Source organism: Methylophilus sp. Leaf416 (assembly GCF_001424665.1).
Lineage (GTDB): Bacteria > Pseudomonadota > Gammaproteobacteria > Burkholderiales > Methylophilaceae > Methylophilus.
Map to the genome: position 1 here is coordinate 115343 of NZ_LMQS01000001.1, position 57671 is coordinate 173013.

Consider the following 57671-nt stretch of genomic DNA (forward strand, 5'->3'; position numbering starts at 1 on the left):
CTGGTCACTGGCCTGCAGGATCACGGCGCCAGCGCCATCACCCCATAAAATACAGTTACTACGATCTGTGTAATCGCAAATACGGGTAAAGGTATCAGCCCCAATCACCAATACATTTTTATGCTGGCCTGAGCGCATAAAATGCGTGGCGGTGGCCAAAGCATAGATAAAACCGCTGCATACTGCCTGCACATCAAAGGCCGGACAGCCAGCAATTCCCAGCTTGCGCTGCACCATAGTGGCTACACTGGGGAAAATTTTATCTGGAGTAGTCGTCGCAACGATAATCAGGTCGATGTCCTGTGCCTGAATGCCTGCAGCCTCAATCGCGTTCTGCGCAGCTTTGGTTGCCAGGTCACTGGTGAGCTCATCTGTGACACGGTGACGCTGTTTAATACCTGTCCGGGAAAATATCCACTCATCGGTGGTATCGACCAATTTTTCCAAATCCACATTGGTCAATATATTGGGTGGCAGATAGCTGCCGGTCCCTGCAATTCGTGCGTAAATCATGGGTGCGATTATGCCTTAAATGGGTAAAAACGCCTAACAGAACAAAGGCATGAGCGCGCTACGGCTCTTCCGCCGTCGCCAGATGTTCGATTTCAAGCTGGGATTGAATGCGCTTCAAAACACCACTTTGCGCTTCTTCCATTGCCACGTGAATAGCATGGTAAAAACCAACCTTGTCTGCGCCGCCATGGCTCTTCACCACAATGCCACGCAAACCCAGAAAGCTGGCGCCATTGTAAAGGCGAGGGTCTACACGTTTTTTAAATGCCTTTAATACCGGAAAAGCACCAAGTGCCATTAACTTAGTCAGCCAGTTGCGTTTGAATTCCTGGGTAAGGAATTTACCCATCATATGTGCCAAGCCTTCAGTGGTTTTGAGGGAGACGTTGCCGACAAAACCATCACAGACCACCACATCAGTAGTGCCCTTGAAAATATCGTCACCTTCAACGTTGCCATAGAAATTCAGATGGCTACCACGCAATAACTCTGCCGCCTGCTTGGCCACTTCATTACCTTTAATATCTTCCGAACCAATATTGAGCAAGCCGATGGTCGGGTTAGGTTTATTGTTCACACAACTGACCACCATGGCACCCATAATTGCAAACTGGTATAAATGCTCAGGCGTACAATCCGCATTTGCACCCAAATCCAGCATAAAGGTGCTGCCTTTTTCAGAAGGCAAAGTAGAAGCAATCGCCGGACGGTCAATCCCGGGCAGGGTTTTGAGGACAAAACGTGCCGTCGCCATCAAGGCACCGGTATTGCCTGCACTGACACAAGCCTGGGCCTCACCGGTTTTCACCATGTTAATAGCCACCCGCATTGAAGAATCTTTTTTATTCTTCATAGCGCTTTGTGGTGACTCATTCATCAATACCACTTCAGACGCATGATGCACGCGCAGGCGCGGGCCAGCGGAAAGATGCAGGACTTTCAGTTCTGCCTCGATGGCATCCTGCAGGCCGACCAGAATAATATTGAGATTAGGATTTTCGTTCAGGATACGAACTGCCGCAGGCACAGTCACATGTGGACCGTAATCTCCTCCCATGGCATCAATTGCAATCACAACTTCCTGAGATTGCCCGTGTTGACTTGTACTCATGTTATTTCCCAAGTTTACTAACACACGATTTAGTTTATGCGCTGTATTACTGACACAATCATTATCTGTACACTAGTTCATTCATTCGCCAGTATCTGAGCACTCTTAAATCTACGCATGCCTTGCAGGGCATAGGAAAAGTAGTCGCTTGCGCCAGATACACAAACGCCGCGCATTTTGTGCGCGGCGCAGTTTAATACCTTAATGCTTTAGCAGCGATTTACTCGCCTTTTGCAGGCATCACTTTACGGCCACGGTAAAAACCGTTAGGGCTTACGTGATGACGCAAATGTACTTCACCAGTCGTTGGCTCGATTGCCAAAGGTGGGTTTGTCAAAAAGTCGTGTGAACGGTGCATACCACGCTTGGACGGTGTCTTTTTGTTTTGCTGAACTGCCATTTTAAATTACTCCAAAATTAACCGCCGCAATTTGCAAATGGGCAGTTTAAAAACCAGAATTGCTACCTAATCCAGCATTATAAAATATTCCAGAGACAACTGCAAACAAATAGTGCAAACGTCGCTTTTCATTGGATATTTTATCGTCAAGTTTAAATTTTTACTTATTCAACTTCAGATTTTTAAGCGCTGCGAAAGGATTAGGTTTTTCACCAGCGGTCTTTTGCAAAGGCGCGCACTCTTCTTCGTGCATCACTGCAATAGGCAAAGCCATTAGCAACTCATCTTCCACCAGAGATTCAAAAGTGGATTCAGCGTTCGATTCCAACCAGTCAACATCTTCATCTTCAAGCAGCGCTTCAGGCGGCTCGTCACAAACCGCAAATTCAAATTGCACATCTAAGGCTTGGGGCATTGGCGCAAAACACCGTTGGCAAATAAGGGGCAGATTTGTTTGCAACATGAGAGACAGCATGGGTAATTGCGTATCACCAAAATAGCGCGGTGGCAGGCCTTGTAGCTGATAGGCCACCGAAACTGCTGACAACGCTTTCGTATCATCCACACCGAGCTCCCGCAAGGCCTGCTCCAAACGGTTAAGCGATGCCATCTCCAGCACACCTTCGGTATGTTTTTGCTGCCTGGCTAATTCCAGATAACGCGCATTCGACAAAGAAAACTCCTTTTATTTACAGGCTATTTAATATAGCAAACTATACAGTGATTGACGAATTCTTCCATACAGACACTCGCGCCCTGTTTACTTCATACTATTTAAGGCGCAGGTTTTTTGTTATAATGGCGTCGCTTCACGCAGTGCTCTTTATCAAGAGCGCAACTATGGTGCGGTATGTATTATCAACCCAATTTTTTGTGGTCAAGATAGTACAAAGCTACAGCCTAACTAGCCCAAACAGTCTTGATACAAGGTTTTAAACCGCGTAAAAGCTGGTGCTACTAAAACTCTGTCCTTTTTTCTTGCTTTAAGGGTAATGTGTGTTTAAGAAAATTTTAGTCGCGAATCGCGGTGAAATTGCGGTGCGCATTGTGCGCGCGTGTTCGGAAATGGGCATTAAATCCGTGGCCATTTATTCCGACGCCGATCGCCATGCATTGCATGTCAAAAAAGCTGACGAGGCCTACAACATCGGCTCTGACCCGGTTGCGGGTTACCTGAATGCACATAATATAGTGAATATCGCCGTGGCTGCGGGCTGTGATGCCTTGCATCCAGGCTATGGTTTTCTTTCCGAAAATCCTGAACTGGCTGAAGTCTGTGACCGCCGCGGCATCAAGTTTATTGGCCCGGAAGCACATGTGATTCGCCAGATGGGCGATAAGATTCAAGCGCGTAATGCCATGATCGATGCAGGCATTCCATGTGTACCAGGTAGTGATGGCAACCTGGAATCGCTGGATGCAGCCGTCGCATTAGCGAAAAAAATTGGTTACCCGATCATGTTAAAAGCCACTAACGGTGGTGGTGGTCGCGGTATTCGCCGTTGCGACAGTGAAAAAGACTTACTAAGTAACTATGACCGCGTGATTTCCGAGGCCAGCAAGGCGTTTGGCAAGCCAGAAGTGTTCCTGGAAAAATGTGTCGTACATCCGCGTCATATTGAAGTACAGATTTTGGCTGACTCGCATGGCAATGTTATTCATTTGTTTGAGCGCGATTGCTCTATCCAGCGCCGCAACCAGAAGCTGATTGAAATTGCACCATCCCCTCAGCTTTCCCAAGCGCAGCGTGACTACATCGGTGGTTTAGGCGTAAAAGCAGCCAAAGCGGTTGGTTACGAAAATGCCGGTACCGTCGAATTCCTGCTGGATTCCGATAACAATTTCTACTTCATGGAAATGAACACCCGTTTGCAGGTGGAGCATACCGTGACTGAAACCATTACCGGTGTGGATATCGTTCAGCAACAGATTCGCGTTGCTGCCGGTTTGCCATTGCAATACAAGCAAAGCGAGATTGCTTTCCGTGGTTTTGCCATGGAATATCGTGTCAATGCAGAAGATCCGCAAAAAGACTTCCTGCCCAGCTTTGGTAAAATCACCCGTTACTATGCACCTGGTGGTCCGGGCGTGCGTATGGATGCCGCGATTTATAGTGGCTATGTGATTCCGCCCTACTATGACTCCATGTGCGCCAAACTGACTGTTTGGGCTTTGGACTGGGAAGGCGTGATTGAGCGCGGTCGCCGGGCATTGAATGACATGGTGGTGTACGGCGTGAAAACCACGATTCCTTACTACCAGCAAATTATGTTGCACCCGGATTTCCGTGCCGCCAATTTCAATACCAGCTTTGTAGAGCAACACCCCGAGCTGACTGAATATGACGTCGGGTTACCGAAAGAATTGATGGCCGCAGCGATCGCTGCCGCGATTGCCGCCCACGAAGGCATTTAATTAACGTATCGCAGATTATTAGATCGACAAGATTATGAGCAAAATACATATCACCGAACTCGTTTTAAGAGATGGTCACCAATCCCTGATTGCGACGCGCATGCGTACCGAAGACATGCTGCCTATCGCCAGCAAACTGGATGATATTGGTTTCTGGTCTCTTGAAGCCTGGGGCGGGGCAACTTTTGACGCCTGCGTGCGCTTTCTGAAAGAAGATCCGTGGGAGCGCCTGAGCAAGCTGCGTAAAGCTTTGCCTAACACGCCTATCAATATGTTGCTACGTGGCCAGAACCTGCTTGGCTACCGCCATTATTCAGATGATGTGGTACATGCCTTTGTAAAACAGGCGGCTGACACCGGCGTCGATGTGTTCCGTATCTTTGATGCAATGAACGATATCCGCAACCTGAAAACTGCGATTGAAGCAGTCAAAAACATTAAAAAACATGCGATTGGTACCTTGTCGTTCACAACCAGTCCGGTGCATGACGTCGCCTACTTCGTCAATATGGCCAGAGAGTTGGAAGCCTTAGGTTGCGACAGTATTGGCGTTAAAGATATGGCCGGTTTACTCACACCAACATTGGCCGGCGAACTGGTAAGGGAATTGAAAGCCGCAGTCAGCGTGCCAGTGCATATGCACAGCCACGCCACCTCTGGTTTAGCCAGCATGGTCATGCTAAAAAGTGTAGAAAACGGCGTAGATATTATCGACACCTGCAACTCTTCTTTCTCCGAAGGTGCCAGCCATCCGACGACCGAGAGCCTGGTCGCTGCTTTGCGCGGGACTGAATACGATACCGGCCTGGATCTGGGCAAATTACAGGAAATCACTGCCTACTTCAAAGACGTACGCAAAAAATACTGGCAGTTTGAAAGCGAATTCACTGGCGTAGATACCCGTGTACTGGTTAACCAGGTGCCGGGTGGCATGATCTCCAACCTGTCCAACCAGTTGAAAGAACAAGGCGCGCTCAACCGCATGGATGAAGTACTGGCTGAAATCCCGCGTGTACGTGAAGACTTGGGTTTTCCTCCATTAGTGACGCCTACTTCACAAATCGTAGGCACACAGGCAGTGTTGAACGTATTGACCGGTGGCCGTTACAAATCCATCACTAACGAAGTAAAGAACTACCTGCTAGGTCAATACGGTAAAGCGCCAGCGCCTGTGAATGCAGAAGTTCGTCAGAAAGCAGTTGGCGATGCAGAACTGATTACCTGCCGCCCTGCTGACCTGTTGCAACCAGAAATGACCAAGTTGCAAGGTGAAGCCGAACGCTTTGCTAACAATGAAAAAGATGTGCTGACGTATGCCATGTTCCCTGATATCGGCCAGACTTTCTTGCAAGAGCGTAATGCCGGTTCACTGCAACCTGAGCAATTACTGAGCAAAGAAGCAGTGACGCAGCAAACCGCTGCTGCACGCTACGCACCGAATGAATTCAATATCACATTGCACGGTGAAACCTACCATATCAAACTGACTGGTAGCGGCCATGCTGGTGAAGAGCGCCGTCCTTACTACGTAAAAGTAGATGGTATCTCTGAAGAAGTCTTCGTTGAAACCCTGGACGAAATGGAAATCAGTGATGGTGGCAATTCCAACGGTGGCAAGAAAAAAGCGGCTGCCGTGACTTCCAGCGGTCGCCCTCGCCCTACCCATCCAGGCTGCGTGACTACTGCCATGCCCGGCACTATTGTGACCGTTAAAGTCAACGTTGGTGACAAAGTGAATGCCGGTGATGGCGTACTGGTGATCGAAGCCATGAAGATGGAAAACGAAATCCAGTCCAGTAAAGCAGGTACAGTGGTCGCAATACACGTAGCCAAAGGCGATAGCGTAACGCCAGACGAAACATTGATTGAAATTCAACCTGATTAATAACCAGAGTAATCTACCGGTTTCATCACAATGCTAAAATCCCCGAATATCCTTCGGGGATTTTTTTATCCTAATGACTAAGCCAACCCTAATTCTTGCTTCTTCCTCCCGCTACCGTCGCGAAGTCCTGGAAAAACTGCACCTGCCATTTGAATGCGTGTCGCCTGGTATCGACGAAACGCCACTAGCGAGCGAAAGTCCGGAACACACTTCTTTAAGACTAGCTGAAAGCAAGGCGCTAAAAGTGGCAGAGAGTTACGCAAATGCCCTGATCATCGGCTGCGACCAGGTAGCCACGGTGGATGGTTTGCAAATAGGCAAACCAGGAAATCATGAAAATGCAGTCAAACAACTCACCATGCTCAGTGGCAGAGAAGTGGTTTTTCATAGTGCTTTATCTTTGTATGACAGCGCCAGCCAGCAGATGCAATCGACTATCGTGCCCTATTACGTTAAATTCAAGACACTGACGCCGCTGCAAATCGAAACCTATTTACGCCTGGAACAGCCTTACGATTGCGCGGGCAGCGCCAAGTCGGAAGGCATGGGCATAGCGTTATTAGACTATATGCGTGGCGATGACCCCAACGCTTTGATCGGCCTGCCTGTGATTGCACTGGTCGATATGTTGCAGCAAGTCGGCATTGATGTCTTATCGCTCACGCGAAAATAGTTCACGAACATAGCCTATGATTAGTTCTAAATTGCTTCTTTTAACTTTTGAACGGCTACTGCGTTAACACAGTCTCAAGCATACAAATACACAACAACGAGAGGATATTCATGCGACTTAGCTCCCTGCTATTGCTATCACTTGGCACTTTTTCAATCGCACATGCAGAAACCGCCATCATCAGCCCGCAATCAGACCAAACCGGCGTCGCTGTGACTATTTATAACGAAGATCTCGCCCTGGTCAAAGATAGTCGCAAACTCAAACTGAATAATGGCTTATCCGCTTTGTCATTCCGTGATGTCAGCGCTCAGATCAAGCCGGAAACAGCCCTGCTACGCAGCCTGTTGCCGAATACCAGCCTGCAAGTGCTGGAACAAAACTTTGATTTTGACCTGCTTAGCCCGCAAACCTTGTTAGAGAAATTTGTTGGCCAGCAAGTCAGTGTCATTAAAACCAATCCAACCACCGGTGCCGAGACTGAAGAAACAGCGACCGTCCTCTCAGCACAAAACGGCATCGTGCTTAAAATCGGCAATCGTATCGAAACCGGCTTTCCAGGCCGCATCGCCTATCCGAATGTGCCTGGTCAGCTGAGAGATCGCCCAACCTTGACCACGCAGGTGCAATATAAGGGTGCTGAACAAGCCAGTGTGGAATTAAGCTACCTCACCGGCGGCCTGAACTGGAAAGCCGATTACGTCGCTGAACTCAGCAGTAAGGAAGACACTATAGACCTGTCAGGCTGGGTCACACTAAACAACACCAGCGGTACTTCCTACCCGAATGCCAAAGTGCAATTAGTGGCCGGCGATGTCAATCGCGTGCGCGAAGCCATCCGCCCGAAAACCATGATGATGCGCTCGGAAGCCATGGCGGCAGATGCGCCAATGCCAACTGAGCAAGGCTTGCTGGAATACCATCTCTATACGTTGCCACGCACAACCAGTATTGCCGAAAATCAGACCAAGCAGGTGGCACTGCTCACCGCCCAGCAGATTCCTGCGCGTAAAGAGCTGGTGTTAACCGGCGCTGATTACTACTATCAAGGCCAATACCGTGACGTAGAGAAAAAGCAGAAGGTGCAGGTCTATGTCGAGTTTGAAAACAAGGAAAGCAGCAAACTGGGCATTCCATTACCCAAAGGCACCATGCGCGTTTACAAAAAGGATAGCGATGGCACTGCACAGTTTGTCGGTGAAGACCAGATTGATCACACCGCTAAAAACGATAACGTGCGCCTCAAATTGGGCAATGCGTTTGATGTCACCGCAGAACGCGTGCAAACCGATTTTAAAAACCTGAGCAAAAGCAATAACCAGGTGCCGCTGTATGAAAGCGCCTATGCCATCACCCTGCACAATGCCAAAAAAGAAGCGGTCACGGTCAACGTGCAAGAGCCGATCAATGGCGACTGGAAGATCCTGAATGAATCGCAGCCGCACAAAAAAACCAGTGCGCATCAGGCCACCTGGAAAATCAACGTTCCCGCTGAAAGCGATGTGACGCTTAAATATCGCGTACAAGTGAAGTATTAAATGATTTGCCGTTTCCATCTAATGGAAAACGGTGATCTATCAAGCTAAAAAAGCATCCTTTCACAAGGATGCTTTTTTTATGTCCGTCGTGGGATAATTCAGCTTAATCAATCAAACACCATACCTATGACAACCGGCACGCTTTATTTCATTCCCGTTCCCCTGGCAGAAGATACTTCGCCGCAACAAGTCGTGCCGCCAGAAGTGATCAGCCGCATGCATAGCTTGCAGCACTTTATTGTCGAGAACGAAAAAACCGCCCGCCAGTTTCTGGCCGCCAGCGGCCATCCGACGCCGATTCGAGAGTTGACGTTTAGTCTGCTGAATAAAGATACTCAGCCAAAAGAATTACCCGCCCTATTACAGCCCCTGCAACAAGGGACTGATGTCGGCCTGATGAGTGAAGCAGGCTGTCCCGGTATCGCAGACCCCGGCGCTGCCCTGGCAGCCGTGGCGCATCAAAAAGGCATACGCGTAACGCCGTTAATTGGCCCCAGCAGTTTGTTATTAGGCTTAATGGCAAGTGGGTTAAATGGCCAACGGTTTACGTTTCTGGGCTATTTGCCAAGTGACAAAGCTGAACGCATTAAAGCGATCAAAGGGATTGAGTTTGATTCCAAGAAACAGCAGGCAACGCAATTGTTTATAGAAACGCCCTACCGCAATCAGCATATGCTGGAAGACTTGATTGCAAACTTGCAGCCACAAACAAGATTTTGTGTAGCCTGCAATATCACGGCAGAAAATGAATTGATTGTGACTAAGACTACTGCAGAGTGGAAGAAAACACCATTACCGGATGTGCATAAAAAACCGACGGTATTTTTGTTACTGGCATAAAGCATCTAAAAGCGGACTGTTCTCACGCCTGGTGCTTCCGAGTTAAGGGTTTCCTGAGCAGCCTTGTCATAATCGCTTTGCGCTTTCAGCACTTCCTCAATATGCGTTTCTGACCATACGCGTACCGCAGCCAGCAAACCCACCAGTGTTTTACCCAATGGCGTAATGGTGTACTCCACTTTAGGCGGCACGGTGGGGAAAATGGTCCGCGCTATCAACCCATCCCGCTCTAAACCACGCAATGTTTGCGTTAGCATCTTTTGTGAGATCCCACCAATCTCGCGCTGCAAAATACTAAAACGTTTGGTTTCTGTCTCCAGCAAACCAAGCACCAACACTGCCCATTTATCCGCAATTCTATTTAATACCAGCCGCGTCGGACATTCAGTGTGATACGCATCCCAGCTACTCGATATCTGCAAAACCCGGTCACTGTTTTCAATCATCATCGTCTACTTTCAGTTAATTTTAGGTGCCTAAGTCACTTTTAAGTTCCTACTTACTAATAGTGACTATTGGCATTATGATGCGCAACTCCATCACACACAAGTGTTATGCAACCGTAGCAAGGAGATTTGATGAAACTTATCAAACGCATATTGAATGCATTGATTTTGACAACACTGTTAACGAAAGGAACCACCCTCATGGCGCAAGATATCACTCAACAAAACAAGCAACTATTGGCAGATTTCTCCGATGTCGTTTTTGTGAAAAAAGACTTCACTCAACTGCCGAAGTTTATGCAGCAAAACTATATTCAACATAACCCACTGGTGCCACAAGGATTAAGCGGATTTCAAGCTTTTTTTGCGGATTGGTTTAAAGCAGCCCCGGACTGGCACTATCAGCTGGAAAAACTGGTCGCAGAAGGTGATATGGTATGGGCGTATGGTACATATTCAGGAACGCAGCAAGGTGACTGGTTAGGCATCCCAGCTACCGGTAAGCATTACAGCATCCACGCAGTGGATATTTTCAGAATCGAGAATGGCAAACTGGCAGAACATTGGGATGTGCTGGATACCTATGGGCTATTTAAACAACTAGGGGTTATTCAATAGTCACTATTTGACGCTAGATAGATGAAGCCTGTTAATGACAGGCTTCATCATTTTAGATCAGCGATTAAACATTATTACCTTTACTAATCTTCCGGCAAACAAGCATAACCTCATCCACTCCTTTGGTGTCTATCATGCCAGTAACAAGGTCGAGCTTCTTCTGGAAACGTACACCAATCGGCATGAATACATTGTTATACCACCACAGTGCGCGTTCACGTCTATGGGTGAGAAACCACATGCCGAGATCAAGCAGGCGTGACGATTTCGGCTGCATACCGTAAATAGCACTTTGCTCGATTTCAAAATCATATTTGGCAAGCTTGGCGACGAGAGATTCTGGTTCGTAACGGCGACAGTGCCCGACAAAGTCGTCAAAAGCTGTCCACTGCGATGGATGCAGCGGCACCGAGAGCAGCAATGTCGCACCGGTGGCAGCCACACGCGAAAGCTCGGACAAAGCGCCATCGTCGTCATCAACATGCTCGACAATATCGAAAGCGCATACCAGGCCGAATATGCCATCCTCAAACGGCAGTGCCGAGACCAGGCCCTGCATCGCATTTGCTCCATGCGCCTGCAGTTTGGCAACTGCGGGTGCGCTGATATCCACGAAATGTGTGCCCTCAATAGGTAATCGCGGTCTTAAACCCGGAGCGATTTCAAGACGAGTTTGAGATTGGTAGATTAAGGATGAGACTAGCGGCCAGGTATTGAAGCGCTCAGGGCTGACTAGCCGCGCATCCGTCCATAGCGGGTCGTAGAATTGCCGGTTTGCTTCAATGAGTTCGAGGTCTTTACTGACAGTGGATGTCGCTGGATTTTTCATGCAGGCATACTAACAGCAGATTTGAAATAGCAGGAAAAAACATGCATCACCAATCGCTGCCATCCCACCAAGCATCTACTTAGCTTTTTTATTAGCCACTCCAAACGGAATATGCACCATCGGAATATCGCCAGCAGAGGACTTCAAATGACTCCTCTGGTCATCAAAGAACATATGCGGCTTTAAGACGGAGAGAATTCTGGCTTTTTCCATCCCGCCCAGGAAAAACGACTCATCCGCAGAAACGCCCCATTCTTTTAATGTTGTCACCACACGTTCGTGAGCAGGTGCACTCCTGGCTGTAATAATGGCGATTTTCAAAATCTTTTTGTACTCGGGATTCTCGCTCAGCAGTTTGTCTTCCAGCTTTTGCATTAAAGATAGTTTTTTAAATAAATCAGCCAAAGGCCCTGCCTGGTGAGGGATAGATTGCTTGGCAACCTCATGCGCTTCAAATTCGGTTAGATCATTATTCGTTTTAAAAACAGCTTCAGCTTCGTCATCCGCAATCACGCCATCAAAGTCAAAGGCGATCCTCAACTCCGTATCAGTCTCATCATCATAGACTTTTGAGGGTAAAACTACGCCTGCGGGATAATCTAAATCTATCGCACTTTGCACATCCGCTTCGTTGGCACTCAGGAATAGTGAGGTGTTGAATGCGGGAATATATTCATGCGGAGACCTGCCTGTCATAAAACTGGCGCGTGAGATGTCCAGGCCGTAATGTTGTATTGATCTGAACACTCTCAGCCCTGTTTCTGGTGAGTTTCTTGATAACAGCACGACTTCTACCGGTAACTCTTTGGGGAAGGCCTTGTTAATTGCCAGGAACCTGCGAATAAAGGGGAACGCAACGCCTTTTGCAAACGGAACATCAATATTCTTTTCTTGATGCTGGCGATACTCCTCTACGCCGTGGGTTTTATAAACCTTATGAGATTCAGTTAGATCAAACAAAGCGCTTGAAGCAACACTGATGACTAACTTTTGTTCAATTGGATAAGCCATAACCTATTATTTTCATTGAGTTTTATACAGGCTAAATTTATTGCCCGCGCATAAACATCTTATCCAAATCATTCAAGCTGACCTGGAACCAGGTCGGTCGGCCGTGATTACACTGCCCGCTTCTTTCAGTGGCTTCCATATCCCTTAGCAAAGCGTTCATTTCAGTGAGTGTGAGTTGCCTGTTGGCTCTGACAGCGGCATGGCAAGCCATCGTACCTAGCACTTCATTTTGACGTTCCTGCAATACCCGGCTGGCACCGTACTCATGTAGATCACGCAGCACTGCGCGGGCCAATGACACCACATCAGCATCTTGCAACATAGTCGGGACGGCACGGATGGCTATGGTGGTCGGCGACAAGGTTGCTAAATCAAATCCTAGCTGTTGCAAGGTATCGCTGCCTTGCAGAGATTGCAATGTCGCAACTTCTACTTTTTCTGCATAAAAGCTCATGGGGATCAGCAATGGCTGTGTGGCGATGGCTTGCTCGCTTAAAGCACTTTTCAGGCGCTCGTACATAATGCGTTCGTGTGCCGCGTGCATATCGACGACGACCATACCTTGCGTATTTTGGGCCAGGATATAAATGCCGTGCAATTGGCCTAGCGCGAAACCGAGTGGATATTGTTGCGCTTGTGGTGCTGATTCTTGAGTGAGAACGGCTTCAGACAGTGATATCGGGTTTAAGTAATCTTCTGAAAGAGCGTTTTCTTGGATACTTCCCAATACACTCACGTTAGTAGGTTTCAGGTCACCATACATTTGCCCGTAAAATTGTTGGGCAATAGCTGCGCCATTACTGATGGTCGGCTGGTAATTGCCATCGAAAACCGAGCGGTTTTGCAGCGGCATTTCCACTTGCTGGCGCGGCATGGATAGCCCGGGCGTAAACGGGTTAAATGGCGCTTGCACCGGCTGGCTGGCTTGAATCTCGGCTGAAGTCTTGCCTAATGCTTTGTGCAGGCTATGAAAAATAAACCGGTGCACGGCTTGCGATTCGCGAAAGCGGACTTCGGTTTTGGCCGGGTGGACGTTGACGTCGACTAGCGATGGATCGAGCTCCAGAAATAACACAAAAGCCGGATGTTTATCGCCGTGCAATACATCCTGGTAGGCTTGCTTGATGGCATGCGCAATCAGCTTATCGCGCACAAAACGGCCATTCACAAACACATATTGCGTATTGCGGCTATGGCGTTGATAGGTAGGCGATGCGGTCATGCCCCACAGGCGCAAACCACCATTGCCTTCATCCAGCCATACGCTTTGTGAGGCAAACTCGTTACCTAAGACATCGGTAATACGTTGCTGTGGCGTATTTACGGCCAGCCGCATAATGGCTTTGCCGTTATGTTGCAGTAAAAAACCAATTTGCGAGCGGGATAAGGCGATGCGGGTAAACGCATCTTCGCAATGGCCGAACTCGGTATTCTCGGTTTTAAGAAATTTTCGCCGTGCCGGGGTATTGAAGTACAAGTCATGTACCTCAACGATAGTACCCTCATCAAGCGCTGCCGGGCTGATTGGCTGACCTTGCGTGCCTTCAGCACTGATCTGCCAGGCGTGGCTGGAAGTCTGCTGGCGGCTGGTAAGCACCGTGCGTGAAATTGAAGCGATACTCGCCAGCGCTTCACCACGGAACCCAAGGCTGCCAACCTGCTCCAGGTCTTCCAGGCTCTGAATTTTACTGGTGGCATGCCGCGTTAAGGCGAGTTCGAGCTCATCTTTGGCAATGCCGTGGCCATTATCAGTGACTTTGAGTAGTTTGGTGCCACCTTGAATTAATGACACTTGAATCTGGGTGCTACCGGCATCAACACTGTTTTCAAGGAGTTCTTTGAGTGCCGAGGCCGGGCGTTCCACCACCTCACCTGCAGCAATTTGACTGATGAGTTGATCGGGAAGTAGTTTAATTTGCATCTGCTTATTCTACCTGTTTTGCTAGAATGGAGGCCATGTCGCTTTCCGATTTCCAGGCCTACCTCAACCGTTTTGCCCTCGCTCGCCAGCTTAAACGCCAGCATCACTTTTATGTCGGCCCGACCAATTCAGGCAAGACCTACCAGGCCCTGGAAACCTTGCGTAAAGCGGAGTCTGGCGTTTACCTGGCGCCCCTACGTTTACTGGCGATGGAAGTGCGGGACCGGCTGATGCAGGCAGGCGTGGCGTGCAACCTGGTCACGGGTGAAGAACGAGTTATGGTTCCTGGCGCGAGACATACCGCTTCCACGATTGAAATGCTGCGGCCAGATATGGCGTTTGATGTCGCCGTGATTGATGAAATCCAGATGCTGATGGACCCGGATCGAGGCAGTGCATGGACTGCTGCTTTAGTTGGCGTGCCCGCCAGACAGGTGTTTATCTGTGGCGCCAATAGCGTAACTGAAAGCTGCACCCATGTGCTGGATGCCCTGAATGAGCCTTATACCCTCACCCACTTGCAGCGCATGACGCCTTTGGTGATTGAAGATGCCAGTATTTGTGGCGAGCGTTATCATGCTGCCAAATTACGCAAAGTCTTGCAGGCAGGCGATGCGATTATCGCTTTCAGCCGCAAAGATGTGCTGACGCTAGCAGCCAGGATTCGCCAGTGGGGGTTTCAAGTTGCCACTATTTACGGTGCGCTATCTCCTGAAGTACGCCGCGGCGAATCAGCCCGCTTTGCCAGTGGCGAAGCGCAAATACTAGTCGCCACCGATGCGATTGGCATGGGACTGAATCTGCCTATCCGCAGGGTGATTTTTGCCAATATCCATAAATTCGATGGTGTGGCACCACGTATGCTGAACGCTACCGAAATGCGGCAAATCGCCGGGCGTGCCGGACGGCATGGTTTGTATGACACCGGCTATGTCACTGTGCTGGAAGATGATGAGCAATGGCATTTGAATGAAATGCTGGGCTGTGATGACACCGTGGCACCCTTTGCCCTGCCCATCGCAATCAGCGGCGGCGATATTGAAGATTTAAGTCAGCGGATTCCCACCTGGCGGCTGGCGGAATGTGTGGAATATTTACATACGCGATATCAACGACAATCTGGTACGCAAACCATGAAATGGCAGATCACATCGATGCAGCACCAGCAGGCGCTGTTGATTGATGAAACTGCTCCGCAACTGTCCATGCGTGATAAATATCGCCTGATGTGCGCCCCTCTTGCGATACAGGTACCGATTGCACGTGATTACTTTGTGCAGTGCATACAGGCTATTTATCACGAACAACCGCGCGCATTGCCTACGCTGCCAGAGTGGTTGAAAGGCAAACAAGCGCAACATCTGGAACAGGCAGAACTGATTTGCCAGCATTTAAGTTTGTATAGTTGGCTGGGGTATCAGTATCCTAAAATTTTCACGGATAGAGAGTTGGTGGATGAGGCGAGGAAGACTTTGAATGGGTTTATCAGCCGTGCGTTGAAGGTGCAGGCGGGATATGGAAAGACGCAGAGAGAGACGGAATTGGCGCAACAGCGCTAGTGCCTGAGAAGCGAAAAGGAATCGTGCATATCCAAAGAAATAACCAAATACTTAAGCAGTACAACGTACTTTTTCTTATTTACTGGCCAAAATTGACCCGGCCTGGATTCTGGCCTACGCCAGAATGACGTACAGAAGTGAGAGATCTGACTTTTATTTTTTTGAAAATGAAGGATTCGTTGCTACATACGACTTCACCCCCGACAGAATCGCATTGACCAACTTATCCTGGTACCCATCATCATTCAACCTGGCTTCTTCTTCAGGATTACTGATAAACGCCGTTTCTACCAGAATCGAAGGAATGTCCGGTGATTTTAATACCGCAAACGCCGCCTGTTCCACATACTTGGAATGCAAGGTATTAATTTTGGCAATACGCCCCAATACCGCTTTACCCATCCGAATACTGTCATGAATGGTAGCCGTTTGTGATAAATCCAATAAGGTACGTGCGAGGTCCATATCGCGAGTATCAATGGCCACGCCCCCAATCAAGTCCACCGCGTTTTCTTTCTTCGCCAGATAACGTGCGCCGGCACTGGTGGCGCCACGTTCGGATAATGCAAACACCGAAGAACCACGCGCGGTGCTGTTGATAAACGAATCTGCATGGATAGAGATAAATAAGTCAGCCTTTGCTGCACGCGCTTTTTTAACGCGGTCACCCAATGGTACAAAATAATCACCATCTCGAATCAGGATGGCTTGCATATTATCTTCGGCATCAATCTGCTGTTTCAGTTTGCGTGCAATCGCCAGCGTAATATTCTTTTCGTGGCTGCCCTTGGCACCTCTGGCGCCGGGATCCTCGCCACCGTGGCCCGCATCAATCGCGATAGTGATAATTTTCTGGCCTGGTTTTACTTGTTTAGGTTTTTCAACCGGCTTTTCAGCTGGCTTATCTGAAACTGGCTTCTCCACGGACTTTTCTGCTGATGTACCAGAAGTTACTGGCTCAGCGACTGGCTCGGTGGCATTACCAGGTTTTTCTTCATTGCCAACAGCTTCAGATTCTTGCAGTTTTTTTGTATGTGCCAAGACCGGTGAACCTAGCGGTGGTTCAGTTGTGGCTGTAGCCGGGGCAATGCTGATAGCCAGGCGTTGCTGCGAGTTACCCGCATTCATATCAGTCACCAAAGGTTTGATATCAGATTTGATATCAAACACCAGCCTGGTGGTGTTTTCGGTAAATGGCGCAATACGGATTTTAGAGAGATAAGGATGCTGCGGATCAAGCTGCGATGGCAGCGCTTTTAAGGTGGGGCTGATAGCGACTGTATCCATATCAATCACTACCCGAAACGGGTTATCGAGTGTGAATACCCTGTATTTCACCTGCTGGTCCAGCAACAACTCCAGATGCACCTGGCTACCCTGCTGCTGCAAATTGGCTAGAATCACTTCAGCGGCCTGTGACGCGATGCTGAACGCAAATAACAAAGCTGTCAGCAGCCAGACTTTAAAGCAGTTAAAACGACTTACTGGCATAAACCTTCCAATGATAGCGGTTGCTGGCTAGTGATATGCAGCACGCGCCCATGTGGCAAAATATCAAACTGAATCTCAATATCGGCAATTGGTAACAAAGTACCTGCATTCTCAGGCCATTCGACCATGCAAATACTCGTGGCATTGAAATAATCCCTGAATCCTGCGGCTTCCCACTCCTCAGGGTCTTGAAAGCGGTACAAGTCAAAATGGTAACATGAACCGATAGACAGGTTATAAGGTTCTACGATGGTATAAGTTGGGCTTTTGACTTTTCCGCTATGCCCCAGTGCATGCAGGATACCGCGCACCAGCGTGGTCTTCCCGGCACCGAGGTCACCATGCAGGTAAATCACCTGCCCTGGCTGTAACTGCTTTGCCAGCAAACCTGCCGCATGCGTAGTCGCTGCTTCGTCTTTTAAAATCTGTGTAGAATACGTTTCTGTCATGTCAGACCATTTACATCCCGCTCCCATTCACTTACCTGATCATCATGCTGCCGAGAAAATGGCGGCCACGATCAAGGGCTGGGCGCGCGAATTGGGCTTTGGCAGTATCGGCATTACCGATACTGACCTGTCCGCCGCTGAGCCAGGATTTATGCGCTGGCTGGAAAAAAAATACCATGGCGACATGGATTATATGGCAAAACACGGCTCCAAGCGCAGCCGACCGGCAGAATTGGTGCCCGGTACTTTGCGCGTGATCTCTGTGAGCCTGGATTACATACCGGACGATGCACAGGATGGCTGGAAAATTCTTGAAGATACGAACAAAGCTTATGTCGCGCGTTATGCGATGGGGCGGGATTACCATAAAGTCATGCGGCAAAAGCTCCAGCAGTTATGCACACGTATCACCGACACCTTTGGTAGTTTTGAATACCGGGTGTTCGCCGACAGCGCACCCGTGCTGGAGGTCGCACTGGCAACCAAAGCTGGTGTAGGCTGGCGCGGAAAACATACCTTGCTGCTTAATCGACAACAAGGTTCGTGGTTTTTCCTGGGTGAAATCTATACCAACCTGGCTTTGCCGATTGATCAACCAACGACTTCACATTGCGGCAGCTGCAGCGCGTGTATCGATATCTGCCCAACCCAGGCCATCGTCGCACCCTATGAACTGGATGCGCGACGTTGCATCTCTTATTTAACTATCGAGCACAAAGGCAGCATTCCATTAGAGTTGCGGCCATTGATCGGTAATCGCGTGTATGGCTGTGATGATTGCCAGCTTATTTGTCCGTGGAACAAGTTTGCTGTTGCCACTGAAGAAAGCGATTTCGCCGTGCGCAATGGCCTGGATAGCACAGATCTTGTTACCTGTTTTGGCTGGACTGAGGGTGAATTTCAGCAACGGATGGCTGGAAGTGCGATTTATCGCATAGGTTATATTCAGTGGTTGCGCAATGTAGCGGTAGGATTAGGCAATGCACCGACTTCTCCTGAAGTAATAGCTGCATTGAGAGCAAGACTGCAGGAAGAAAACGAGATGCTACGGGAGCATGTAATATGGGCTTTAGACCAACATAAACAATAAAAATAATCAATAAATAACAAATACTTAAGTATTAATATTAAAGCTATTTATTAAAATTTAGTGAATACTTGCCGGAAATGTAGCAAACAGACTACATTCATCAGGCAGGTATATCTGCAAGCAAGGCTGCCCCTAGCATTCCCGCATTATCTCCCGAAGTAGACATACCCACTTTGACTTTATCGCGTAGCACACGAATCAAATCAGTCTGCAACCGATCTGTAAATGACTTTTGCATCAAAACCCAGGAAGACACCACTCCACCTCCAATCACCACATTTTCTACATCGACAATGTTTAGCGTTAGCGCAACCGCCTGTGCTAGCTTTTCACCTGCAACTGCAAACACTGATTGCGCTTGTTTGTCACCTTGTGTAGCTAGTGTTGAAACTTCATGTGCTGACAATTGCTTGCCGGTTTGCCTGGCATAGTTTTTACCAATCGCTGTGGCTGATGCATACTGTTCTACACATCCACGATTGCCACAACCACATTCCGGGCCATCATGCTCAACAATCAAATGGCCTAACTCTAATGCGTAACCATGTACCCCTGCCCATACTTTGCCATTGGCAACCAATCCACCACCAATCCCGGTACCAAGACCTGCATATAGTAAACCACCAGCAGGTTGTTCGAGCGAGCAGTACTCACCATAGGCCGCTGCATTGCCATCGTTAACTACGAGTACTTTCCGTCCGAGCAGCTGTGATAAATCCCTGCCCAAATTGACATTAAGTAGCCCGGGGAGATTTGGTGATTGAGCAAGTACACCAGTTTCCGGATTGATAAACCCCGGGAAGCCTATCCCTATGCTCTGTATCTCAGGATGCTTATCCAGCATGGTTTGGATTGCCGTGGCAGTCACTTGCAATATATTTTGCCACGCTTGCTCGGGTGAGTTTTGTTTGCAAATAGCGGAATAGTTGGCTTGAAAACGGGTTTCTTCTAACAATATGAGATTAGAGAACACACCTAGTCTTAAGTTAGTGCCACCGACATCCAGTCCCAGGCGCATGGCTGTGCTGGATTCAGGCATAGGCGCGGCCACTTTCTTTTACCAGTTGTTTGAATACGGACACCTTTTCATCGGTGAGTTGTTCCCAATGCATACGCCAGGCCCAGTTATTAATGCTGGTGCCGGGTGTGTTCATACGCGCGCTGCCATCCAGCCCTAAAATATCCTGCATAGGCACTACAGCGAGGAACGCGATGCTGTTTAAGGCCAACCGCATTAAGGCTAAAGGCATTTCTGGCGATTCCTGGCGCACATAGTCCTGCAAATGCAACCGTGCACTTTCGTCCGCCTCCTGATACCAGCCCAGCGTGGTGTCGTTGTCGTGTGTGCCGGTATAGATCACACTGTTTTCATCAATATTCTCCGGCAGATAGGGATTATCGTAACCACTGCCAAACGCGAACTGCAGAATTTTCATGCCTGGCAGGTGGAAAGCATGCCTTAGGGCATCGACATCCTCAGTAATAATGCCGAGATCTTCGGCCACCAAGCTGAGTTGCGGGAAAGTTTGTATGATGGTTTGTAATAGCGCATGGCCTGGAGCGGATTGCCAGTAACCATTGATGGCAGTCGGTTCACTGGCTGGGATCTCCCATGCGGCCTGTAACCCGCGGAAGTGATCTATGCGCACAATATCGAATAGCTTGGACTGGGTTTCAATACGCCCCAGCCACCAGGAGAAGCCATTAGATTGCATGGCATCCCAATTGTAATGCGGATTCCCCCAGCGCTGGCCCGTGACTGAAAAGTAATCTGGTGGCACGCCGGCCACCACAGTCATGTTTGACTGTGCATCCAGTTTAAACAACTCTGGATGCGCCCATACATCAGAACTGTCATAGGCAACAAATATCGGAAGATCACCGAACAGCTTGATGCCGCGTTGGTTGGCATATATTTTTAGCTGGGCCCATTGCTGGAAAAATATATATTGTGTGAATTTGATCAGCGTCAGCCTTTCCTGATGCGTTTCCGCAAATGCCTGCAACGCCAATATATCGTGCACACGGTAAGCTTCGGGCCATTCATTCCAGCTTTTGTAGCCATGATGCTCCCGCAGGCTCATGAACAGGGCAAAATCTTCAAGCCAGTATTGTTGCGCCTGGCAAAAACGTGCGAAACCTGACCAGCTCAAACCATGGCCATCCACTTTGGAAATAGCACCATTCGACTGCACGCGCAGCATGACCTTGGAAAATAACTCAGGTTGAGACAGATTTACTTCATCCGGCAGGCACCAGCCCTCGTTCAAAAGCTGTTTTACACTGATCATCCCGGTATGCCCGGCATGCGCCGAAACGCTTTGGTAGGGAGACTGATCTTCATGCGGCAGGCTGACTGGCAAGGTTTGCCAGATAGATACTTCCATATCCACCAGATGATTTACAAAACGATACGCATCCGGACCAACATTACCTTCGGGTAATGAGGTGATATGCATTAATACACCAACTTGTCTGGCTTGCGTCATATTGTTTTTATTGAATTGAGGTCTTGTAAGGGTTAAGTGAAAGTAAAGGCGACTGGCTGATCAAGTTAATTGACACCCATTCAAGAAGTCCCTCGACGCATAGTGCCTGCATTTTCGGAATTGCCACCGCCCTGGCTGATAGATTGGGACAGGTTGTCAGGCGGGACTAATCCCAGCAAATGATAAAGATTGCTGAGGTTACGGCGGTAAAGCTTGTCAAAACTGGTGACGCTTTGCGCATTGTTATAATCGCCAAACCACCAGAACCAGTCTGAGCTTTCGCAGACAGACAGTTGCTGCTGGCATTTCTCCTTGGCAGAGACTGAAAGCTTGTGCACGTGCTGGTCATAGTCACGCTTAGCCTCACACAACAGGTCCCATGCGCGGTTTTTGGCTGGTTCACCGATCCAGGTACTGAAAGTGCCATGCACCCAGCTACCGGCGCTAATATCTTTCAGGAGTTTGGGCTGTGGTAAAACTTGTGATTGCTGCAAAGCAAGAATATCGCTAAAGGTCGTCATCTGGATCAGCGGGTGATTCGCCAGAGTCTGGTATAGCTCCTGCAAAAAGTAATAGCCGTTGTAAGGGTAATATTCCCAGGCATTCTCACCATCGAGAATCACGCTTACAACGGGCGTCGTATCTATATCGCTATTGGCGTGAATCGCTTCAAGTGACTGGATAAAATCTTTGACAGCCTCACTTGCATATTGCTTGGAATATTCAAAGCCAATTTTATCGGATAATTGGTCATCGCGAAAAAAACAGACGATATCCTGTTGGCCATTAGTGACACGATATGGCTGGTATAAATAGTCTTTCGCATGTTCGTGTTCCAGTCCCAGTTTTTTCAGGCTATTGGCAAGTACACCCTGCCCGGTCGCTGCCCAGGCAACGTCCTGCTCTGCCAATAGTGACAAGGCAGCATGAGAGACTGCTCCCTCTGCTGGCCACATGCCAATTGATTTCTGCCCAAAGACTTTCTCATGAAAAACCTTGGCGGCTTCAACATGGGTAATGGCGCGCGCATAACCATCCGGGTAATTCGGCGATTTAGGTAAAGGTGCAACTGGCATTGCGTCTTGCGTGCTTTTGAGGTCAATCAGCAATGGCAGGATAGGATGATAGTAAGGCGTGGTAGTGAGCTCAATCTGCCCTTTGGCAGCCAGTGCTTTGTAGCGCGGTAAAATGCCTTGCATGGTTTCGCTAAGCACCTCCAGCAAAGCTACGCGGTCCTCCAGGGTAAACAGCAACCCTTTTGTCATCAGGCGCTGAATGACCTTACTCTTGCGGCGTAAACCTTCGCCAGTCCACGCCAGGTGATACCAAACGAGAAGGTCAGACTTGTACTGGGCAGAGAGGTAATGAAATTGTCCTGTTTTCATCACTGGCTCGACCAACTCATAAAGGTGCAACAATCGCTGGTAATGCGGGAACGGACTAAGCATTTTCTCGTGGTGCGCTTTAAAGCAGCTATCCACAATCAACTGGCAATCCGCATCGCTAATATGATCTAGGTCAGGACTGGCCAATAAGCGTAACAACGGGTCACGCCATTGGCCGATACGGGATTGTTCGGCGTAATCCTGTAATTGCTCTACCAGAATAGGGACAAAATTGAAGGTAACTCTGGCCTTTGGATTCTGTTCAAGATGATAGGCCATGTCACTGTAATCTTTAAGCGCATGCAAATAGGTCCACGGCAGAACATACTCACCACTGACCTGATCCCGGTAATCGGGTTGATGCATGTGCCAATACAGATTCAATAACAATTTTTTATCGGACATACATCTCTCTTTCGTCTTCGACTTACATAGTTCTATAAATTACTTTACACGATACAAATCCTGACCCAGCATGTCTGGCGTGACAAGCACAATGCCTTTTTCGGACACGTAAAAGCGTTTGCTGTCTCGAACTAAATCCACGCCAATCTGCATGCCTGCCGGTATGTCACAACCGCGGTCAATCACAACATTTTTAAGGATGACACCCTGGTTGATCTTCACTTTAGGCAATATGACTGCGCCATCAAGATCGCAGTAATCAGCCACATGCACACCGGAGAATAATACCGAGTTGGAGACGCTTGAACCGCTAATCAGGCAGCCTCCGGATACCAGTGAATCTGTTGCCTTACCCGTTCGACCTTCGTCCTTGAAGACGAATTTTGCAGGCGGCAATTGTTCCTGGTAAGTCCATATAGGCCACTCACTGTCATACAAGTTCAATTCAGGAATGACTTTTGTGAGTTCCATATTCGCTTCCCAATAGGCATCTATGGTTCCGACATCACGCCAGTAAAAGCTGTTTCCCAGTGCGCCCACACAGCTATCGGTAAAACGATGCGCCTGCACCCGGTATTTTTTAATAATGTAGGGAATAATGTCCTGACCGAAATCATGGTTTGAATTGCGGTCGTAGGCATCGCGGATCAGTTGCTCGTACAAGAACTTGGCATTAAAGATATAAATGCCCATGCTTGCGAATGCCTGGGTCGGGTCATCCACCATCGGCTTGGGGTTGGGTGGTTTCTCGTCAAAAGCCACCACGCGATCCGTATTATCCACTTCAAGCACGCCAAAACCTTTTGCATCTTCGAGCGGTACATTGATGCAGGCTATGGTCATATCCGCATTACTGCGCGCATGCGTAGCCAGCATTTTGCCGTAATCCATTTTATAAATATGGTCGCCAGCCAGAATCAGAATGTATTCGCCGCCATTTTCGCGTAACAAGTCAATATTCTGGTAAACCGCATCTGCGGTACCTTTGTACCACTCTTCGCCCAAACGCTGCTGGGCAGGAATAATGTTCACGTATTCATTAAACTCACCACGTAAAAACCCCCAGCCGCGCTGGATGTGCTGAATCAGGCTTTGTGCCTTGTATTGGGTGGCGACATTGATACGACGGATACCGGAATTAATACAATTGGAAAGCGGGAAGTCGATAATGCGGAATTTACCGCCAAACTGTACTGCCGGTTTCGCACGCCAGTCAGTCAGATTTTTTAATCGGCTGCCGCGACCTCCGGCAAGGATAATGGCGACTGTATTTTTTGTAAGGGTACTGATAAACCGGTCAGAATGACGCTCCTGCCGTCGGTTGTATCTTCTGCGTTCTACGAATTCGACTGCTTGAGCCATGATACCTTCCTGTTTTCCTGATCCTGAAAATCAGCCTGCAGCTATGCATAGCGATACAAACTAAAACACGACACAACGCTTGTAAATAGCAGGTCCGACACCCACAGTCTGCATGATAATTCAGGCAAAGACAACGATATTTCCGCGGGAAACGGCGTAAAACCTCACTTTTTTTGTTAGGATGAGGGTTAGTCAAACGGACCTTGCAAGCATGACATTCAAATCAGCAGCATCGCATCAAATTTATTCCCAACACCTGCAACGCATTCTCGATGCAACTCATCACAATCCATTCGAGTTTCTCGGGACTCATCAGGATGAGGTGAACGGGCCATGGTTTGTACGTGTATTCCAGCCCAATGCTGAAAAAATCTGGGTGCATGTCAATGAAAACTGGCAACCGCTCGCGTTGGTTGACCGACAGGGTCTGTTTGAATTTGCATCGCCAGCGGCTTTAACCGCCCCAGTGCAATTACGCATTCAACCGCATGGTCAAGAAACCTATTACGAAACCACAGATACCTACAGTTTTAACAGCACCATTCCTCAAGAGGATATTTACCTGTTTGGCGAAGGCAGGCTGCTGGAAGCCTACAATACCCTGGGCGCTATACCGATGACTATCGATGGCGTAGAAGGCGTCAGGTTTGCAGTGTGGGCGCCAAGTGCAGAACGTGTCAGCGTGGTTGGTAACTTTAATCAGTGGGATGGCCGTGTGCATGCCATGCGCGTGCTGGGTGGCAGCGGCGTATGGGAATTGTTTATCCCGCGCTTGACCGAACATGACTTATATAAATTTGAGATCCGCAACCGCGAACATGGCTTTGTGGTGGTTAAAGCTGACCCTTATGGCAAAGCGTTTGAACCTAGGCCAGGTTCGGCCAACCGTATCTGCCAGAGTCGTTACATCTGGCAGGATGATCAATGGCTGCAAGATCGCCAGCAACATGACTGGCTGCATGCGCCGTTTAATTGTTATGAAGTGCATCTGGGTAGTTGGCAACGAGATAAGAATGGTCATTTCATGACCTATCGTAACCTGGCTGACACCTTAATTCCGCATGTAAGCAGCATGGGCTACACCCATATTGAATTATTGCCAATTGCCGAGCATCCACTGAATGAGTCCTGGGGATATCAGGTGACTGGTTACTTTGCGCCTACCCAGCGTTTTGGCAGCCCGGATGACCTGAAGTACTTTATCGATCAATGCCATGCCGCGAATATCGGCGTGATCCTTGATTGGGTACCGGGACATTTTCCTAAAGATGACTGGGCGCTGGCACGCTTTGACGGAACGGCACTCTATGAGCATGCCGACCCAAGATTAGGTGAACATACCGACTGGGGCACATATATCTTTAATTACGGCCGCAATGAGGTCCGTAACTTTTTGCTGAGCAATGCTTATTACTGGATAAAAGAATTCCATATCGATGGCTTGCGCGTCGATGCAGTCGCTTCGATGTTATACCTGGATTATTCACGTAATGCAGGTGAATGGGTGCCAAATATTTATGGTGGACGTGAAAACCTTGAAGTCATTGAATTCCTCAAGCAGCTGAATACCATGGTTGGCGAGCGCTTTCCCGGGGCACTTGTGATCGCAGAAGAATCTACTTCATGGCCAGCGGTTTCACGCCCTGTCTACACAGGTGGGCTTGGTTTCAATATGAAATGGAACATGGGCTGGATGAATGATGTACTCGCCTATATGGAGATCGATCCGCTCTATCGTCAATACCAACACAATCGGCTGACTTTTGGGCAAATGTATGCCTACTCAGAGAACTTTGTATTGCCGTTCTCGCATGATGAAGTGGTGCATGGCAAAAAATCCTTACTAGGCAAAATGCCGGGGGATAACTGGCAGAAATTTGCCAATTTAAGGTTGCTACTGACCTTCCAGATGACCATTCCTGGAAAAAAACTGAATTTTATGGGTAACGAATTTGCACAGTGGCGCGAGTGGAATGTCAACCAGAGCCTGGACTGGCATTTGCTGGAAGATAGCTATCCCGAACACCATATGCACAGGGGCATACAATCACTGGCTCGCGACCTGAATACGCTTTACAAGCAAAGTCCTGCCCTGCATGTGCATGACTTTGACCAGGAGGGTTTTCAGTGGATAGATTGCCAGGATGCGGGTCAATCCCTGTTGAGTTATATTCGCCGCGGCAATGACCATAGTTTTGTTATAATAGTACTTAATTTTACACCGGTACCGCGTCATCAATATCGCCTGGGCGTGCCAGAATCAGGTGTATACAAAGAAGTGTTTAACAGTGATGCAGCGATTTATGGCGGTAGCGACGTATGCAATAGCCATGACTGTCACACTGACCCTGTTCCGTGGATGGATCAGCCTGACTCAATCAGCATAAACTTACCTCCACTAGCGGGTGTCATACTTCGGTTACAATGAATTGATACACTATAACGATTAATAACGGCTCGCAAAAGGCGTTCAAGGATTGCCATTTGCGGGCCTGATGAATTTATCCGACTTGAAATTTAATTGACTTGAAAAATAAAGCAACAACATAACATGGCAAAATTAACGACGCATCCTAGCTGGCACGCGCTGAACCAGCATCAAAGTGATATCCGCAATGTTCAAATGCGCGATTTGTTTAAACAAAACCCAAAACGTTTCGAAGAATTCAGTTTAAATGTAGATGGCATCCTGCTGGACTATTCCAAACATCGCATCACTCAACAAACCTTATCGCTGCTGTTCCAACTGGCCCGTGACTCTAAAATAGAGACTTGGCGCGACCGCATGTTCAGTGGTGAAAAAATCAACATCACCGAAAATCGTGCCGTGCTTCACACTGCCCTGCGCAACCGCAGCAATACACCGATTGAAGTCGATGGAAAAGATGTAATGCCGGAAGTGAATGCTGTACTTGCGCATATGCGTACATTCACTGAACAAGTGCGCAGCGGTCAATGGACTGGCTACACCGGCAAACGCATTACTGATATCGTGAATATTGGTATTGGTGGCTCAGATCTTGGTCCGGTAATGGCTTGTGATGCATTGAAACCATATGCCAGCCCTGATTTGAAAGCACACTCTGTTTCAAATATCGATGGCGCACACCTGATTCGCGCCCTTGAGCAATGCAACCCCGAAACTACACTGTTTATTGTGGCTTCTAAAACTTTCACCACTCAGGAAACCATGACCAATGCGCACTCCTCACGTCGCTGGTTCCTTGAGGCTGCCAAAGATGAGCAACACATTGCCAAGCACTTTGTAGCATTATCTACGAACGCCAAAGCTGTAGAAGCATTCGGTATTGACCCGGACAACATGTTTGCATTCTGGGACTGGGTTGGCGGACGTTATTCGCTATGGTCTGCCATTGGCTTATCTATTGCCCTGTATGTAGGCATGGATAATTTTGAACAGTTGCTGGCCGGTGGTCACGCCATGGACCAGCATTTCAAAACCGCGCCGCTGGAACAAAATATGCCAGTGATTATGGCGTTGCTTGGTATCTGGTATAACAACTTCTTCCACGTCGATACGCATGCAATTTTGCCTTACGATCAGGGCATGTCGCGCTTTGCGGCTTACCTGCAACAGGCAGATATGGAAAGTAACGGCAAATTCATCTGCCGTGACGGTAGCCGCGTCAGCTATAAAACCGGCCCGGTCATCTGGGGCGAAGCTGGCACGAATGGCCAGCATGCCTTTTACCAGTTGATTCATCAGGGTACACAAATGGTCCCGGCTGACTTTTTGATGCCGGTAAAAAGCCATTACAAAGTCGGCAGCCCGGATGACCAGCATCACAAGATTTTGCTGGCTAACTTCTTGGCGCAAACACAGGCATTGATGCTGGGTAAAACCCGCGAAGAAGCCCGTGCAGAATTGGTCAAGCAAGACTTTAGCGGCAAAGCGTTAGAAGACTTGTTGCCGCATAAAGTGTTTGAAGGTAACCGCCCGACCACATCTATCATGTTTGAGCAACTAACGCCATTTACATTGGGTAAATTGATCGCCATGTATGAGCACAAGATTTTTGTGCAAGGCATCATTTGGGACATTAACAGCTATGATCAATGGGGCGTGGAATATGGCAAACAGATTGCCAGTCAAATCCTGCCATTGCTGAACAATAATGATGCGATCACCTGCTTTGATAGCTCCACCAACGGACTCATCAATTACTCGAAGAAAAACGCGTAGTTAATTGTTATTAAAATAAAAAAGGCCTTTTAAAAGGCCTTTTTTATTACTAAACTCTATTCAACCAGCTGGTTCTTGATTGCATAATGCGTAATATCTGCATTATGTTTCAGATTCATTTTCTCAAGTAAACGCGTGCGGTACATACTTACGGTTTTCACTGACAAAGCTAATTTATCCGCAATTTCACTGACGGATAGACCTGAAGCAATCATACGCATTACCTGAAACTCACGATCAGACAAAGACTCATGTAATGCAGCTGCATGTTCATTACCGACCTGTTCGGCCAGAATTTCCGCCACATTGGCGGTAATATATTTCCTGCCTTTAGCCAGAGTGTGGATGGCAGTAAGTAACTCCTCAGAAGCGGTATGTTTGCACAGGTAGCCGGAAGCACCTGAGCGTATAGATCGCACCGCATATTGGTCTTCCATATACATGGATAACATCAGGACATTCAATGCCGCATTTTCACGCTTAATCAGTTTTAGCGCTTCAATGCCGGTTTTATCTGGAAGCGAAATATCCAGCAACATCACATCCGCTTCAATTTCACGCACACATTTAAGGGCTTGCGCCACATTTTCCGCTTCACCAACGACGTCAATATCACCACTCGCCACCAATATCTGTTTAATGCCAGAGCGCAGAATGGCGTGGTCATCGACGATGATGACTCTGATTTTTTTAGTATCCAAACCGTTCCCTCATTATTTCCCTGGTTCTGTGCTAAATATCTAAGTAAAACATATTTAAGTCATCTCAAAGTGCAACAGTACGCACTGGCGCTTGTACGCGGATTAAAGTGCCTTTACCCTGCGCAGGGGATTCGATATAGCACTCTCCTCCAAAAGCGGCTGCGCGCTCCTGCATTCCCCTCAAGCCAAAAGAATTCGGCTTTATTTTATCAGCTGGTGCGATGCCAATGCCATTATCAGCTATGGTCATGAATAACTCTTCTTCAACCCTGTTCAATTCTACCCGTACTTCATCGGCTTGCGCGTATTTCGCTATATTAGATAAGGCTTCCTGACAGATACGGAATAAGGCCATCGATTTATCGTGGTCGCATTCCAGCTCTTCACAATTAGTAATGAACCTTGCCTTCAAGCCCAATTGTTTTTTGAATTGATTCACTTGCCATTCTAGTGCATCTACCAAGCCCAGATCGAGGATATTAGGTCGCAGGTTACCGGAAATACGGTGCACGGAATCGAATGTCTGGTTCACAATCGCTTGCAGCATGGTTGCCTGCTCAATATCTACCGGTGAGCCATTCTGAATTTTCTGGATAATCGTTGAAAGACCGAGTTTCATCGCCGTCATATTGCCACCCAGGTCATCATGAATTTCGCGTGCGATGCTGACACGCTCCTGCTCTTTTACCTGGTTTAAATGAGCGGTAAGTGCCTGCAAATCTTTCCTGGCCTGCTCGATTTCCAGTTTTTCCTGCTTGCTCTGGCTGATATTAAGCATAATGCCATCCCATTGCACAGCACCCTGCCCCAGGGCCTGTATGGTGGCGCGGATATTAACCCACTTCATGTCCTGCCAGTCGGCAATCCAGATTTTACCTTCCCAATCAAGCCGTTTATGTTGACGGGCAGATTGTTGCAGCTTGTGCTTTAGCTGGCTGGCGGACTTTTCATCCATAGCATTGAAAAAAGCCTGCACATTTTTCAGCAGTGCGGCGGCGGGAATGCCCAATAACGCTTCACAGCCTTCGCTCAGATAGGTAAATACGATTTGCGCATCAGCAGTCATGTGCATTTGAAAGACCAGACCGGGGATGCTGGAAACAATGGCTGAAAATCTGCGCTCGCTTTCTTGCAAGGCATCTTTGACGCTATCGACAGGGAGATCAGTGGTAGGGCTAGTCACAGTGCACCTCGTGTAAGATGCCAATTAGCATACCATGACACTTGCAAAAGTGGGTATGCTTTACAGAACGGCTAGGCGTTAGGCCTTGATTGCGCTGGAGCTGAAATTAACTAAAAATATATCAGGCCTGATTTTGCCGTAAATCTATATCTGTCATGACCCGGTTTTTACCGCTTTTTTTCGCCAGGTACATGGCCTGGTCAGCGCGTAATAAAATCGATGCCACGTCATCTTCTTCCTGGAATAGCGCCACACCCGCACTGAATGTAATCAGCAACTTCTGGTTATTACCTAAAAAATACTCTTTGGTAAGGGCGCGTTGCAAACGGCTCATGGTCGTCACCGCCTCTTCCAGATTGGTATTGGGCAGTATGACCACGAACTCTTCGCCACCCATGCGGGTGACGATATCCGTTGGCCGTACCGTGCGTTTTACCACACTAGCCAGGTGCTTCAATGCAGTATCGCCAGCTGCATGGCCGTGCTGATCATTCAAGAATTTGAAATTATCAATATCAAGCAGCGCGACGCTTAGCGGCTCGCCATTTCGGCGATAACGGGCTATTTCAGTGCTAAAAGCTTCGTCCATACCCCGGCGGTTCAGGACGCCGGTTAATTGGTCAATCCGCACGACTTCGCTGAGCTGGGTCAGTTCATCTTGCAGCTTTAAGATACGTTGCTGTGTGTCGCTGGCAACACGTTGCTGATTCAGCAGATCATCGCGAGAACGCATAATGTCGGTTTGCATAACCGAGGTGTCACGCATTAATAAATTGACTAACTCATTGATTTTAATCAGATCGTCCGTTTGTGAAAGTTGCTGCGCATAGCTTTCAATCTTGCCGCCATACAACTCGCTGGCGTCACCCATGTATTTCAGTTTATCGATAAATGAACTGATCAGGGTTTTAAAGGAATTTCTCGCTTCAATCAGGCTATGTTTCAACAAGCCCTGTTTGTAGATGACTTCTTTCAAGCTTTTTTCGGCCAGCTTAAGCTTGGCACGATCCAACGGACCACCAATGATCGATTGCACGGCATAGACCTGGCCGCTTAACCAGCTATCATCCGCCACCAGCTCGCCTATGTTGGAAAGCAGCAAATGCAGCAGGTCAATAATGTCGCCACGCACATCGTCTTCTTTAGCGCCTATTACCTCTACGCGTAGTAACAAAGCTTTAAGTGATTTAGCCAGAGCCTCCCACTCTTTGACTTTTTTTGCGCGCTCTGTGCTTTCTTGTAAAGCAACTGCTTCGGATTGCAAATCCGGATAACCCTCAAGCCTGGGGATTAACCCAAGATGCAATGTCTGTTTCAACAAGGTTTGTAAAATAGTATAGGCACTGTGGAATTGCTGCACCTCACCAGGTAATTCTTCTTTGGTCAAAGGCTCAATAGCCGCCGGGGCAGCAATTACAGCCGTATTGTCTTTTGATTCGGGAGCAGCAGTTACCCCTTCAACTCGGGCATCTGCGGGCAACCAGTTATTCGCCATGCCAAGCAATTTTTCAGACAAGGTGTCGTCATTACCAAAATTGATTAGCACACGCTCAAGCATTTCACGTTTTTTGCCTAAGTCCATGCCTGTACGTTTGTCATCCCAGCCTTGCATCAAGGTGCGGATCGCTTTAGGCCATTTGGTGGAATGGCTAAGTTGTTGCAACATTGCCTCTTTTAGCAAGTCTGCCAGCCCTTGCCAGTTGTCCTGCTTTAATACTTTTTCCCAACGGTTAACCCAGTTGGTTTGCTCCATAGAATCATGTGGTAACTGCTTTAATGCTTTACGCAAAGCAGATGCAGCATCTTCTTTGGCCGGTTTTCCAGAAATTTCCAGATAAATCTGTGCGTAATTATCCGGCGTTGGTTCCACGCGGCGAACCGCCATTTGCTTGATGGTTTCACGAGCAATTTCCGATGCAGTCATGGAGTATCCATTCGTTGCCATAATATTTGTTACCGCGTAAATTTATAGAAAATAAAGCACATTGTGAAGTGAAATCCGGTGAATCGATGTGACCATAAGAAGGCAGATTGCCTGTTATTTTTTAGCTATGCCGTTTATGCTTTTTAAGACATAACTTTTTAAAAACTCAGCCATGCTAGCCGGCTTTTGCGATACAATAGCGCCGGCGGGCCTCCCCGCATTGTAAGATAGCCAACCTGGTCAGATGCGGAAGCAAGCAGCCACAACTGTCAAGCAAGTGCCGGGGGTCGGGCTCGCCCCTTTCTGTATTGTCATTCCGGCATTTTTCTAATGTGTTCCTTTCAAAGATTAGTTGAGAGATGTGCACATAATCAGGCAATTTAGGCTAAAGTATTGGTTTGCCTCATGACATTTAATCAATAGAGTACGCAATGTCTTACCAAGTGCTGGCGCGCAAATGGCGCCCAAAATCCTTTAGCAGTCTGGTCGGACAAGACCATGTGGTTCAAGCGCTAAGCAATGCGCTAAGCCAGCAAAGACTGCACCACGCCTATCTGTTTACCGGTACCCGTGGCGTTGGTAAAACTACCCTTTCTCGAATCCTGGCCAAATCATTAAATTGCGCCACCGGCATCACGGCGACGCCTTGTGGTGAATGTGATGCCTGCCGTGCGATTGATATTGGCCGCTATGTTGATTATGTGGAAATGGATGCCGCGTCCAACCGCGGCATAGCAGATATGGTCAGCCTGCTGGAGCAGGCCATTTATGCGCCTTCTGCTGGCCGCTTCAAAGTCTACATGATTGATGAAGTACACATGCTGACCAAAGAAGCATTTAACGCCATGCTGAAAACGCTGGAAGAACCGCCAGCACATGTCAAATTTATCCTGGCAACGACTGATCCGCAAAAAGTACCGGTCACGATTCTTTCACGCTGTTTGCAATTTAATTTGCGTCAAATGGCGAGCAGTACCATTACAGCCCATTTACAGGATGTGCTTGGTCAGGAACAAATTACGTTTGAAGCCCCAGCTTTGCAACTGATTGCGCGCGCCGCCAATGGCAGTATGCGTGACGCCTTGTCGCTCACAGATCAAGCGATTGCCTATGGCAATCAGTCAGTGCGTGAAACCGATGTTCGCAGTATGCTGGGGGCGATTGACCAGAGCTATCTGTATGAATTATTACGTGCCCTGATTGCAAACGATGCACCAGCCTTGTTAGATATTGCGCAGCAAATGGATTCCCGCAGCATAGGTTTTGAAAGCGCGTTAAAAGACCTGGCAGCGTTATTACACCTGCTTGCAATTGCCCAGCATAACCCTCAGGCCATTGCAGATGACCATCCGGAACGTCGGACCCTGCTGGAGCTTTCATCGCAGCTCTCAGCAGAAATGCTGCAACTGTATTACCAGATCAGCATTTTGGGGCATAGGGATATCGGGCTTGCGCCAGATGCGTATGCAGGTTTCACCATGACACTATTACGGATGCTGGCTTTTAAAGCAGACGCAATGGCGCCCACTTCAGCGGCTCCTGCCGGCAATGCCGGGTCAACCGAAAATAATGCTCGCGCCACATCTGCCAGTGGTGGCGCACGCGCCGCGCTGGCGCAAAGCCGTCAGGCAGCGGCTCAAAATGTTCAGCAAGAACCGGCGAGTACAACGCCTGTTGGCCTGATGGAAACGACTATTTCTGTCACTGAGGCTGCAGTCATCAATCAGCCGGTGATCGAAAGTCCACAGACTGAAGAACCAGCGCCTGCACAGCCAGTCAGTAACAATGAAGCAGAGACAGTAAACTGGGATGGCAACTGGCGATCCTTAGTAGAAAATCATTTAAGTAAACTAGGGCTGGTGCGGGCATTAGCACAAAATTGCGAACTGGTATCTTATGATGCAGATCAAATGACACTACGCATCGGTGACGCACACAAACATCTTGCCAGCACTAATTACCTGGATAAACTGAACAGTGCCTTGAACAACTATTTTGGCCGCCGGATCAAACTGACTATCCAGGTGGGACAAGAAGCCAATACACCGGCCAGACAGATGGCAGTAGAAAAAGCTGAATTACAGGATCAAGCCAAAGACGCCATACTGAGCGACCACTTTGTGCAGGGTCTGATGCAGGAAATGGGTGCGACCATTGTGCCCAACTCGATTAAACCTCTACATTAACCACATCAAATTTAGGAGCATACGATGATGAAAGGTGGCATGGGCAATATGATGAAACAGGCCCAGATGATGCAAGCCAATATGCAAAAGGCGCAAGCCGAACTGGCATTGACTGAAGTTGAAGGCATTGCCAGCAATGGTTTGGTCAAAGTGACTATGACCTGTAGCAACGATGTCAAACGCATCCAGATCGATGACTCAGTCATGGACGACAAGGAAACACTGGAAGACTTGATCCTGATCGCTTTAAAGGACGGCAAAGCAAAGGCCGAAGCCACTTCTTCTGCCAAAATGAGTGGCATGATGCCAGCTGGTTTTAAATTACCGTTTTAAACCGGAACCGCGCGCTTGAACTCACCCGCAGTCCTTGAACAACTGATTAATGCCCTGCGCTGCCTGCCTGGAGTGGGGCCTAAATCTTCTACCCGAATGGCTTACCATTTGCTGCAACGTGACCGGGAAGGCGCCCAGCGTCTGGCCGCCAGCTTGCAACAGGCCCTGGATAAGCTGGCGCATTGCGACTATTGCAATAATTTCAGCGAGCATGCGGTATGCAGCCTTTGCCAGGATAGCCACAGAGACAAATCCTCGCTATGTGTGGTGGAGATGCCTACCGACCTGATGATGCTGGAAAATACACGTAGCTACCAGGGCCAATATTTTGTACTCATGGGTAAGCTCTCTCCCATGGATGGTATAGGCCCGAAAGATATTCATCTGGATAAACTGCTCAAGCGAGCACAAGATAACCTGGTTGAGGAAGTCATTCTTGCTACCAACTTCACTTCTGAAGGTGAAGCTACTGCTCATTACATCGGCCAAATGCTAAAATCCAGAGGCATTAAAGTCAGCCGGATCGCTCGCGGCCTGCCGATGGGTGGCGAAATTGAATATGTGGATAGCGGAACGCTTTCAACCGCCCTGCTAGAGAGAAAAATGGTAACTTGAGCCCACATGCACTTTCCAAAATTTTAATCCTCCTCCATCAAACCTTCTCCATCCCAGTCAACTAATTCCTACAGGAATTTAAGCTTAAACCTATTAAGCTACCAGACATGAATCCCTATAGTGACGCATTGCGTTACTTTTCCAATAAGGAGTCATGAGATGAGATTAGACAAATTACAAGTTTCTGTATTAAGCGTCATATTGACAGGGTTTTTACAATGTTCTTATAGTTGGGCAGCTGGGGCCGCCGCCGGAGGCGCAGCTGGGGCTGCTGGTGCAGGAACCGTAGGTGCAAGTCCTGCCGGTACAACAGGTGGAGTAACGAATGGTACTGTTGGCAATGGCGCAACAACAAATGGCGTATCCCCCAATGGTGCCACGCCAAATGCAACTGGAGCTGGATCAACAGGAACTGGCAATCCAGGCGTTATACCTCCGGCCAGACCGACTGTTAATCCGAATCAGCCGGCTTCCCCGACTGGTCAAGACCTAAATCCAACCACGAATCCGGGTAGAAAAGATATGAACCGTGTAGATCCTAATACACGTGATACCCGTGCCAGAAATAGTATGAATAATTCCACTACAACCGTGCCACCCGTTCCAAACAATGGCTGTTATTCTGTAGCTGGTCAGCCTACTTCCGGAGGTAGCGACTGTGTACCAACTGACGCTACATCCCGTTAAAATAGACGCATCAAGATAGAGCCGTTAAATAATAAAGCCAAGAAGTGATTCTTGGCCTTATTATTTTATTAAAACAAGTGGCTGTCACGCTGTACCGAGACAATAAGTATCATTGATCATATCCGATATCTCGCAGATTCTCTTCCACCTGTTCTTTAGCCAGTCCATAACGCTCCTGCAACTTACCTATCAAATATTCGGTATTACCTTCTGCCTCCTTAATTTCATCATCAGTCAATCTGCCCCATTTGGCTTTAATCCTACCGGCTAATTGCTTCCAGTCACCTTTTACAATATCTTCGTTCATAATGTTCTCCTCATAACAGCACTAATAGAAAAGTTCCTGAAAACATTATTGTGTCAATTTAATAACGCTTTTATAGGAAGTTACTTATTCGTTTGTAGGATTTTCAATCTGAAAAATGTAATGTGGGCAAAATCACACCGGCACTCTGTAATGAGGATTAGCAACCTCGCAGGCACTATCTATTTACAATGCAAGAGGGGCGAATTTAAATTCAAACATGCTTAGCTGATATGCGAGCAACAGAAATTATGCAAACTAATCATCTCTGCACTTAATTAAAATCCGACATTGTCGTTATAACAGGTAGACGCCCAGGTTTTCAAAACAATCACGTCGTCACTTAAGCCTGTTACACTTTTAAAAGCAAGGTCGTATTAAATGGAATTATTTCTGCATACTTTTGACGCCAACAGTCACGCCAATTCAGAAAACCCACTTTTTTCAGGAATTAATACTTCGTCGTTCAGCTATGATTCAGAGCCTGAATTGTTGAAAATTCTTGACCAGGTGATTGCAACAGAAGCCGCGCTCACATTAAAAGATACCTGGGTGCTTGTGACAGAAGACAATCACTCCATGAACCCGATGGAGGCACTGCAGGCAACAATGCCCTTCAATACCTTTTATGCACGTCACAAATATCCATGGTTGCTTTCTGACCTCACGCCCCATATTCAAATGCATTATCAGCCGATTGTTGATTTTGGCCAAGGCGGTAAAGTATTTGGCTTTGAGGCTTTATGCCGACTGAAAACGCCAGAAGGCAAATGGCTTAACGGCATGGAGGCTTTTGCGCTTGCGGCAGAAGTGAAGCGCACTCACGAACTGGATCTCGCTTGCCAGCAACTGGCTTTGATAGGCAAGTCACAATCTATATCTGCGGATAAGCCAATCTTTATTAATGTGCTCCCGCAAACAATCATGAGCCCCGGCTGGCTCGACTTTATTTTAAAGATATTGAATCAGCAGCAGATTGATAAACGCGATGTGGTGATCGAAATTGTAGAAAGTGAAAAAACAGACCCGGAAGTACTGGCTCGTTATTGTGACGAAATTCGCATGCATGGCCTGCGTATCGCGCTGGATGACATGGGCTCCGGCTTTAATGGGCTGCGTATTCTGGCTGAAGTACGCGCAGATTTCATCAAAATAGATCGCGCGATTGTGCATGAGGCACAAGGTAGCCGGGTGCGGACAGTGCTACTCGAAGCCATTATTTCCATGGCGCAACGTCTGGGATGTACCATCATTGCGGAGGGGCTTGAACGCGTAGAAGATATCACCTATTGTCAGGATTTGGGCCTGCACTATGCGCAGGGCCATTATTTTGCCCACCCCAAAAGCGTGCCCAGTGACCAGGTGACCGCGCTGCCTGTACGTGATGAATCACATCGTTCACATGTGCCTGATGATTTTCATATCGGTGAATATATCAGTCATGGCCTGACGATTGATGTCAGCTGCTCGCTGGCCGAAGCAAGACGTTTATTTAATGCTCATGCCGATATTGCGAATGCGGTGGTACTAGATGGACAAAAACCTCTCGGCGTTTTAAGACGTGGCAAGGTCTTTTCCAAGAAACAAACGGGGCTCGGTGCTTGTTGTGACCCGCTGCCAAAGGTCATTAACCATATGTGGCCTTCTTCTGTACTTGCGCGCATTTTTTATCTGGAACGTGGCAACATCGACATCTGGATTACAGTCAATGATGAAGGCGCTTATATGGGCGTTTTGCAGCCCATGGAGATCATGGCTCAATTAATCAGCCGTAAAGCATCCAGCGGTAATTTGCATCCACTCAGCCATTTGACTACCGGGCCTACGCTTAGACAAACGCTGGATAATAGCCTGCGCAATAACGCCAATACACAACTGATCTATATAGATTTGGATCATTTTAAAGCTTATAACGACCGCTACGGCTTTATCCGTGGTGACGCCATGATCCGGTTGTTATCGGAAATTATCCGTCAGGAATACCAAGATAAATCCGGCGTCATGGTGGGGCACATCGGTGGCGATGACTTCGTGCTCATCTACGATCATAATGCCCCAACACTGAATGAAACATTGCTACATATTATTAGCCAGTTTCAGGCGTTGGCGGTGCATCTTTATGACGCGACAGATTTGGAGCGGGGATTCTTTACTACCGAAGACGGGAAAGATCATCCAGTGGCCAGCGTGTCTATCGCTGTCGTCAACGGTAAACAAGGTGAGCTGGAAAACAGTGTGGTCGCGGCGGAACGGGCCGCCCAACTTAAAAAAATCGGTAAAGCCAATATTGGCAGTATTGTGGTGGTCGAAGATACACCACCGCAAACCATTTTGCCGAAAAAAGAGTTTTATTCAGGATGGCAACAGAAAGCACTGTCGGCATTACAGTCACTGTTGAATACGCATCGCTCAACGGGTTCACACGATCTCGACAGCTGCTTTGCCGAATTTCCTTATTTTGAAGTGATTTTTGAACTTGAACCTAACGGTGTCCAGCGCTATGCCAACTGGATTAATCCGAATATGTATGGAAAAATCAAGGCAGGCGGTGCAGGCATAGACCGTAGTCAACAGGCCTATTATCAACGCGTGGCAGAAACAAATGCGCCCTATATATCCAGCATCTACTTATCTACCGCCACTGAAGATTTCTGCCTGACGGTATCTCTGCCTATCCTAGATGACAACGGCCAGCTCGTCAGTATTCTGGTTGCCGATATTAATATTGCAGCGATGGCAGTGCTTAGCAGTGCACGCAGTTAAATCAAGGTAGGTTTAGCTTATTGGAGGAACTTAAAGATAGGCAAGTAATTCTTGCGGTTGCAGAATATAGCCATCGGCGCACCATTCCTGAGGCTTATCTGTATCAGACAGGTAGCCAAATAAAGCAACCAGTGTGGTCATACCGGCAGCTTTACCGGCCTGCACGTCGCGCTCAGCATCCCCTACATACAAGATACTGGCCGGATCCACCTGCATGTGTTCACAGGCTAATAACAATGTTTGTGGTGAAGGTTTAGGCAGCGGTGCATCATCACCACTCACAACTGCACTCGCACGGCTGCTCAACCCCATATGCTCAATCATAGGCAAAGTAAACCGCCTCGGTTTATTAGTCACTATCCCCCAACGTAAACCGCGCTGTTCAATATCTGCCAATGTTTCGGCCATACCCTCGAATAACACAGGCTGTCGAGTCATCACTTCAGTATATAAACTGAGATACTCATGTCGCATCGCATCAAAATCACTATCGGTGGGCTCTAAACCAAAACCAATGGCCAGCAAACCACGCGAGCCATGAGATGCATGAGGGCGGATAATATCATCAGCTAAAAAAGGTAACCCATGTCGCGCACGCTGCAAATTCAAGGCATAACCCAGGTCTGGTGCGGTATCAACCAAAGTACCATCCAGATCAAACAAAACTGCCTGCATTAATAATCCTTTATTGCATGCAACATGTAATTCACGCTGGTATCTGCGGTAAGGCTGTATTGCTTGTTCAGTGGATTATAAGTTACGCCGGTTTGATGTTGCAGCTCCAGGCCAGACTGGCGTAGCCAGGCTGCAAGCTCTGAGGGCCTGATGAATTTAGCATAGTCATGCGTGCCTTTTGGCAGCAGATTCAGTACATACTCTGCACCTATGACTGCCATCAAATAAGCTTTGGCATTGCGGTTAAGCGTAGAAAAAAACAGATGGCCGCCCGGTTTGACCAAAGCAGCACAAGCGCGTACGACACTGGCCGGGTCGGGCACATGCTCCAGCATTTCCATGCAAGTTACTACATCGAATGACGCTGGCTTTTCTTCAGCCAATGCCTCTACTGCAATGCAACGATATTCGATCTGTATTTCTGCCTCTAATGCATGTAGTTGTGCGACTTCCAGAGATCTTTCAGCCATATCAATGCCTAACACCCGTGCACCGCGACGTGCCATAGATTCACTTAAAATACCGCCGCCACAACCTACATCCAATACCTGTTTACCATTCACACTAGCGCGACTATCAATATAATCCAGACGTAGCGGATTTAATTGATGCAAAGGCTTGAATACGCCTTGTGCGTCCCACCACTGATGTGCCAGATCAGCAAATTTATTCACTTCAGCGGCTTCTACATTCGCCATGATGCATTCCTCTTCATTTATTCAAGACTGGGATGACTGTATTTTTAATTGCCATTGCAAAGCAATAGACCTTAATTCTTCGGTGTCTATGTCCGCAAAGACGGCTTGGCCTTCTTCTGTGCGTTGATAACGCAATTGGCCATCTACCCATGTGTGCGTAACCTGTTCCCTTCCGGCGACATATACCAGATGCGAAATCGGGTCATAACACGGTAAACTGTTTAAATCATCCAGCCTGACTGCAATCAGGTCAGCCTGTTTGCCCGGTTCGATGCTGCCTATCTTATCCTGTAAACCCAATGCCTGTGCACCGTTGATCGTCGCCATTTCCAGGGCTGTATAAGCAGGGACCGATTCAGCATTGTCATCAGCGACTTTAGCCAACAGCGCTGCAGTACGCATTTCCTGCCATAAATCCAGTCGGTTATTACTTGCCGCACCATCGGTGCCCAAGCCTACATTTAATCCTGCGCGTAAGGCAGCGGCGACAGGTGCAATGCCGCTGGCCAATTTCAAATTGGAACAGGGACAATGTGCAATATGCGTGCCCTGTGTAGCAAGCATCTCCAATTCGGCTGGCTCGAGGTGTACGCCATGCGCACATACGGTGCTGGGGCCAAGAATACCTAGCGCTTTTAATCTTTCTATAGGTCTCACCCCGAATTCATCCAGGCTTTGCTGGATTTCGGCGCGGGTTTCGTGCAAATGGGTGTGGATACCCATGTTCAATTGCTCCGCCAGGGTACTGATTTGCTCGAAAGTTTGATCGCTTACGGTATAAGGTGCATGTGGCGCAAATGAAAAACTGATACCTGCATCAGATTTAAACTGATCCCGTACTTCAGTGCCTAAACGAATATATTCATTCGCGTTATTCGCATAATTGGTAGGAAACTCCATAATGACCAATCCAATATGCGCACGCATACCCAGTCGTTTTACAGCCTCGATTGTGGCCTGGGGAAAGAAATACATGTCATTGAAAGTAGTAATGCCACCGCTCAGCATTTCAGCACCTGCCAATAGACTGCCATCATGCACAAAAGGCTTTGAAACCCATTGCCGTTCGGCAGGCCAGATATGGTCATTTAACCATGGCATCAATGCATAATCATCAGCATAGCCTTTAAGCAGATTCATGCTGCTATGCGCGTGCAAATTAATCAGGCCAGGAAGCAGTGCATGCTGGGAGCAGTCAATGGTTTCCCAATCACTCGCCCATTCCGGAATCTCATTTTTAGGAACCACTGCTTGGATAACACCAGCATCGACAATCACTACATGCTGTTCCAGCGTGGTCTTTTTTCCATCCATGGGAATTATCCAGCGTGGTTTGATAATAAATTGAGAGTCACTCATGCTTGAATTATAACCGAGGCTAGTCTGCACTGTGCCTGCTCAAAACTACAGACGTAAAAAAAGCCACGCATTGCGTGGCTTTTTAGTAAAACTAGCTGCTAATTATTGGCAACCAAGTTGTTTCGTACCTTCAGCACGAATTTCAACACGACGGTTAGGTTGCAAGCAAGAAATCAATTTCTTGGATACTTTTTTACCTTCGCACTGTACTACTGGCTCAGATTTACCTTTACCTTCGGCAGTGATCATACCACCATCAATACCTTGAGCAATCAGGTAATCAGACACTTGCTTAGCACGACGCTCAGACAGTTTCTGGTTGTAAGCATCAGTACCGATACGGTCAGTGTGACCTGTTACGATAACAGCAGTAATTTCTGGGTTAGCCTTGATTTTAGCTGCAGTTTCTTCAAGAACTTTACGGCCTTCTTCACGCAGGTTAGCTTTGTCGAAGCCGAACAGTTTTTCAGCACTTACAGTCACTACTTCGTTTTGCGGTTTGCACATCGGAGCAGGTGCTGGCGCTGGTGCCGGAGCAGGTGCTGGCTCAGCCGCTGCTACTGGTGCCGCTGCTGGAGCTGGTGTTGGCTCTTCAACAACTGGCTCTGGTGCGCCGAAACGGAAGATACCGCCAAGGTTTACCAATGTGTTGCCGATAGTGCCATCTGCATCCACTGTACGAGTAGCATTACGTGCATCAGCACGGCTCCACTGGTGACGTACATCTGCTTGAATACCAAATTTGTCGTTAAACAAATATTGTGCACCCAAACCAACGTTGGCCATCCATGAAGTGTTTGCTTTATCAGACAAACCTACATTACTGTAATCCACATCATTACGCGCTGCGCCAATACCTGCTAACAGGAATGGGCGGAATTTTTCGCGGCTGAATACATATAAAGCATCAAGGCCCAAAGCTGTTTGCTTGTATTTACCACTTGCACCGGCAATACCAGTATCTTCGTCAGCACGGTTGTAGCCCAAACGACCCTGGATATCCCAGTGTTCGCTTACTTCTTTACCAATTGACAAGAAACCACCACGGCCATTGTCAGCTTCAAGATCGTTGTCAGTGTTCATATAAGTCGCACCTGGTACAACATACCATGCACCACGGTACATATCTTCAGCTTGTGCAACTTGCGATGCCAGTACAAATGCAGACGCAATTGCCAAGCTTAAAAAATTCTTTTTCATTCATCGACTCCTTTATTATTTGGCTTAACTCGCCACATCTTTAGAAAGACTTACAAGTCAGACTATACGCAAACCTACTTCCAGAAGCAACCCTCAATAGCACTAGGACTCAAGTATTTATTGGGTTTGAGGCAATAAACAACAAATTTCAGACAATTTTGTTGTTAGCTGCTGTACTTTCTCCGTGATCAACGGCTGCCCCCTCTGCTGGTTCATGCACAAGCCACTTCTGAAGCCTAGATAATCCGGTGATAAATCTGCCAGCTGATCGAACTGTTCCAAGCTCAAACCACCAGCCAGCCCGACATATAAATTCAATGATTTTGCCGAATAGACGAAAGAATTCAGCATATCCAGATTAATCAATGTCGTTAAAGACTTTGATTTTTGAATGGTGTCTACCATGACTCCCCAATATCCTGCTTTAGCAAGTTCTGACAAAGTATCTTTGATGGTGCTTTGGTCAAGAATAGTTGCCGGTGACAACACTGCAATCAACTTGATATGCTTGAATAGGAAAGTGTTGATAACATCGTGATAACTTGGATTAGCCCAGATAGCCTCAGGCAACTTGATCACATCGATACCTATCGCCAACCGAGACTGAATCAATTCCTGCAAAAGCGTAGCGGACGAGCAATTATCACCAACCGTCGCACTCACTGTGATGCCAGTGTCCGGCTTGCGCTTGCGGTGAACATTCACAATATCTACAATTGATTGAGATAACTTGAGATCGAGTGCAGCCAGCGCTCCGTGTGAGGTATCTTTGAGATCAATCAACCGGACATCTGCTGACAAAGCGGTTTGCGCTTCTGGCACTGAACTAACACTAACCAACACTTGCATCATCAAGCCTGCTGCAAGCCGCTCTGGCGCGCTATATAGTTATTAATCGTATCCACCAGCCACTGCCAGGCTTCAAGCTCACGCTCACCGGCAGTTTTATCGATAGCAATTTGCAGATATTGCATTTCCTGGTTAACTTTTTCGATAGGCAACATATGTAAACGGCTCACAAGTACCGCCAATTCAATCACCGCCGCCTGGGCACGGTTGAATCCCATAAATGGCCCATGCAAAGCGCTTTCCACAACAGTCATGGTCAATCTGGGGCGCACTTCATCTTCCTCCATCTCATCCAGCTTGAGTACGTGATGCGTCAGGCAATCCTGCAGACGCACACAGCCGGGCGCAATCTCTTGAGTGGCAAACGGTGACTTTTTTGCAATGGCAGCAGCAAATATGCGCACATCATCCGTCAGGTTTAATACGGCGTGGCGGGTATCAAGGATGTTTTGCAACGTCGCAGAAGGCTTATAGGGTGAGATAACTACTTTGCCATTACTCCATTGCACACCGAATGGCGCAATATGCACTTCACCCTGGGCAGAACATGTGGTCACTATCGTTTCGTAAATCATTGGCTATTCCGGATCTGACGCTGGTTTAGATTCAGCGCGAGTGTTTTCCAATCGCTCTTTAATAGAGGCTTCGCGATGCGCAATTTTGGCCTGCTTGTTTTGCTGGATGGAAGCCACCCCCCACTCCAGCATTTCATCCTGCACATAACGTTTTTTCAATTGCCATGCGATTTGCGCACGGGCCAGCTCTACGCCCAGGTAATATGCATGGGATGCATCATTTTGCACATTCAGCCCAGCATAAAAGCTGAAAGGGTCAGTGCCATGCTGGATACCGTCACGATTGTAAACGTGTACGCCCTCTTCACTCACCATAATCCTGAAGCTAGGATCTTTGATCTGGCTAGCCAGATCCATGATTTCTTCAGTGGAATATGGAAATGGCTTGCGATCATGCAGCCCTAACAAGCCACTAGAATATCCGCGCGGCAAACGCTTATCCTGACTTGCCCGATACATGACACGCCTGGCGATATCCGCTTCTGCAATCGCTTCAGAAGCATGCGGACTCACTGAAGTTGCCAGCACGGCATTAATATTTAATTCGCTGATTACACCAAACAAAAGTGCATTGACACCGGTGGTATCAGCATCAGTCAATTCGGTCAGGTTACCAACACCCATCATGATCTCGATATCCGGATAACGCTTGCGCAATTTATGGTAACGAACAATAGAGTCTGTCAGGCCAAAATGAATCGGGTCAAGAATCGGGTCGGCGATAAAACGCCGTCCACGCTTAAGGCAATGTTTAATTGCCCGGGTCAGGCTGGCAGTATTTGCCGGTCTGGTGGGGATCAGGACAGGCGTCGCAGCAACTTCATCGGCTATCCATAAATTCTTCTCATGCAGACTAAGTAAGTAGTCGGCGCCTGCTTTGCCGGCTGCCAGTAAATCCTCATCGCGCATAGAATCAACGCTGACCTGGAACCCTTCAGCTTTCAGCGCGCTGATGGATGCCGGCATGTGTTCAAACGATTTCCCAGGCAAGCAACCCAGGTCAATCACATCCGCACCCTGTTGCCGGAAATGTTCAGCTTTGGCGACAATCTGTTCGACACTTAAATCAGGCGCATCGACGATCTCAGCAAAAATCGTCACGCTATGGCGAGTCAAGTCTGGCGCTTTGCCTTTTTGTCCAAAATATTGAGGTAAGTCTTTCAAGTCTTTAGGTCCACGTTCCACCGGTACGCCCCATTGCGCGACTAATGGTTCAAGGTCTCCCTGACATAAGCCTGGCAAAATTACCTTGTCTATATTTTCCACTTTAGGCACCCGGCGTGCAATCAATGATGGAGTCATCAGTGCGGCTACCGATACGCCTATATGTTTCACTTCATATTCAAATGGAGATTGTTTTTTATCCGCCAGGATAGACTCTATTACCTGGTGCAGACTATGTTCTGCCAGTTTTCCGGTGAGGAACAGCAGTTTAGCCATCACGCCTACTCAGCCAGGTGATCAGCTACCTGTACACCTGCGTGCAAATGTAAATCATGGTGCGTTGCCAGGCGTTGCATGATGGTGGATTGCAAATCAGCTATGTCTTCCACTACGGCAGTATCAGCGAATGTCTTCAGTTTAGCCACATTTTCCAGGTCTATCTGGCGTGGGTAGACTTTAACGACATTATCTCGTGGCGCTTCAGATTCGAGTTCCGGCGCCGTATCGCAGGCGAACACAATACTAGGCACTCGGGTCTTGCCTGCCTGGGCAAATAAGTTTGTGACCAGGCTATCTGAAAAGCCATAAGCCATTTTCGCGATGGTGTTGGAGGTCGCCGGAGAAATCACCAGCGTGTGATAAACGCCTTCATAAAAGCGCTCAACCGGGATACTGCTGGCGGTTTTATCCTGATACACCTTATGGCCAGTCGCATCCATCTGTGCCTGGAAACCGTATTGCTTGATAATTTCAGCAGCAGCGCGACTCAGGTAGATATCCACATCCTGCAAGGTCTGCAAAATATGCAGGGATTCCCGCAGGTAATGGCCGGAACCGGTAATTGCCCAAGCCAATCGTTGTGCGCGCATCGCTAAAATCCCTTAATCAGGCAAAAGGATGTTGCAAAACGATGGTTTCATCGCGCTCTGGGCCGGTTGACACAATGGCGATAGGCACACCGCATAACGCTTCAAGCCGTTTTAGGTAATGCTGGGCATTTTTCGGCAAGCCTTCCCAGGTTTTAACGCCAAAAGTAGTTTCAGTCCAGCCCGGTACCGTTTCGTAAATCGGCACACAACCAGCTACATCATCTGCACCGACCGGCAACATATCAACCACTTTGCCATCCAGTGTGTATCCGGTACAGATATCCAGTGACTCAATCCCATCCAGTACGTCTAGTTTGGTGATGCATAAACCAGTCAAGCCATTGATACGGGCAGAACGACGCAGTGCTGCGGCATCAAACCAGCCACAACGACGTTTACGACGTGTCACCGTGCCAATCTCTTGCCCAACGGTAGACATCTGGTAACCGGGTACACCTTCGGTTTCGATATCCAGTTCGCTCGGGAAAGGACCTCCGCCAACGCGGGTAGTATAAGCCTTGGTGATGCCCAATACATAATGCAACATATTGGCGCCAACGCCTGTACCGGCTGAAGCCTGACCAGCGATACAGTTGCTGGAGGTGACATACGGATAAGTACCATGATCGATATCCAGCAACGTGCCTTGCGCACCTTCAAATAACAGATGCTCGCCGCGTGCATTCGCTTCATACAAAGCGGCAGAAACATCAGCTACCATTGGTTTTAACACGGATGCATGCTGCATACTGGCATCGTATTGCTGCTGGAAATCCACGGCAGCTGCGCCCAGATACTTGGTTAACACAAAGTTATGGTAATCCATCACTTCCCGCAGCTTCTCTGCAAAGCGTTCAGGGTGGAACAAGTCATACACACGTAACGCACGGCGTGCGACTTTATCTTCATAGGCAGGGCCTATGCCTTTGCCTGTGGTACCAATTTTCTTATCGGCGCTGCGCTTGGCTTCGCGCGCAAGATCCACCGCTACGTGGTGGGACAAAATTAATGGGCAACCAGGGCTGACTTTCAGGCGGCTTTTAACATCTAACCCGCCCTGCTCCAACGTGGCAATCTCGTGCAATAAATGTGTAGTATCCAGCACCACGCCATTACCGATATAACAATTAACACCCTCACGCACAATGCCGGAAGGTACCAGGTTGAGTTTGTACACTTTTTGCGCATCACCCTGGCCGACGACCAAAGTATGACCCGCATTATGACCACCCTGGAAACGCACCACACCTTGTGCGTGATCTGTCAGCCAGTCAACAATTTTACCCTTACCTTCGTCGCCCCACTGGGTACCAATAACAACGACGTTTTTTGCTTGCCTTGATTGTGTCATGTTCAATAATTATCTTGTCAAAAACGAAAATGGGTTGCCAATTTAAAAACAGTTTTAAATCGCAACGACCTGCCAGCGACCATCTACTTTTTCCAAAGTACGGTCACATGCCAATTCAGAGTAATCCAGCAGCGCATCCGGCAAAGCCTCAACCACGATCTGGCCTTGCGCACGCAGGGTTTCAACGACTGTTGCCAGTTCGCCATCACTGGATGCAGGCGCAAGAATACCTTTGTTTAAAGTGGCCGGACCCAATGCCTGCAAAGCTCCGCGCAAATCCAGGCTAAAGCCAGTTGCGGGACGCGCACGGCCAAAAGCAGCGCCGACTTCGTCGTAGCGTCCACCCAGGGCAATCGGGCCGGCATATTCTTTAGCATAAGCAGCAAACACCATTCCATTGTGGTAGTGATAGCCACGCAATTCGCTCAGGTCTATGGTGACTGTCACTTCATCATTGCTTAGTGCAGCAGCGACGGTAGCCATTTCATGCAAGGCCTGTTCAATTTCAGGAGAATCAGGCAAGACATCCCTCGCCTGCTCAAGTACTTCTATACCGCCGCTTAACTGGGTCAAAGCCACAAAAGCTTTGCGTGACTTTTCGGATAGATTTGTAATTAATTCTTTTACGCGGGAGACGTCTTTGGCTTGTAATGCGATTTGCAATTCACGCTCTTGCTGAGTCCCCAGCTGCGCCATATGTGACAAGCTGGCAAAAATAGCCACGTGACTGAGATCAACAAACAGGGTACGCATGCCTAGCAACTGCAATGCTTTTACCATCAACCGCTGGACTTCGATATCGCTTTCAATACCGGCATGGCCGTAGATTTCCGCGCCCAGTTGCAATGGTTCACGCGTACGTGCCAGTCCATCCGGCTTGGTACGCAAAACGGTACCGGCATAACACAGGCGGGAAACCCCTTGATAGTTCAGCATATGCGCATCAATGCGGGCAGCTTGTGGCGTGGTATCCGCGCGCAAACCCATCAGGCGACCGGTGAGTTGGTCCACTACCTTAAAAGTAGCGATATCAAGATCATGCCCTGTGCCAGTTAATAACGACTCCACATATTCCATCATCGGGGGCATCACATACTGATAGCCATGAACACGGAATAAATCCAAGACTTGACGACGGTAGGATTCAAGACGCGCAGCTTCAGCTGGTAACACGTCTTCAATATATTCTGGAAGTAACCAATTATGCATCCCATTATTATACCTGCAAACCCCTGCCTAAGACATGGCTTTAGTAATGGAAATGGCTTGTAATCACGAGAGGCGAATATAAAAAAGGCACGCTGATTAAGCGTGCCTTCATATATTTCAAGTCTGCGATCAGCGATTAAGCCATAAAATCAGTAGCCCAACTAACGCTGAAATAAATCCGATAAAACGAATCTGTCCGTCTCTCAGTTGCAGGAGTTTCTCAAAGGTTTGCCGCCATGCCTGGGTAAATATTAATGGCATTAAACCTTCAATCAACAATACACCACCAATCAGCCACCACCACTTCATACAATGATTTTGCAGATAGACTGATTATTTTTTACCGGAATTACGCATGTATTTAAAGAAGTCTGAACTCTGGTCGATCACCATTACGTCAGATTTACTTTTGAAGCTGTTTTTGTAAGCTTCCTGGCTACGGTAAAACGCGTAGAACTCAGGGTTTTTGCCATATGCCTGAGCATAAACCTCAGCCGCTTTGGCATCGCCCTCGCCTTTTACTTTTTGTGCCTCACGGTAGGCTTCTGCAATAATGACTTCACGCTGTCTGTCTGCATCGGCACGGATTTTCTCGGCTGCCGCAGAACCTTGCGAACGCAATTCGTTAGCCACAGATTTACGTTCGGCTTCCATTCGCTGGTAGACAGACTCGCTGACTTCTTTAGTCAGGTCAACCCGGCGCAAACGCACATCCAGAATCTGGATGCCCATCTGGCGGCTTTCCTTGTCAGCGCGTTCACGCAGAATATTCATGATCGTGGCACGTTCGCCAGAAACTACGTCGTGGATATTACGTTTACCAATTTCTGCACGTAAACCATCGTTGACCATTTGCGAAATACGACGCTCAGCCTGTAGTTCTTCACCTCGCACAGAGACATAGTATTTTGCCGGATCAATAATGCGCCACTTGATGAAAGAATCCACCAGCACGTTTTTCTTCTCGCTGGTAATAAAGCGGTCTGGCTCTTCCCAGTTCAGGGTAAGAATACGCTTATCGTAATAACGTATATTTTCCACCATCGGCATCTTGAAGTAGAGGCCAGGCTCCTTTTTTACCGATACGATTTCACCCAAACGGAACACTAAGGCAAACTCACGCTGATCTACGGTATACGCTGATGAGGTAATCACTACCAGCAATACAAATACCCCGATTAACACACTTCCAATATTTCTCATGTTCTTTTTCCTTCAGGGCAAACTAGCGATATTCACGATCACGGCTACGCATGGCATCGCGCGTGCGATCCAGAACACCGGCATCAGATGATTGTGAGGATTCTTGCGCCGGCTTTTCAGCTGCTGGTGCAGTATTACTACTGCCTCCCGCCCCGCTTGCGCCCATCAATTTATCCAACGGCAAATAAAGCAGGCTGTTGCCGCCTTTTTGGTCCACCAAAACTTTGCTGGTATTGGCCAGGATATGTTCTTGCGCATCGATATACAAACGTTGACGCGTCACTTCCGGCGCCTTATTGTACTGGGTCAAAATCTGCTCAAAGCGGTCGGCATTACCTTTGGCTTCATTTTCTACACGTAATTTATAACCAGAAGCTTCTTCAGACAAACGTGCAGCCGTTCCTCGCGCTTTAGGGATAACATCATTGGCGTAAGCCTGACCTTCATTCTTTTGGCGCTCAAGGTCTTGCTTGGCTTTCACTGCATCATCAAACGCAGCCTGTACCTGCTCGGGTGGCTGCGCATTTTGCATGGTGACATTCACCACGTGCACGCCGGATTTGTACCTATCCAGCATTTCCTGCATCAGCTTTTTCGCTTTGGCGGCAACTTCGTCACGGCCTTCATATAGGACGAAATCCATTTTGCTTTTACCGGCGATCTCGCGAATAGCAGTCTCCGCAATGCCGCGTACGCTTTCTTCAGTCGAACGATTGCTAAACTGGAAATCCTCTACAGATTTGAGGTTGTATTGAACGGCCACCTGCAGGTCAATAATGTTTTCATCATCGGTCAGCATCAAAGACTCGCGCGGCTCTTTACTACGGCCAGACTCACCTTCAAATGAACGATAGCCCAATTCGATGGTGCGCACTTGCTCTAGGTTTACATTTTCAACCGTTTCAATCGGGAAAGGCAGATGCCAGCGCGGCCCAGGCGTAGTCGTTTCTACATGTTTGCCAAAGCGCAACACTACACCGCGTGAACCCTGATCCACTATGTAAAAGCCTGAACCCAGCCAAATCAATGCCACCAAACCTAAAATCGGTGCAATTGGCAAAGGCTGTGGCGCAGGTGAGTTACCCTTAGGGCTACCCTGCCCGCCCTTACCACCGAACATACGATTCAGCTTTTGATTCAAATCTTTGAAAACCTCGTCCAGATCGGGCGGGCCCTCGTTATTCTTATTCCAAAAGCCTGGAAACTTTCTCATTCTCTACTCCGTGTTTTATTTTCCGGTTAAACGTAAGCACGCTCTTCCGTGCTCAGTTTCTTCAGATGTTGCTGATGTTCCAGCAATGCCTGACGTAAATCCTCGATACCAGTACCATCCATGGCTGAGACGCGTACTGTCCTGATATTACCATACTCGTCGCGGTCGATTCCCGGTGACATACCCATGCGATCAATCTGGTTCAGCACGACAATTTGCGTCACTTGCGAGGCACCAATCTCGTTCAGCACGATATTCACTTGCTCAATTTGATTGTCGCGATTAGGGCTGGCGACGTCCACAATATGCAGCAATAAATCTGCCTGTGAAGCTTCTTCAAGCGTGGCGCCAAAGGCTTCGATCAGCGTGGTGGGTAAATGTTTGATGAAACCAACCGTGTCAGAAAGCACGACGGGATATCCTTCCGGCAAATACATTTTGCGCGAAGTCGTGTCCAGTGTCGCAAATAGCTGGTCTGCTGCGTATACACCAGAATGTGTCAGCCGATTGAACAAGGTGGATTTACCGGCGTTGGTGTAGCCAACCAATGAAACCGTCATCAGGTTGGAACGCTTGCGCGCACGACGCTGCATGCCACGCTGCTGTTTGAGTTTTTCTAGCCTTTCACGCAACTGTTTGACACGGACCCGCAACATGCGCCTGTCCAGCTCAAGCTGCGTTTCACCAGGGCCGCCACGTACACCGATACCGCCCTTTTGACGCTCAAGGTGAGTCCAGCCGCGTACAAGCCTGGTAGATAAATGCTCTAACTGTGCCAGTTCCACCTGTAACTTACCTTCATGCGATTGCGCACGCTGGGCGAAAATATCAAGAATCAGCCCGGTACGGTCAACCACACGGGCTTCCAGAAACTTTTCAAGATTGCGTTGTTGCGATGGGCTGAGGTCGTGATTAAACGCAGCCACTTTACTTTCGTATGTGGCCATTAATGCTTTGAGTTCATCCGCTTTGCCCGACCCGATAAAAAACTTAGGGTCTGGCGACTGGCGTTTGCCTTCAAGCGTAGCAGAAATATTTAATCCGGCAGTACCGGCAAGGTGGCGGAGCTCTTGTAAACTTTCTTCGTAATCAGCATCACCAAAGTTGACACTGACCAGAACGACAGCATCTCCGCCGCTAGGTCTATCAAACATGCATTAAGATTCTTGTGCGGGCTCGTGTGACCCCAGGCTAACTGGACGGGCTGGTACGATGGTAGAGATAGCGTGCTTGTATACCATCTGGGTAACCGTGTTTTTCAGCAAAATAACATACTGATCAAACGAATCGACCTGGCCTTGTAATTTAATACCGTTTACGAGATAAATAGACACTTGTACGTGCTCTTTTCTTAAAGCATTCAGAAAAGGGTCCTGCAGCATTTGGCCTTTATTATTCATCGAGTTGCTCCTTCTTTGTTTTAATCATATATTGGAGTTTTTATTATGTAGAACACCAATCCCTATCAGTGACTATGATTGTACCAATTTGTTCCAATTTCAATGCTTCTGCTTTATTTTTTTGGGAATAAAGCGCGAATGCGTTGTAAACAGGTTTCTTTGCCTAGAATCGACATCACCTGATCAATACTCGGCGACTGTGCAATCCCGATTAAAGCCACCCGCAATGGCATGGCCAATTTGGGGAATTTAATCTGTTGCTCAGTGACGACCTGATTCAGGGCATCGTGTAAATTATCGGCAGTCCAGTCGGAATCTTTAACCTTTTCCAGAAAACTTTCAATGTAAGCAGCTGTTTCAGGCTGGATATGCTTGCTAGCATCCGCATCATTGATCGCTGGCATTTGGTAAAAGAAGAAGATCTCCTGTGCCAACTGATTCAGGTTATTCGTTCGTTCACGGTATAAATTCAGCACTGCCATTAAATCTGGCGATTGAGTCTCGCTGATACCCAACTTAGCCAGACGTGGCTTTACTTCAGCAGCAATCTGTTCCAACGGTAAAGTTTTAATGTAATGCGCATTTAACCAGTTTAGTTTTTCGGTATTAAATTGCGCGGCTGACGCTGTGATATGGTCAAGATCAAACCACTGGCAAAACTGTGCCATATCAAATACTTCATCGTCGCCATGTGACCAGCCCAAACGAGCAAGGTAATTCAATACCGCTTCGCGCAAATAACCATCATCATGGTATTGCATCACGCTGACGGCACCATGGCGTTTTGAGAGTTTTTGACCATCATCACCCAGAATCATGGACAAATGGGCATACTGTGGAACCTGCGCACCCAATGCCAGCAGCATATTGATCTGGCGTGGAGTGTTATTCACGTGATCATCGCCACGGATTACCTGCGTCACGCCCATTTCCCAGTCATCGACGACCACACAAAAATTGTACGTAGGCGTACCGTCGCCCCTGGCAATAATCAGGTCATCCAGTTCAGCATTAGCGATCTCTATGCGACCCTTGACCAAATCATCCCAGGCCACCACACCCTCTTGCGGGTTTTTAAAACGCACGACTGGTGGCACATCTTTTGGCGGCTCAGGCAACACTTTGCCTGGTTCAGGACGCCAGCGGCCATCGTAACGCGGCTTCAAGCCTTGTTGCATCTGGCTTTCACGCAGGGCATCCAGCTCCTCTTTGCTGCTGTAACAATAATAAGCCTGACCTGCATCCAGCATTTTCTGAATCATGGCCTTGTATGTATCCATGCGTTGCATCTGGTAGTAAGGACCTTCATCATGATCCAGCTGCAGCCAGGCCATGCCATCCAGAATCGCCTGCACAGCTTCAGGTGTAGAGCGTGCAACATCCGTATCTTCAATCCGCAGGATAAACTGGCCGCCATGGCGTTTGGCATAGGCCCAGGAAAATAATGCGGTACGTGCACCACCAATATGCAGGTAGCCGGTTGGGCTGGGTGCGAAACGGGTTTTAACAGCTTGTTGCATGATGACTCTCTAAATACTTAAGCGGCCTATTTTATCATGCTGACGCCGCTCATGCTGTGCCACAAACCTGGATTACTCAGATTGAAGCGCCGAAGCAAACGCGTTATCATGCGCTCATGATGCAGTCTATTTCTTCCAGCGGTGAGATTCATGTCGGCGAGCTTTATGGCAAACCCGCCATGTCTAGTCAAACCAGTGTGATTTATCATGTGATTGCCGTGCACAAGCAAGGCATCACCTTGCAAAATATGGATAACCCATTGAGCCAGTTTGAAACCACGGAACACAAGCTGCTGCAGTCAGGTTATGTCAGGCTAAGCCAGACGCCTTATGTGAACCTGGCACAAACGAATAAAAGTAAAAATATCCAATCCAAACTGAAACGCTGCCCTTTTACACTGGATATTTTTGCTGATCGGGCTGATTGCGAACGGCCTCAATTCAGCCAACCTGCATAATTTAAGAATAAAGTTATAACAAACTCCATAGCACTACTGGATTTAAGTCACGGCGTTAAGCCGGACTATCAAATAAAAAATGCCGCAATTTGCGGCATTTTTATTTCTATCCAGCTCATTAAAACCCAGGTGGTGCGCCTATCAGGTCATGCCCTTGTGCATCGACAATCTGTACATCGACAAAATCACCCGGGCTAATACCCTCAGCGTCCTGCAGGTAAACAATACCGTCAATTTCCGGCGCATCCGCTTTGGTGCGCGCAATGGCAATCACGTTGCCATCATCATCTTCAGTCAGTTCATCCACCAGCACAGTTTGCAGGCTACCCACTTTGGCAGCCACTTTGGCAGCACTGATACGTTCCTGCACTTCCATAAAGCGGCTCAGGCGCTCTTTCTTGATTTCTTCCGGCACCTGATGATCCAGTGCATTGGCGGTTGCGCCATCCACTGCGGAATAGGCAAAGCAACCGACGCGGTCCAGTTGTGCTTCTTCCATAAAGTCGAGCAGCATTTTAAAGTCGTCTTCAGTTTCGCCTGGGAAACCGACAATAAACGTACTGCGAATGGCAATCTCAGGGCAGGTTTCGCGCCAGGCTTTGATACGGGCCAGATTGTTTTCGCTACTGGCGGGGCGCTTCATCGCTTTAAGAATACGAGGGCTTGCGTGCTGTAACGGCACATCCAGGTAAGGCAGAATCGCGCCTTCTGCCATCAACGGAATCACTTCGTCCACATGCGGGTACGGGTACACATAATGCAAGCGTATCCATACACCCAATTCACCCAGCGCCTTGCTCAGCGCTGTCATATGCGTTTTAACCGGCCTGCCGTTCCAGAAGCCGCTACGGAATTTCATATCGACGCCGTACGCAGAAGTATCTTGCGAAATCACCAGGATTTCCGACACACCGGCATTGACCAGGTTTTCCGCTTCGTTCATCACATCGCCAATCGGGCGACTGACCAGATCACCACGCATGCTTGGAATAATGCAGAAACTGCAACGGTGGTTACAGCCTTCAGAAATTTTCAGGTAGGCATAATGCTTGGGTGTCAGGCGCACGCCTTGTGGCGGCACCAGATCAGTGTAGGGATCATGCGGCTTGGGTAAATGGGTGTGCACATGCCCCATGACCTCTTCCAGCGCATGCGGACCGGTGACTGCGAGTACGCTCGGGTGCGCGCCGGTAACGACGTCTTTTTTCGCACCCAGGCAACCGGTTACGATCACCTTGCCGTTTTTATTCAACGCTTCACCAATGGCATCCAGCGATTCCTGCACGGCGGAATCGATAAATCCGCATGTATTCACCACCACTAAATCGGATTGTTCATAACTGTTGCTGATCTGGTAACCCTCAGCGCGCAGCTGGGTCAATATACGCTCAGAGTCAGAGCCAGCCTTGGGGCAGCCCAGTGAAACAAAACCTACTTTAGGCATAGTCTGCATAAATTAAACCTTTTAACCTTCCACCAGGAACTTGGTAACCGCGACCGAAGCGACGCCTAATGTAATCAATAATAACTGTAATAACGTATCGCGCAAGGCGGTACGTTTGTGTAATCCGGGAATCAAATCTGCCACCGCCACGTACAACATGCTGGAAGCCGCCAGACTCAAAATGTAAGGCACCCAGTGCTCAACCATGGAAAGTCCAGCATAAGCGATTAAACCGCCAGCCAGTGTTGCCAGGCTGGAGCCGATATTAAACAGGAATGCTTTGCGCTTACTGTAGCCGGAATGCAGCAGAATCAGGAAATCCCCTACCTCTTGCGGAATCTCGTGCGCAATAATTGCAAGCGCAGTGACCAACCCCACCTGCATATCTACCATAAATGCAGCGCAGATCAATACGCCATCAACAAAGTTATGAAAGGTATCGCCTATCATAATCATCATGCCGCTACGGCCCTGATCGTGATGGTGATGATGACCTAACACCTGTGATGATTCGGGTAGCACGGGCCTGAATTTGATAGCCCCTTGCGGAGGTTTTACTTTGTGTTCCTTGCCTGACCCTGAAGAGAGCTCCGGACAATGAGCTTCATCGTGCATGGCATGCATTTCGCAATGCTCGCCATGACAGTGGCGCCAAAGCACCAGTTTTTCCAGCGCAAAAAACAGCAAAATCCCAAACAGCATGGTGGCAGTCATCGCCTCTATATTCGGGCTGGTTTCAATCGCGTGAGGTAATATTTCCAGGAATACTGCCGCCAGCAAGGCACCGATAGCATAGCTGACCAGCAAAGGTACCCAATGTTTTCTGGCATTCAGTGCAAACACCGCCGCAATCGACACACTTAAAACGCCACCCGCCAGGCAAGCCAGAATCAGGCCAGTCAGTGGGGAAATGGTCGCTAGCACCGCGGTTAATGATGTCGGGAAATTAATCATGCATAGTTTGTGGAAATGAGGCGCGCATTATACGTGAGTTATGGCAAAAATGAGCATAAACAATTAGTTATCCTCTATGCAGGCTTTCAGATCAGATGAATTGCGCAATCACGTAACCAATCACAATCCCTAACATTAAGGCCACGGTTAAGCCGCGGTAAGTCAGTACATCTTTTGAATATCCACGCCGGATAGCTATA

At 48.2% G+C, this 57671-nt stretch carries 53 protein-coding genes and 1 other RNA gene (2 of these 54 running past the window's edge); 17 read left to right on the top strand and 37 right to left on the bottom strand.

Features of this window, described 5'->3' with window-relative positions; all coding sequences use genetic code 11:
• From ASG34_RS00510 to ASG34_RS00525, 4 genes are all read right to left on the bottom strand, one after another.
• On the bottom strand, window positions 1-513 hold the 5' portion of the coding sequence (locus ASG34_RS00510; protein ID WP_055825184.1) for a beta-ketoacyl-ACP synthase III. The gene continues 429 nt to the left of window position 1, outside the view; the window shows 513 of its 942 coding nt (coding positions 1-513); it begins with the start codon at window positions 511-513; the stop codon falls past the left edge of the window.
• Window positions 514-571: 58 nt separating this feature from the next.
• The gene (plsX, locus tag ASG34_RS00515; RefSeq protein ID WP_055825186.1) at window positions 572-1624 is read right to left on the bottom strand and encodes a phosphate acyltransferase PlsX; all 1053 of its coding nucleotides are present in this window, start codon (window positions 1622-1624) and stop codon (window positions 572-574) included.
• A 220-nt stretch (window positions 1625-1844) separates the two neighbouring features.
• Window positions 1845-2024: a 50S ribosomal protein L32 gene (rpmF, locus tag ASG34_RS00520; RefSeq protein ID WP_018985326.1), complete on the bottom strand. Its 180-nt coding sequence runs from the start codon at window positions 2022-2024 to the stop codon at window positions 1845-1847.
• A 160-nt stretch (window positions 2025-2184) separates the two neighbouring features.
• The gene (locus ASG34_RS00525; RefSeq protein WP_235559621.1) at window positions 2185-2697 is read right to left on the bottom strand and encodes a YceD family protein; all 513 of its coding nucleotides are present in this window, start codon (window positions 2695-2697) and stop codon (window positions 2185-2187) included.
• A gap of 323 nt (window positions 2698-3020) precedes the next feature.
• Here ASG34_RS00525 and ASG34_RS00530 point away from each other — a divergent pair, with 323 nt between their 5' ends.
• The 5 genes from ASG34_RS00530 (at window position 3021) to ASG34_RS00550 (ending at window position 9375) form a co-directional block, all read left to right on the top strand.
• Window positions 3021-4439 carry an acetyl-CoA carboxylase biotin carboxylase subunit gene (locus ASG34_RS00530; RefSeq protein ID WP_055825188.1) on the top strand — a complete coding sequence of 473 codons (1419 nt, stop codon included), beginning with the start codon at window positions 3021-3023 and terminating at the stop codon, window positions 4437-4439.
• A gap of 34 nt (window positions 4440-4473) precedes the next feature.
• Window positions 4474-6324: a sodium-extruding oxaloacetate decarboxylase subunit alpha gene (oadA, locus tag ASG34_RS00535; protein WP_055825190.1), complete on the top strand. Its 1851-nt coding sequence runs from the start codon at window positions 4474-4476 to the stop codon at window positions 6322-6324.
• Window positions 6325-6397: 73 nt separating this feature from the next.
• Window positions 6398-6997: a Maf family nucleotide pyrophosphatase gene (locus ASG34_RS00540; RefSeq protein WP_055825194.1), complete on the top strand. Its 600-nt coding sequence runs from the start codon at window positions 6398-6400 to the stop codon at window positions 6995-6997.
• A gap of 110 nt (window positions 6998-7107) precedes the next feature.
• Complete coding sequence (locus ASG34_RS00545; RefSeq protein ID WP_082504763.1) at window positions 7108-8535, top strand: DUF4139 domain-containing protein; 1428 nt, start codon at window positions 7108-7110, stop codon at window positions 8533-8535.
• A 126-nt stretch (window positions 8536-8661) separates the two neighbouring features.
• Complete coding sequence (locus ASG34_RS00550; RefSeq protein ID WP_055825196.1) at window positions 8662-9375, top strand: SAM-dependent methyltransferase; 714 nt, start codon at window positions 8662-8664, stop codon at window positions 9373-9375.
• A gap of 5 nt (window positions 9376-9380) precedes the next feature.
• Here ASG34_RS00550 and ASG34_RS00555 read toward each other — a convergent pair whose 3' ends face one another.
• On the bottom strand, window positions 9381-9824 hold the full coding sequence (locus ASG34_RS00555; RefSeq protein ID WP_235559622.1) for a winged helix-turn-helix transcriptional regulator: 444 nt from the start codon (window positions 9822-9824) through the stop codon (window positions 9381-9383).
• Window positions 9825-9953: 129 nt separating this feature from the next.
• Here ASG34_RS00555 and ASG34_RS00560 point away from each other — a divergent pair, with 129 nt between their 5' ends.
• Complete coding sequence (locus ASG34_RS00560; protein ID WP_055825198.1) at window positions 9954-10439, top strand: ester cyclase; 486 nt, start codon at window positions 9954-9956, stop codon at window positions 10437-10439.
• Window positions 10440-10503: 64 nt separating this feature from the next.
• Here the strand turns inward: ASG34_RS00560 and ASG34_RS00565 are convergent, their stop codons facing one another.
• The 3 genes from ASG34_RS00565 to mutL form a co-directional block, all read right to left on the bottom strand.
• Complete coding sequence (locus ASG34_RS00565; RefSeq protein WP_055825200.1) at window positions 10504-11268, bottom strand: class I SAM-dependent methyltransferase; 765 nt, start codon at window positions 11266-11268, stop codon at window positions 10504-10506.
• Between the two features lie 75 nt (window positions 11269-11343).
• Window positions 11344-12279 (bottom strand): 5'-nucleotidase, encoded by a 936-nt coding sequence (locus ASG34_RS00570; protein ID WP_055825202.1) that lies wholly within the window; start codon window positions 12277-12279, stop codon window positions 11344-11346.
• A gap of 37 nt (window positions 12280-12316) precedes the next feature.
• A complete protein-coding gene (gene mutL, locus ASG34_RS00575) occupies window positions 12317-14200 on the bottom strand; it encodes a DNA mismatch repair endonuclease MutL (protein ID WP_055825205.1) in 1884 nt (627 codons plus the stop codon).
• Window positions 14201-14235: 35 nt separating this feature from the next.
• Between mutL and ASG34_RS00580 the strand changes: the two genes are divergently transcribed.
• On the top strand, window positions 14236-15759 hold the full coding sequence (locus ASG34_RS00580) for a helicase-related protein (RefSeq protein WP_055825208.1): 1524 nt from the start codon (window positions 14236-14238) through the stop codon (window positions 15757-15759).
• 153 nt (window positions 15760-15912) lie between these two features.
• Here ASG34_RS00580 and ASG34_RS00585 read toward each other — a convergent pair whose 3' ends face one another.
• Together ASG34_RS00585 and tsaE are read right to left on the bottom strand one after the other, a co-directional pair.
• Window positions 15913-17250, bottom strand: coding sequence for an N-acetylmuramoyl-L-alanine amidase (locus ASG34_RS00585; protein WP_055825211.1), 1338 nt, complete (start codon window positions 17248-17250; stop codon window positions 15913-15915).
• A complete protein-coding gene (tsaE, locus tag ASG34_RS00590) occupies window positions 17241-17699 on the bottom strand; it encodes a tRNA (adenosine(37)-N6)-threonylcarbamoyltransferase complex ATPase subunit type 1 TsaE (RefSeq protein ID WP_055825215.1) in 459 nt (152 codons plus the stop codon). Before tsaE ends, ASG34_RS00585 begins: the two co-directional genes overlap by 10 nt.
• On the opposite strand from tsaE, the gene queG reads away from it, so the two are divergent.
• On the top strand, window positions 17698-18789 hold the full coding sequence (queG, locus tag ASG34_RS00595; protein ID WP_055825218.1) for a tRNA epoxyqueuosine(34) reductase QueG: 1092 nt from the start codon (window positions 17698-17700) through the stop codon (window positions 18787-18789). The two genes, tsaE and queG, sit on opposite strands and share 2 nt — an antisense overlap.
• Before the next feature lie 100 nt (window positions 18790-18889).
• Here the strand turns inward: queG and ASG34_RS00600 are convergent, their stop codons facing one another.
• The 4 genes from ASG34_RS00600 to glgC all read right to left on the bottom strand — a co-directional run bounded on the left by ASG34_RS00600 (window position 18890) and on the right by glgC (window position 24430).
• The gene (locus ASG34_RS00600) at window positions 18890-19828 is read right to left on the bottom strand and encodes an ROK family protein (protein ID WP_055825221.1); all 939 of its coding nucleotides are present in this window, start codon (window positions 19826-19828) and stop codon (window positions 18890-18892) included.
• Window positions 19821-21278 carry a 4-alpha-glucanotransferase gene (gene malQ, locus ASG34_RS00605; RefSeq protein WP_055825224.1) on the bottom strand — a complete coding sequence of 486 codons (1458 nt, stop codon included), beginning with the start codon at window positions 21276-21278 and terminating at the stop codon, window positions 19821-19823. Before malQ ends, ASG34_RS00600 begins: the two co-directional genes overlap by 8 nt.
• An 80-nt stretch (window positions 21279-21358) precedes the next feature.
• A complete protein-coding gene (locus ASG34_RS00610) occupies window positions 21359-23068 on the bottom strand; it encodes a glycoside hydrolase family 57 protein (RefSeq protein ID WP_055825227.1) in 1710 nt (569 codons plus the stop codon).
• Window positions 23069-23107: 39 nt separating this feature from the next.
• On the bottom strand, window positions 23108-24430 hold the full coding sequence (gene glgC / locus ASG34_RS00615; RefSeq protein ID WP_055825230.1) for a glucose-1-phosphate adenylyltransferase: 1323 nt from the start codon (window positions 24428-24430) through the stop codon (window positions 23108-23110).
• Between the two features lie 211 nt (window positions 24431-24641).
• On the opposite strand from glgC, the gene glgB reads away from it, so the two are divergent.
• Both glgB and pgi read left to right on the top strand, forming a co-directional pair.
• Window positions 24642-26858 (top strand): 1,4-alpha-glucan branching protein GlgB, encoded by a 2217-nt coding sequence (gene glgB / locus ASG34_RS00620; protein ID WP_055825233.1) that lies wholly within the window; start codon window positions 24642-24644, stop codon window positions 26856-26858.
• A 123-nt stretch (window positions 26859-26981) separates the two neighbouring features.
• On the top strand, window positions 26982-28634 hold the full coding sequence (gene pgi / locus ASG34_RS00625) for a glucose-6-phosphate isomerase (RefSeq protein WP_055825236.1): 1653 nt from the start codon (window positions 26982-26984) through the stop codon (window positions 28632-28634).
• 56 nt (window positions 28635-28690) lie between these two features.
• On the opposite strand, the gene ASG34_RS00630 is transcribed toward pgi, so the two are convergent.
• From ASG34_RS00630 to ASG34_RS00640, 3 genes are all read right to left on the bottom strand, one after another.
• Window positions 28691-29335 carry a response regulator gene (locus ASG34_RS00630; protein WP_055825240.1) on the bottom strand — a complete coding sequence of 215 codons (645 nt, stop codon included), beginning with the start codon at window positions 29333-29335 and terminating at the stop codon, window positions 28691-28693.
• Between the two features lie 64 nt (window positions 29336-29399).
• On the bottom strand, window positions 29400-30518 hold the full coding sequence (locus ASG34_RS00635) for a PAS domain-containing sensor histidine kinase (protein ID WP_229007437.1): 1119 nt from the start codon (window positions 30516-30518) through the stop codon (window positions 29400-29402).
• 121 nt (window positions 30519-30639) lie between these two features.
• Window positions 30640-32442 (bottom strand): GGDEF domain-containing protein, encoded by a 1803-nt coding sequence (locus tag ASG34_RS00640; RefSeq protein WP_055825247.1) that lies wholly within the window; start codon window positions 32440-32442, stop codon window positions 30640-30642.
• A 204-nt stretch (window positions 32443-32646) separates the two neighbouring features.
• Between ASG34_RS00640 and ffs the strand changes: the two genes are divergently transcribed.
• The 5 genes from ffs to ASG34_RS13915 all read left to right on the top strand — a co-directional run bounded on the left by ffs (window position 32647) and on the right by ASG34_RS13915 (window position 36069).
• Window positions 32647-32743, top strand: an RNA gene (gene ffs / locus ASG34_RS13735) — signal recognition particle sRNA small type.
• Window positions 32744-32873: 130 nt separating this feature from the next.
• Complete coding sequence (gene dnaX / locus ASG34_RS00645; protein ID WP_055825250.1) at window positions 32874-34628, top strand: DNA polymerase III subunit gamma/tau; 1755 nt, start codon at window positions 32874-32876, stop codon at window positions 34626-34628.
• Window positions 34629-34652: 24 nt separating this feature from the next.
• Complete coding sequence (locus tag ASG34_RS00650; RefSeq protein ID WP_055825253.1) at window positions 34653-34961, top strand: YbaB/EbfC family nucleoid-associated protein; 309 nt, start codon at window positions 34653-34655, stop codon at window positions 34959-34961.
• 15 nt (window positions 34962-34976) lie between these two features.
• Window positions 34977-35576 carry a recombination mediator RecR gene (gene recR, locus ASG34_RS00655; protein ID WP_055825256.1) on the top strand — a complete coding sequence of 200 codons (600 nt, stop codon included), beginning with the start codon at window positions 34977-34979 and terminating at the stop codon, window positions 35574-35576.
• A gap of 325 nt (window positions 35577-35901) precedes the next feature.
• Window positions 35902-36069: a hypothetical protein gene (locus ASG34_RS13915; RefSeq protein ID WP_156376443.1), complete on the top strand. Its 168-nt coding sequence runs from the start codon at window positions 35902-35904 to the stop codon at window positions 36067-36069.
• Between the two features lie 303 nt (window positions 36070-36372).
• Here ASG34_RS13915 and ASG34_RS00660 read toward each other — a convergent pair whose 3' ends face one another.
• On the bottom strand, window positions 36373-36570 hold the full coding sequence (locus ASG34_RS00660; protein WP_055825259.1) for a CsbD family protein: 198 nt from the start codon (window positions 36568-36570) through the stop codon (window positions 36373-36375).
• A 378-nt stretch (window positions 36571-36948) separates the two neighbouring features.
• On the opposite strand from ASG34_RS00660, the gene ASG34_RS00665 reads away from it, so the two are divergent.
• Window positions 36949-39330, top strand: a complete 2382-nt coding sequence (locus ASG34_RS00665) for an EAL domain-containing protein (protein ID WP_055825262.1) — start codon at window positions 36949-36951, stop codon at window positions 39328-39330.
• A 30-nt stretch (window positions 39331-39360) separates the two neighbouring features.
• On the opposite strand, the gene ASG34_RS00670 is transcribed toward ASG34_RS00665, so the two are convergent.
• From ASG34_RS00670 to gltX, 16 genes are all read right to left on the bottom strand, one after another.
• A complete protein-coding gene (locus ASG34_RS00670) occupies window positions 39361-40005 on the bottom strand; it encodes an HAD family hydrolase (protein WP_055825265.1) in 645 nt (214 codons plus the stop codon).
• On the bottom strand, window positions 40005-40703 hold the full coding sequence (ubiG, locus tag ASG34_RS00675; protein ID WP_055825268.1) for a bifunctional 2-polyprenyl-6-hydroxyphenol methylase/3-demethylubiquinol 3-O-methyltransferase UbiG: 699 nt from the start codon (window positions 40701-40703) through the stop codon (window positions 40005-40007). The genes ASG34_RS00670 and ubiG overlap by 1 nt, the downstream gene beginning before the upstream one ends.
• A 21-nt stretch (window positions 40704-40724) precedes the next feature.
• Window positions 40725-42062 carry a TRZ/ATZ family hydrolase gene (locus ASG34_RS00680; protein ID WP_055825271.1) on the bottom strand — a complete coding sequence of 446 codons (1338 nt, stop codon included), beginning with the start codon at window positions 42060-42062 and terminating at the stop codon, window positions 40725-40727.
• Between the two features lie 102 nt (window positions 42063-42164).
• The gene (locus tag ASG34_RS00685) at window positions 42165-43262 is read right to left on the bottom strand and encodes an OmpA family protein (RefSeq protein ID WP_055825274.1); all 1098 of its coding nucleotides are present in this window, start codon (window positions 43260-43262) and stop codon (window positions 42165-42167) included.
• A gap of 117 nt (window positions 43263-43379) precedes the next feature.
• Window positions 43380-44114 (bottom strand): (5-formylfuran-3-yl)methyl phosphate synthase, encoded by a 735-nt coding sequence (locus ASG34_RS00690; protein WP_235559623.1) that lies wholly within the window; start codon window positions 44112-44114, stop codon window positions 43380-43382.
• Window positions 44114-44686, bottom strand: a complete 573-nt coding sequence (locus ASG34_RS00695; protein WP_055825276.1) for a DUF447 domain-containing protein — start codon at window positions 44684-44686, stop codon at window positions 44114-44116. Before ASG34_RS00695 ends, ASG34_RS00690 begins: the two co-directional genes overlap by 1 nt.
• 3 nt (window positions 44687-44689) lie before the next feature.
• Window positions 44690-46126: a DUF6513 domain-containing protein gene (locus ASG34_RS00700; RefSeq protein ID WP_055825279.1), complete on the bottom strand. Its 1437-nt coding sequence runs from the start codon at window positions 46124-46126 to the stop codon at window positions 44690-44692.
• A 5-nt stretch (window positions 46127-46131) separates the two neighbouring features.
• On the bottom strand, window positions 46132-46719 hold the full coding sequence (locus ASG34_RS00705; protein WP_055825282.1) for a flavoprotein: 588 nt from the start codon (window positions 46717-46719) through the stop codon (window positions 46132-46134).
• Window positions 46720-46735: 16 nt separating this feature from the next.
• The gene (locus ASG34_RS00710) at window positions 46736-48070 is read right to left on the bottom strand and encodes an adenylosuccinate synthase (RefSeq protein WP_055825285.1); all 1335 of its coding nucleotides are present in this window, start codon (window positions 48068-48070) and stop codon (window positions 46736-46738) included.
• Window positions 48071-48124: 54 nt separating this feature from the next.
• Window positions 48125-49279 (bottom strand): ATP phosphoribosyltransferase regulatory subunit, encoded by a 1155-nt coding sequence (locus tag ASG34_RS00715; protein ID WP_055825290.1) that lies wholly within the window; start codon window positions 49277-49279, stop codon window positions 48125-48127.
• A 129-nt stretch (window positions 49280-49408) separates the two neighbouring features.
• Window positions 49409-49588 (bottom strand): DUF2065 domain-containing protein, encoded by a 180-nt coding sequence (locus ASG34_RS00720; RefSeq protein ID WP_055825293.1) that lies wholly within the window; start codon window positions 49586-49588, stop codon window positions 49409-49411.
• Window positions 49589-49612: 24 nt separating this feature from the next.
• On the bottom strand, window positions 49613-50482 hold the full coding sequence (gene hflC, locus ASG34_RS00725; RefSeq protein WP_055825296.1) for a protease modulator HflC: 870 nt from the start codon (window positions 50480-50482) through the stop codon (window positions 49613-49615).
• 22 nt (window positions 50483-50504) lie between these two features.
• Window positions 50505-51695, bottom strand: a complete 1191-nt coding sequence (gene hflK, locus ASG34_RS00730) for an FtsH protease activity modulator HflK (RefSeq protein WP_055825299.1) — start codon at window positions 51693-51695, stop codon at window positions 50505-50507.
• Between the two features lie 26 nt (window positions 51696-51721).
• Window positions 51722-52849 carry a GTPase HflX gene (hflX, locus tag ASG34_RS00735; protein ID WP_055825302.1) on the bottom strand — a complete coding sequence of 376 codons (1128 nt, stop codon included), beginning with the start codon at window positions 52847-52849 and terminating at the stop codon, window positions 51722-51724.
• A 3-nt stretch (window positions 52850-52852) separates the two neighbouring features.
• Complete coding sequence (gene hfq, locus ASG34_RS00740; protein WP_055825305.1) at window positions 52853-53095, bottom strand: RNA chaperone Hfq; 243 nt, start codon at window positions 53093-53095, stop codon at window positions 52853-52855.
• Window positions 53096-53208: 113 nt separating this feature from the next.
• Window positions 53209-54615 carry a glutamate--tRNA ligase gene (gene gltX / locus ASG34_RS00745; protein ID WP_055825308.1) on the bottom strand — a complete coding sequence of 469 codons (1407 nt, stop codon included), beginning with the start codon at window positions 54613-54615 and terminating at the stop codon, window positions 53209-53211.
• Window positions 54616-54731: 116 nt separating this feature from the next.
• Between gltX and ASG34_RS00750 the strand changes: the two genes are divergently transcribed.
• The gene (locus ASG34_RS00750) at window positions 54732-55073 is read left to right on the top strand and encodes a hypothetical protein (RefSeq protein WP_055827187.1); all 342 of its coding nucleotides are present in this window, start codon (window positions 54732-54734) and stop codon (window positions 55071-55073) included.
• A gap of 118 nt (window positions 55074-55191) precedes the next feature.
• Here ASG34_RS00750 and rimO read toward each other — a convergent pair whose 3' ends face one another.
• The 3 genes from rimO to ASG34_RS00765 form a co-directional block, all read right to left on the bottom strand.
• A complete protein-coding gene (rimO, locus tag ASG34_RS00755; RefSeq protein WP_055825312.1) occupies window positions 55192-56526 on the bottom strand; it encodes a 30S ribosomal protein S12 methylthiotransferase RimO in 1335 nt (444 codons plus the stop codon).
• Between the two features lie 12 nt (window positions 56527-56538).
• Window positions 56539-57471: a ZIP family metal transporter gene (locus ASG34_RS00760; RefSeq protein WP_055825314.1), complete on the bottom strand. Its 933-nt coding sequence runs from the start codon at window positions 57469-57471 to the stop codon at window positions 56539-56541.
• Window positions 57472-57562: 91 nt separating this feature from the next.
• Window positions 57563-57671, bottom strand: partial view of a hypothetical protein gene (locus ASG34_RS00765; RefSeq protein ID WP_055825317.1) — the 3' portion only. Its footprint extends 311 nt past the window's final position; the window shows 109 of its 420 coding nt (coding positions 312-420); the start codon falls outside the window, past its right edge; it ends in the stop codon at window positions 57563-57565.

Bases quoted from the DNA above. Each gene is read 5' to 3' on its own strand.
- plsX (WP_055825186.1), bottom strand. From the start codon at position 1,624: ATGAGTACAAGTCAACACGGGCAATCTCAGGAAGTTGTGATTGCAATT.
- rpmF (WP_018985326.1), bottom strand. From the start codon at position 2,024: ATGGCAGTTCAGCAAAACAAAAAGACACCGTCCAAGCGTGGTATGCAC.
- oadA (WP_055825190.1), top strand. From the start codon at position 4,474: ATGAGCAAAATACATATCACCGAACTCGTTTTAAGAGATGGTCACCAA.
- ASG34_RS00540 (WP_055825194.1), top strand. From the start codon at position 6,398: ATGACTAAGCCAACCCTAATTCTTGCTTCTTCCTCCCGCTACCGTCGC.
- ASG34_RS00545 (WP_082504763.1), top strand. From the start codon at position 7,108: ATGCGACTTAGCTCCCTGCTATTGCTATCACTTGGCACTTTTTCAATC.
- ASG34_RS00550 (WP_055825196.1), top strand. From the start codon at position 8,662: ATGACAACCGGCACGCTTTATTTCATTCCCGTTCCCCTGGCAGAAGAT.
- ASG34_RS00555 (WP_235559622.1), bottom strand. From the start codon at position 9,824: ATGATGATTGAAAACAGTGACCGGGTTTTGCAGATATCGAGTAGCTGG.
- ASG34_RS00560 (WP_055825198.1), top strand. From the start codon at position 9,954: ATGAAACTTATCAAACGCATATTGAATGCATTGATTTTGACAACACTG.
- ASG34_RS00565 (WP_055825200.1), bottom strand. From the start codon at position 11,268: ATGAAAAATCCAGCGACATCCACTGTCAGTAAAGACCTCGAACTCATT.
- ASG34_RS00570 (WP_055825202.1), bottom strand. From the start codon at position 12,279: ATGGCTTATCCAATTGAACAAAAGTTAGTCATCAGTGTTGCTTCAAGC.
- mutL (WP_055825205.1), bottom strand. From the start codon at position 14,200: ATGCAAATTAAACTACTTCCCGATCAACTCATCAGTCAAATTGCTGCA.
- ASG34_RS00580 (WP_055825208.1), top strand. From the start codon at position 14,236: ATGTCGCTTTCCGATTTCCAGGCCTACCTCAACCGTTTTGCCCTCGCT.
- ASG34_RS00585 (WP_055825211.1), bottom strand. From the start codon at position 17,250: ATGCCAGTAAGTCGTTTTAACTGCTTTAAAGTCTGGCTGCTGACAGCT.
- queG (WP_055825218.1), top strand. From the start codon at position 17,698: ATGTCAGACCATTTACATCCCGCTCCCATTCACTTACCTGATCATCAT.
- tsaE (WP_055825215.1), bottom strand. From the start codon at position 17,699: ATGACAGAAACGTATTCTACACAGATTTTAAAAGACGAAGCAGCGACT.
- ASG34_RS00600 (WP_055825221.1), bottom strand. From the start codon at position 19,828: ATGCCTGAATCCAGCACAGCCATGCGCCTGGGACTGGATGTCGGTGGC.
- malQ (WP_055825224.1), bottom strand. From the start codon at position 21,278: ATGACGCAAGCCAGACAAGTTGGTGTATTAATGCATATCACCTCATTA.
- ASG34_RS00610 (WP_055825227.1), bottom strand. From the start codon at position 23,068: ATGTCCGATAAAAAATTGTTATTGAATCTGTATTGGCACATGCATCAA.
- glgC (WP_055825230.1), bottom strand. From the start codon at position 24,430: ATGGCTCAAGCAGTCGAATTCGTAGAACGCAGAAGATACAACCGACGG.
- glgB (WP_055825233.1), top strand. From the start codon at position 24,642: ATGACATTCAAATCAGCAGCATCGCATCAAATTTATTCCCAACACCTG.
- pgi (WP_055825236.1), top strand. From the start codon at position 26,982: ATGGCAAAATTAACGACGCATCCTAGCTGGCACGCGCTGAACCAGCAT.
- ASG34_RS00640 (WP_055825247.1), bottom strand. From the start codon at position 32,442: ATGACTGCATCGGAAATTGCTCGTGAAACCATCAAGCAAATGGCGGTT.
- dnaX (WP_055825250.1), top strand. From the start codon at position 32,874: ATGTCTTACCAAGTGCTGGCGCGCAAATGGCGCCCAAAATCCTTTAGC.
- ASG34_RS00650 (WP_055825253.1), top strand. From the start codon at position 34,653: ATGATGAAAGGTGGCATGGGCAATATGATGAAACAGGCCCAGATGATG.
- ASG34_RS13915 (WP_156376443.1), top strand. From the start codon at position 35,902: ATGGTACTGTTGGCAATGGCGCAACAACAAATGGCGTATCCCCCAATG.
- ASG34_RS00660 (WP_055825259.1), bottom strand. From the start codon at position 36,570: ATGAACGAAGATATTGTAAAAGGTGACTGGAAGCAATTAGCCGGTAGG.
- ASG34_RS00665 (WP_055825262.1), top strand. From the start codon at position 36,949: ATGGAATTATTTCTGCATACTTTTGACGCCAACAGTCACGCCAATTCA.
- ASG34_RS00670 (WP_055825265.1), bottom strand. From the start codon at position 40,005: ATGCAGGCAGTTTTGTTTGATCTGGATGGTACTTTGGTTGATACCGCA.
- ubiG (WP_055825268.1), bottom strand. From the start codon at position 40,703: ATGGCGAATGTAGAAGCCGCTGAAGTGAATAAATTTGCTGATCTGGCA.
- ASG34_RS00680 (WP_055825271.1), bottom strand. From the start codon at position 42,062: ATGAGTGACTCTCAATTTATTATCAAACCACGCTGGATAATTCCCATG.
- ASG34_RS00685 (WP_055825274.1), bottom strand. From the start codon at position 43,262: ATGAAAAAGAATTTTTTAAGCTTGGCAATTGCGTCTGCATTTGTACTG.
- ASG34_RS00690 (WP_235559623.1), bottom strand. From the start codon at position 44,114: ATGATGCAAGTGTTGGTTAGTGTTAGTTCAGTGCCAGAAGCGCAAACC.
- ASG34_RS00695 (WP_055825276.1), bottom strand. From the start codon at position 44,686: ATGATTTACGAAACGATAGTGACCACATGTTCTGCCCAGGGTGAAGTG.
- ASG34_RS00700 (WP_055825279.1), bottom strand. From the start codon at position 46,126: ATGGCTAAACTGCTGTTCCTCACCGGAAAACTGGCAGAACATAGTCTG.
- ASG34_RS00705 (WP_055825282.1), bottom strand. From the start codon at position 46,719: ATGCGCGCACAACGATTGGCTTGGGCAATTACCGGTTCCGGCCATTAC.
- ASG34_RS00710 (WP_055825285.1), bottom strand. From the start codon at position 48,070: ATGACACAATCAAGGCAAGCAAAAAACGTCGTTGTTATTGGTACCCAG.
- ASG34_RS00715 (WP_055825290.1), bottom strand. From the start codon at position 49,279: ATGCATAATTGGTTACTTCCAGAATATATTGAAGACGTGTTACCAGCT.
- ASG34_RS00720 (WP_055825293.1), bottom strand. From the start codon at position 49,588: ATGAAGTGGTGGTGGCTGATTGGTGGTGTATTGTTGATTGAAGGTTTA.
- hflC (WP_055825296.1), bottom strand. From the start codon at position 50,482: ATGAGAAATATTGGAAGTGTGTTAATCGGGGTATTTGTATTGCTGGTA.
- hflK (WP_055825299.1), bottom strand. From the start codon at position 51,695: ATGAGAAAGTTTCCAGGCTTTTGGAATAAGAATAACGAGGGCCCGCCC.
- hflX (WP_055825302.1), bottom strand. From the start codon at position 52,849: ATGTTTGATAGACCTAGCGGCGGAGATGCTGTCGTTCTGGTCAGTGTC.
- hfq (WP_055825305.1), bottom strand. From the start codon at position 53,095: ATGAATAATAAAGGCCAAATGCTGCAGGACCCTTTTCTGAATGCTTTA.
- gltX (WP_055825308.1), bottom strand. From the start codon at position 54,615: ATGCAACAAGCTGTTAAAACCCGTTTCGCACCCAGCCCAACCGGCTAC.
- ASG34_RS00750 (WP_055827187.1), top strand. From the start codon at position 54,732: ATGATGCAGTCTATTTCTTCCAGCGGTGAGATTCATGTCGGCGAGCTT.
- rimO (WP_055825312.1), bottom strand. From the start codon at position 56,526: ATGCAGACTATGCCTAAAGTAGGTTTTGTTTCACTGGGCTGCCCCAAG.
- ASG34_RS00760 (WP_055825314.1), bottom strand. From the start codon at position 57,471: ATGATTAATTTCCCGACATCATTAACCGCGGTGCTAGCGACCATTTCC.